Source organism: Fluoribacter gormanii, from assembly GCF_900156395.1.
Taxonomy (GTDB): domain Bacteria; phylum Pseudomonadota; class Gammaproteobacteria; order Legionellales; family Legionellaceae; genus Legionella; species Legionella gormanii.
Genome location: NZ_FTNL01000001.1, coordinates 22,290 through 79,960 on the forward strand (window position 1 = coordinate 22,290; position 57,671 = coordinate 79,960).

Here is a 57,671-nt window from a genome sequence, read left to right on the forward strand (position 1 = left end):
GGTTGTACTTTTAGACTCGGTTGTACTTTTAGACTCGGTTGTACTTTTAGACTCGGTTGTACATTTGGACTCGGTTGTACATTTGGACTCGGTTGTACATTTGGACTCGGTTGTACATTTGGACTCGGTTGTACATTAGGACTTGGCTGAACATTAGGATACGGATGAACTTTTTGACCATGATGAAGTATTGTGCCAGGTTGTATATTGGGACCTGGTTGTACATTTGGATACGGGCGTCCTTTTTGGCCAGGATGAAGAGTTGGACTAGGCTGAATATTAGGTCCCGGTTGCACATTTGGATAGGGATGCACTTTTTGGCCATGATAAAGTATTGTGCCAGGTTGATTTGAGCCTGGTTGCACATTTAGTTCTGGCTGCCCACCTGGAGTTTGGTAAGTTCCAGGTACTGGATGAACCATTATAGGAGGTGATTGCTTAATAATAGCCGGCTTACCAGGTGCAGGAGATTGAATAGCTTGGAAATTTTTTCCGGCCTTTATATTCTGAAGTTGTGTCGGATTTAGAGGTTTACCTGCATTGTTCAATAGAAGATGCCGTATTTTTGAGAATGGAGGTGGCGCTGAAGAAGGTTGTGTTTTCACTATAGTTGGTCTTGATATTACTCCAGACGGAGGAATTGCCTTACTCAACCCCTTGCCTCCGAATATACTATTAGGTTGTGGGACTAGAGGTGCAACATTTAATTTTTTTGCATTAAAAATTAATTGATTAGAAACACGTGAACGAAGATTATTTACCCTCCTTGAATCAATAAAATCTTTAGTTGGTATAACGGTAACTGCGTTGGCAATCTGTGCATTTTTGTAATTAATTTTAATATTTTGATGTTTATAAATATTATTGATGTAAGTAACATTGATCACTGTGTTACTCAGATTGATCGCATTAAAATAGTTTTGGCTAACATAATAAGGTGGAATATAGGGTTCTCCTGGGGCTAAAGGAAACCAACCAATGCCATATCCACCATCAAGCATAAATTGTGGATCATTACCACCAATAAATACGGTCAATGCAGGTGCATAAATAGGATGAGCACCTATTGGTCCTGGAACCCAGCACCATCGATTCTCAATAAAAGCCCAACGACCATAGTGAAATGGAGCAAATCCCCAAGGTTGATTATCCACCCAAGTCCATCCCCAGGAACTTAACCATATCCACTGTCCCTCTTGATAAGGAGCCCAATCTTGTCCTACATTATTAGGATACCAAACGGGACCGTATTGCTTATCTTCAGTCCAAGATCCGTAGTTACCGAGGTCTTCATATCCTATAGTATCTGGAGAAATATATTGAGTTGAGACTGTTCCTAAAATTTTATCACGCTCCAAACTCCAACGCTCAAAATCATCGGCCTCTTGAAGAGTAGTGCAATTATAGTTTTCTAAATTAGTTCCTGTTGCACTGCATGAGTCACCAACAGTGACCGTTTTATAAGCATTTTCTCCATACGCTACACCCTGTCCCATTCTCACACTTACTGTGGTCATATCATCTTCAGTTGTCACATCAAAAAGATAGTAACCAGGTTCTGTAATAACAAAAGCAAAATTCGGTGTATCAACCTCATAGGTTTGGTTTGCATTGATGCGTCTGATGCTTAAAACAACTGTGCCTTGTGTGATCTGAAATTGTTCTGTTTTTTCATCCAGATTCAAAATTTTTAAATTCGTTTGACTACCCATACGTACAGCAGCTCCAGGCAATTGCATTTCAACAAGTGCGCCTGTATCCGACCATATTTGATCATTAGTGATTAAAGGTCTATTAAGGGTTATATCAACCCATTCAGTTTCCCCTGCAGGCACAAAACTCACAGTTCCATTAATATAACTTAATCGAGCGACTTGATTAGTAGAATCTGCAAAAGTAACTGTGGATATTAGTAACATGAAATAACCCGCTAGCCTGGCCACCGTGATATTGTCCTTAACTGAGGTGTGTTTCATGCTAACCTCCATACTGTTATATTATCCGTAATACATATAGGAGTTTTACTTGCAGAGAATCATATTGCTATGAATAGATAGCCATATGTAAGTATAGTCTAATGTTTACCAATTAAAATAAAGAGTATGACGCTTGTGACATGTTAATGTTGTATAAAAAAGGGGCCATCAATGGCCCCAGATTGCAATAGTCATGAATTCAGCGAAATATCTTACATTTTCTTCGCTGCAATCGCAGTGTTAAATCATCTCTGACTCAACATCATCTTTGTTAACTAGAATTTTTTTGCCTTTGACAGATTTTATTACTTGAGGTCGACGCAGCTCCTCATCACTGAAATCATCTACCTTAATTACATCCTGTCGCGCCAACTCTGCTTCTTTCAATTGTTTGGCCTCTATCTCAGTTAACAATCCACAAGCTAACGCTTCGTTGATTTGTTCAAGCAAGGTAAGCGATTTTAAAACATTATCTTTGACTGCTCGCATTACTTTTCTTTCTAACTCCTCGGCAGCACAAATTTTATGGAACGCTTCCTCCATTCGACCTAAAGGACAGGTCTCTCCAGACTTACTATAAACCAGACGAGTTACACGCGTACGAGTCTCTCCAGGTTCAATTAGAATTCTAGCTAATTTATGACCTAATTGGTCGTTTGGTTTGTTTCTTCGATTACCTAGTGGTTTGATAATCAAGCGTAAAGCGATTCGCGCCCAACGGGCTGGAAAATTCACAATAACACCGTGCATTGCTGTCTCACACTCGTACAATAGTTGTTGACAACTCCACTCAACCAAAGGTAAATCTGCTTTGGGCTCACCGTCTTCATGAAAACGTTTTAAGACCGCTGAAACCAAATATAATGAACTCAGCATATCCCCAAGACGCGAAGATAATTTCTCTTTACGCTTTAAGTCACCACCTAGAACGGTCATTGAAAAATCAGCTAGAAATGCTAAATTAGCGCTGTATTTATGTACGAGTTGGTAATAACGCTTCACACTACTCACTGGTGCTTTGGACAGATGTGCGTCAGTCCATGCAAAGATGACTGATTTGGTAAAGTTGGCAAGAATAAATCCGGCATGAGCAAAGAATGCGCTATCAAATTCAACCAGATCATTATGTCTAATACTTTCAAGTTCTTTAAATACATAGGGATGGCAGCGAATTGCTCCCTGACCAAAAATAATTAAACTTCGAGTTAGTATATTCGCCCCTTCAACGGTAATTGCGATAGGAGATCCTTGATAACCTCTACCTAAATAATTGTTGGGACCAAGACAAATACCCTTTCCGCCATGAATATCCATGGAATCACATGAGACTTGTCTTGCACGTTCAGTTGTGTGGTATTTTAATATGGCACCCACTACAGAAGGCTTGGCTCCATTATCAATGGCGGCAGCAGCCATTGTTAAAGCAGCATCGATAATATAAGTATTCGCTGCAATTCTGGCCAAAGGTTCCTCAATTCCTTCAAACTTACCAATTGGCTGATTAAATTGTTTGCGAATGCGTGCATAAGCTCCAGATGCCAGAGCAGCCGCTTGTGCTCCCCCGTTCGCACTCGAAGGTAAAGATATTGCTCTACCAGCGCTCAAACATTCCATTAGCATGCGCCAACCGCAGCCGGCCATAGCCACGCCACCGATGAGATAGTCCATAGGAATAAATACATCTTTTCCTTGAGTTGGACCATTCAAAAATCCGGTATTTAAGGGAAAATGTCGACGACCTTTTTTAACACCTGGGGTATTTGCAGGTATCAACGCACAACTAATTCCTACATCTTCACCCTTACCTAATAAATTATCTGGGTCAAATAGTCTGAATGCTAACCCTATTACTGTCGCTGCAGGACATAAAGTAATATAACGCTTATCCCAATTTAACAGGATACCTAATACTTTTTCACCATTTACTTCTTGATGACATACTATACCTTTATCTGGGATTGATGCTGCATCAGAGCCCGCGTTAGGTCCAGTCAAAGCAAAACATGGAATTTCACGTCCATCAGCCAATCGTGGTAAATAATAATTTTTTTGCTCTTCTGTTCCATACTTGAGCAATAGCTCGCCTGGGCCTAGTGAATTAGGTACAGAAATGGTTGTAGCCGCTGTGATTGAACGACCGTAGATTTTCACTAAAATCGACATTTGTGCAGTAGCAGAGAACTCAAGACCACCATAACGCTTCGGAATAATCATACCTAAAAATCGATTTTCTTTGATAAATTGCCAGACATCTTGAGGCAAATCAGTAAGATTGTGAGTGACATCCCAATCATCGATCATGGAGCATAAAGTATTTACGGGGCCGTCAAGAAAAGCTTGTTCCTCATCCGTCAAACGAACAGTGGGGGCATTCCTTAGTATGGAAAAATCGGGAGCGCCGCTGAATAAGTCACCTTCCCAACTTACGGTACCTGCTTCCAGAGCTTCTCGCTCTGTTGCAGACATGGCAGGCATGGCCTTACTCACCGTTTTAAAAAAATATTTGGATAATAACATTCGTCTTAAAGGCTTTATTGCACCAGCAATTAAAATCAACTCAAACAAAACAAGTATTATTTGAGTCAGTAATCCCGGAGTACCATAGGCAAACACAAGAGCACTAAATAGAGCAAAGCTAATAGCCCATACTGAAATTGCGGCCTGCCTGGTTAGCAATATCCCTGCAGCTCCAATGATCATGAGCGTTAAAATAGCGTGTAGCACATTATTCTCCTTAATTATTGCGGGTCTTCTGACCCCTAGTACTATTTCAGTTTAAGCCAGACACAATTTTTATAATCTGTTTTGCGACAACATCCGGGTGTTCCATGGGAAATAAATGGGTCCCATTGGTTTTAATACTTGTTACATTGAAATATTTTTTCATGTAGCGCACATCCATTTTACCAACCACAGTACTTTTGTCACCATAAATTAATGCAGATGGAATTAATAACTTACCTTCATAATTTGGAATAACATGTGGAATGGTTCGATAAATTTGATATTCAATATGCCTGTCAAAGCGCAAATAATAACCATCATCTTTAAACTCTAAGCCATAGGTAATGTAATCATTTAAACACGCATCCGTAAAGGTCTTAAATAAATCTCGAGTCTTTAAATAATCCATTAATTGATCATGATCTTTCCAATACATCCGACGGCCTCGGGTTCTCAATGCCGGTGTAATTCGATCAATAATACCAAGGGCTTTTGCTAAACGAACCATACTTGATTTAAAAGGGCCAATTAAAGGTGAATCCAGCATAATTACTGCTTTAAATAATTCTGGTTGTTCAATCGCCGCCAATAGGCTTAAGACACCACCTAAAGAGTGCCCAACTGCAATAACAGGACGATTGGCCTGCTTTTTAATACTGTGTATTACTTCTGATATCAGATTACGCCAGTTTTCTCCAACTGGGAATAACGGGTCATGACCAATCCTGTCAATGTAACAATAATCAAATTCTTTCTCGAGATGATTTAGCATCTGCTTATAGCATAAAGCGGGAAAGCCATTTCCGTGAGCAAAATGAATCAACTCTTTCATAATGTTACCAATTGTCTATACCCCATATAAACATTCTAATTGATATATTCGAAACCAATTTTGCATTGATGCAAAATTGGTTTAACAAACTATTTCATCTTATAAACGAGCAACTTTTCTACTTTCTGCGCGAAGTGAGTGCAGTGAAAAACTGTAATATATGACAAGTAATGCAGATAAAATGAAGCCTGAACCTGGAAAAAGAAAATTAATAATTAACAAAATGAATAAGAGGAATAACATAGGGGTTGCTGCAACAGCCAAAAGTCGGCATGATTGGGCAAATGTTACATTAAAAGAAAAGAATACGCTCGAAAATACTTGCCCTAGAAATCCTAAAACAAGGAAAATAACCAAAAACATGGAAAAAAACATTGCTACAACCATGGGATAAATCAAGAGTTCCGAGAAATATTTCAAATTCTGGATTGAACTGCTTTCCGCATACTTTTTACCATCAAACACCCCATTTGTTCCTTTATCAAAGAATTGCACTATAGGTGCGCCTTCACTTTGCTTTGGTTGGGGCATATTAAACACTGTCAGGCTTGGTACTTTCAAAGAAATTTTATTTTTATTAATCAAAATCGCAAGATAAGGGTAATTGGCAGTAAAATCATTGATTTTGTCTGCAGTATCAATAATCACAACCACTTGCCCTTTATCGTTCTTGACGAAATATGGCATAGGCTTGTTAAGAGACACTTCTCCATTTTGTATATAAAAAACAGGAATTTTTGATAAAGGATCGGTAATTTGTTCTTTAAACGATTGATCGAGACTGAAGCTTATTCGTAAAGCAAATGGGATGGAGAATATGGCAATAGCAAATAAGAAATAAAAAATACCGAGTCCCTTCCAACGCTTCCCAACATCTATATAAAGAAGTCGTGAATAGAAAGACATATATAATGCAGACCAATAGCGATAAATTGGAGCATCAATTGGCTTTAGTTTATTTTTTTCTTTACTCACTCCATTCTCCAATACGTTTTCCGGAATTACTATGAAAAAGATGTAATTTAATTGTAGGTAGCTCTACCCTGAGTTGTCCACTTGCAATGGGTTTATCCCCGGTAATGCGCAGATTAATAGATCGACCGTTTTTGATGCATTTGGCGCGTATAAGCTTGTCTGCTCCCATATCATCTACAAACTCAACATCGATTGGGATGGTTTGCGGATTATTTTCAGAGCAAAGCAAAACATGCTCCGCTCGAATCGCCAAAACCAATTCATCCTTATCATCAAGGTCTTGCGCCAACTTTGGAACAGGATAATGAACTCCATAATCTGTATGCACAGTGTGGCTGGATTTATCATAGATACCGGATATTAAGTTCATAGGATATTGTCCTGTAAATCCTGCCACGAATAAAGTAGCTGGTTTTTGATACAGTTCCTGGGGGGTACCTATCTGTTCAACAAGACCTTGATTAAGTACCATAACACGTTCTGCCATCGTCATTGCTTCCGTTTGATCATGTGTCACATATAAACTGGTAGTATTTAGTTGTTGATGTAAGCGACGAATTTCATGGCGCATTTCTGTACGTAATTTTGCATCAAGATTCGATAAAGGTTCATCAAATAAGAAAACAGCCGGAGAACGCACCATAGCCCTTCCCATAGAAACTCGTTGCTTTTGTCCTCCAGAAAGTGCCTGAGGTTTTCGTTCTAAATATGGAGTTAACTGCAATAATTGCGCTGCCTCATGTACTCGTTGCTTAATTTCTTCTTTTTTAAATCGCCTCATTTTTAATCCATAAGCCATATTTTCAAATACAGTCATATGAGGATAAAGAGCATAGTTTTGAAAAACCATAGCCATATCTCTTTTTGCTGCAGGTATTTCATTAACACATTGATTATTAATTAAAATAGACCCAGAACTTATATCATCCAGACCGGCAATTAAACGTAATAATGTAGTTTTTCCACATCCTGAAGGACCAACAATCACCATAAACTCGCCTTTTTTAATGCTAACGTTTATGTTATTCAGAATCGTTGTTGGACCAACATTTTTCGAAACTTCAATGAGACTGACTGTTGCCATGCTTATTTTAACCCTTTTTCAAACCAGCGCTGCATTAACATCACCACCATACAAGGTGGAATCAAAGCAATCAATGCAACAGCCATAATATAATGCCATTGTGGTATTTGATCGGCCACTCCAGCTAAATATCGAATCCCCATAACTACAGTAGCCATTTTTGTTTCTGTGGTAATCACCAATGGCCAGAGATATTGATTCCAACCGTACACAAATAAGATAACGAATAACGATGCAATCTGCGTTTTGGATAAAGGTAAAACAATATCAAAAAAGAAACGTATAGCCCCTGCTCCATCCAATTTTGCCGCATCAACAAGTTCAGGCGGTATGGTTTTGAAAAATTGACGAAACAAAAAAGTTCCTGTTGCAGACACAAATAGAGGTAATGTTAATCCAGTAAATGAGTTTAACAATCCAAAAGAGGCAACCACCTGAAATGTAGGCACTATCCTTACTTCTATGGGCAACATCATGGTTGTAAAGATCATGGCAAAACATAATTTTTTAAAAGGAAAATCAAAATAAACCAAAGCAAATGCCGAGCCTAAGGCAAAAATAATCTTTCCCAAGGCAATAGCCATGGCCATAAAAAAACTGTTCAACAGCATTGAGGTAATAGGCTCCCCGCCTGTAACAGCTAGACCGTCGGTCATCACTGCCTTTAAATTTTTAAATAATAAAGAGCCTGGAACTATAGGGATATGAGATTGCATCATGACGCTGCCTTCGTTACTGGCAGCAACAAATGCCAAATAAACAGGCAGCAACATCAAAATAACAAAAAAACATAAAAATCCATGTGATAAAATACGAGCTACATATGATTTCATGCGTAATGAACCTTTTTTTCGAGGTATTTAAATTGCACTAAAGAAACAATGATGACAAGAAACATTAGTAATACCGATTGGGCTGATGAATTTCCCAAATCCATTCCTTCAAACCCATCCTGATATACTTTATAAATTAAATTAGTCGTACTATTACCAGGACCACCATGCGTCATGACTTGAATAATGCCAAAAGTATCGAAAAACCCATACATCAAATTCATAATGAGCAGGAAAAAAGTAGTTGGTGATAAAATTGGAAAAATAATCTGCCAAAAACGTTGCCATGCAGAAGCACCATCGATAATTGCTGCATCGATTAAAGACGAGGGAACCGCTTTAAGTGCAGCGAGATAAAATAAAAAATTATAACTGAATTGCTGCCAACTGGCAGTAAGAATAACCACAGCAAATGCCTGATTTACGTTATTCACATAATCAAAATTAATCCCTAATGACTGCAAAATATGGGTCATCCATCCTAAAGTAGGATGGCATAAAAAACGCCATAAAATGGCGGCTACTGCAGGCGCCACTGCATAAGGCCAAATTAATAAAGATTTATAAACTCCTTGCGTCCTACCTCTATTATTCACTAATATGGCCATAAAGAGCCCTAAACTCATCGTGAAAAAGGTTACACTAAAAGCGATAATAAAAGTTACCGCTATTGCCTTGCTGTAACTCGGATCTAAAAAAAGATCCACAAAGTTGGAAAATCCTGCAAATTTTTTATGAAGGCCAAAAGCATCCGTATAAAAAAAAGATTGCAACAATGCATTACATGCAGGCCAGATAAAAAACATCAGGGTAACAACAAGTTGTGGAACTATAAAAAGCCAAGCAGAAAGACGTTGGTGATTGAATTTAGCCATTGCCCAATATATAAGAGGGACTGTATAAGCATTATATAGGTATGGATGTTTAAGTAAAGTAGTAAAATAGCTTGGCGAAATCTAGGCATGCTCGTTAATGAAACTCCTGGGTTCCGCTGCGAAGCATCCAGGTTACAATTAATCGTTAATCAAGGAAAATATTTTGCGCTACGTACACATAGAAAATCCAGGCCCCCACAATCGATTGATCATTGAAAACGGCCCTAAGCCTGAATGCAGTAAGTCGCAAATTTTAGTGCATGTTAGAGCAACGGCTCTCAATCGAGCAGATATAATGCAACGGTATGGTAAATATCCACCACCCGCAGGAGAGTCTGAAGTTCTTGGTTTGGAAGTCGCTGGCGATATAATTGAGGTCGGTGCGAATGTAACTCAATTTAAACCTGGAGATAAGGTTTATGGATTAGTCGGTAGTGGTGCATATGCTGAATATTGCCCTGTTGAAGCCTCACTAGCTCAGAACATTCCTGACTCTTGGAATTATACGCTTGCCGCAGCACTTCCTGAATCCTTAACAACCGTTTATGCCACTTTGTTTGATCTAGGAAAACTTAGATCAGGACAAACCTTACTGATTCATGGTGCAGGAAGTGGTATCTCTTCATTGGCAATTCAAATGGCAAAATTAAGTAATGCACACGTGATCACTACGGTAGGAAGCGATGATAAGATGGAAAAAGCACGCAAACTCGGTGCAGATCAAGTCATCAATTACCGTAAGCAAGATTTTGAAGACTTAATTGAAGATCATAGTGTTGATTTAATCGTTGATTTTGTAGGTGGTGATTATTTTAATAAGCATCTGCACTTATTGAAACCTAAAAGCAAACTCATCCAGATCGCATGCCTCAAAGGAAGTAGTGTTGAATGCAATCTCGCGCTGATTATGCGTAAAAGATTGCAAATTATTGGCTTTGTACTTCGCTCCCAATCTCTTGAAGAAAAAAACAAATTGTGGGACGAGGTGCATAAACATTGGATGGAGGACCTCAGGGCAAAAAAATTAACCCCCATCATTGATTCGGAGTTTAAACTGGAACAAATTGAAGCAGCACACCAACATATGCAATCAGGTGCTCATTTCGGCAAAATTGTTGTGCATGTAGATTAATTTTTTGAGCTGATATATTGCAACAGTGCAGGCCAAGCAAAGTGCAGTCACCCTGCTTTTAAGTTAGGCAAAACTCACCTCTTCCCAAAAGGGGAGAAGGAACGCGTTAGGGCGGATGAGGGTAATCTAATGAATAACCTCCCCCCTCTCGCAGTAAATTGAGTTATTATCTACTTAGCTTCTTAGCGTCCAAACGAAGAGCACGATTTAATAATTGTTCATAGATCGGTTCATTCGGAGTAAGCTGCAGCACAATAGTTGCGGTAATGCAAGCCATCATGACTGGAAAAATTAAATAATAATTATGTGTCATTTCTACTACCAATACTGCTCCTGTTATTGGAGAACGTGTAGATGAAGCAAAAAGTGCGGCCATTCCGGCAACTGCAAACATGCCAGGCTGCGTTAAAAAATCAATATGTAACATTTCTAAAATATGGAATATAGCCAACCCAAGAAGTGTTCCAATAGCAAGGATAGGAGCAAAGATTCCTCCTGGAACAGAAGTTCCATAGCAGGCCATCGTTCCTATAAATCGGACTACCAAAAGAAAACATAACAGGCCAAATCCAGGTGACATAGTTAACGCCTGATGAATAATATGCATTCCCCCACCAACAGCAGCTGGATGGTATACTGCTAAATAACCAATCAAAAACCCTACGATTAGGACATAATATGATTTTTGTCTTGAAGTGAGTTTATCCAGTAGCGTTAGAGTTTTTATTAAAGAGAGATTAAATAAAAGCCCTACAAACCCTACCACAATGCCAAACAGAGCAAATAACCATAAAGAATCAAGATGAGGAAACTCAAATACATTCATTGGAATCGTTGGTTGAGGACCAATGATTAAATCTAGAATTACTGTGGCGGTAATGCAGCAAATAACTACCATACTGAAACTGGTAAAAGAATAATTAAACTGATTACGCATTTCTTCCATTACAAAAATGACTCCTGCTAAAGGAGCATTAAATGCAACAGCTAAGCCGGCAGCAGCTCCTGAAGCAATCAAACTGTCTTTTCGACGTCGGGTTAGGTTAAATAAACTTCCAAGCATTTCCCCCAAACTACCGCCAATGTGAATTGTGGGCCCCTCTCGACCCAAAATCATCTGTGCAGAAAGTGCTACAATTCCAAAAAAAAATTTTACGGGTAACAAGCGATGCCAAACTATGGTTTTTAAATGAAGTAAAGTACCCTCAATTTCGGGGACACCACTGCCTGATGCTTGAGGAGCATAATGCTTTACCGCAAAATAGGCCGCATAAACCATAATCATAGAGACCAATCCTGAAATCAAACCACCAGGCCATCCATGGAGACTAAGGAATTGAAAAAAGTTATGCAAAAGGTTACCAAGCACATCGATTGACAATCGAAATGTTGACCCTACAAGACCAACTACAATACCCAAAACAAAAGATACAGCATAAAGCATCAATATCTTATTGCGCATTGTTTTAAATCATCCCCATCAAATTGTTAATAATTTTTTGTCCTGCTTGGTTCGCTAAAGACAGTATGGTTTCAGGATGAAATTGAACTGCCTGGATAGGTAATTGCTGATGCGCAATAGCCATCACAACACCGTCATCACTCATTGCAGTAATCTTTAGTTCTTGTGGCATCGCTTTAAACCGTGCATAAAGAGAGTGATATCTCCCGGCTTTAAAACTAGCTCCCAAGCCAGAAAACAACTCTGGATTATCTATCACTTTGATGATTGATGGTTTACCGTGCATGGGGTATTTTAGAATATCTAAAACGCCACCAAAATGCTCAACAATTCCTTGCAAGCCCAAACAAACTCCAAACAAAGGAATACCAAGCGAAATAACGGTTGAAATTGTTTTGGATAAATTGAAATCACTGGGTTTTCCTGGTCCTGGAGATAAAACAACAAGATCATATTTTTGATTTTGTAAATACTGCAAGGCCTTATCAAAACGAACTGTGCTTACTTCCGCCCCGGTTTGACGGAGATAATTTGCCAAAGTATGCACAAAAGAATCCTGGTGATCGATAAGTAATACATGCCTGCCTTTCCCTGTTAATGGCAAAGGTATTGTCTTGTGCAGGGCATTAATTTCACGCTTTTGCAACATATCTAAAAAAGCAGATGCTTTTAAGCGTGTTTCTTGTTCTTCAGACTCTGGAACTGAATCGTAAAGCAAAGTAGCTCCTACTCGAATTTCAGCAACTCCTTTTTCAATGCGCACAGTTCTTAAAACCAGGCCTGTATTTAAATTTCCATCAAAACCAAACCAACCTACGGCACCGGCATACCATTTGCGAGGTGATTTTTCATGTTCTTCAATAAAATTAAGGGCCCAAATTTTAGGAGCACCAGTGACAGTAACAACCCACATATGAGTTAAAAATGCATCCACAGCATCAAAGTTTTCTCTTAAAGTGCCTTCCACATGATCTACGGTATGAATCACTCGCGAATACATTTCAATTTGTCTGCGACCTATGACATTTACCGATCCTGCTTCACAAATACGCGACTTATCATTTCTATCCACATCAGTACACATGGTTAATTCAGATTCTTCTTTTTTTGAGTCCAATAAAATCTGAATGTTCTCCGCATCTTCAATCGCATCGACACCGCGTTTAATCGTCCCAGAGATTGGGCAAGTTTCTACTCTTTTTCCTTGGACCCGTACATACATTTCTGGAGAGGCACCAACCAAATATTCGCTATCACCTAAATTAATAAAAAAACCATAGGGTGAGGGATTTAATTGACGCATTTGTTTGAATAAAGCCGAGGGCTGGTTCTCGTAATGGGTGTAAAAAGTCTGACTCGGAACGACTTCGAACAAGTCACCACAAGCAAAACGTTCCTTAGCTTTATTTACAACCTGCGCATATTCTCCGGGTAGATGATCACATACTTTTTCAGGTTTATTGGACGATTGGTATGCCGCATATACCCCTTCTCTCTTAAATGATTTTGTTGATTGACCTTGAAATTGAAAATCATAACGCCTAAGAAATGCTTCTTCTTTGCGATGGTTCACCACATAAATTTCATCAGGTAAATAAAGAACCATGTCTCGTTGGGATAGTTCTCTTTTTTTATGTTTTGGTAAATCCTCAAATTGAAAAATCAAATCAAAACCAAAAGCCCCATATAAACCCAAATAAAACTCATCTTCCAGTTTAAAAAAGGCTAGGATCAGACGGATTACAGTAAATACAGAAGGCTGATGGCTACGCTCCTCTTCGCTAAAGACTTCACTAGAAGCTTTGATTTTGATTTGCAGCAATGCATCACTTTGCGACACGACCTCTAAAAATTTTTCATGTTCCAATAACGGAATAATGAACGTTAAGAGGATTTTTCCGCGTTGGTTTAAAGCATCAATTTGAATTAAATTCTGCCTGCAAACAAAAGCCAAAGGAGGGTTATAAAAACCTATATCCCAGCAGGTATAACGTCCAGGATATTCAAAGCTTGAAGCAAATAAAGCCCCTCTTTGTGAATCTAAATGTTCAAGAAGATTCTCGATACCTTGTTGATAGTCCAAGGTAATTTGAGAACACTCAACTTCAACGCCCCCTTGGGTTTTGTAATGCAACATGAATAACAAACTCAATAGAATAATATGGTGTACATGTCATTCTACTTTAAAAATAGTGTTCTGCAAGAATATCGTAACCATAACAGACAGCGTATTCATTATGAAAAGCTTCGCTCCCACACGTGGGAGCGAAGTTGGGACGAGGGTATTCCCTGAAGGACACCTTATCCCCCTGGGGAGATAGGAAAAATAATGGATACACTATACCCAGGATCAATCAAATTACGTGCTACAAACTTTTGTTATTAATAATTTCTTCAAGCGAACAATTCTTATCAATTGCGGCCTGAACCCACAAACCTACCTGATGATGCGCATCCCTAAAAGGTACTCCTTGTAATACCAAAGATTCCAATATCGCAGTAGCATTCAAATAACCGCTTTTGGCTTTTTGTTCCATCAACTTGGTATTGAATTGTACGCTTTCCAGAAAAGGAGTAATGATTTCCAAACAAACAGCCAATGTATTTACTGTATCAAACAAGCATTCTTTGTCTTCTTGCATGTCTTTGTTGTACGCAAGAGGCAACCCTTTCATTACCGTTAAGATCCCCATTAAATGCCCGAAAACACGACCACTTTTACCTCTAATTAACTCCAAGACATCCGGATTTTTCTTGTTAGGCATCAACGATGAGCCAGTTGCAAAAGAATCATCAAGAGTGATAAAACCAAACTCCTGTGTAGCCCAAAGAATTAAATCCTCAGCTAAACGAGACAAATGCATCATAATGATTGAAGCTGCAGCACAAAATTCAATGATAAAATCTCGATCACTTACTGCGTCTAATGTATTCTCAATCACCCCATTAAAACCCAGAGTTTCTGCAACCCACATTCGGTCCAAGGGCAAAGCGCTTCCAGCTAAAGCTCCGGCACCTAAAGGAGAGCGGTTCATTCGCGTCTGCCAATCATGCAAACGCTCTAGATCACGTTGAAACATTGCTAAATAAGCAGCAAAAAATTGCCCTAAATAAATAGGTTGGGCTTGCTGCAAATGCGTATAACCTGGAATTTTATCATCTGCATGAAGTCTGGCGAGCTCTTCCAGAGTCTGATTTAAATTTTGTAAAAGGCTATTAATCTGCACACCAGCATTACGAGAATACAATCGTAAATCCAGTGCAACTTGATCATTACGGCTACGTCCAGTATGCAGTTTTTTTCCAACCTCGCCAATTTTAGCAATCAGCAATTGTTCTACAAACATATGAATATCTTCACAAGACGCTTCAAACTCATGAACACCATTTTCGATTTCATGGCTTATTTCTTCCAATCCCTTACAGATCAAATCTGCTTCAGGTTCAGAAATAAGCCCTTGGCGAGCAAGCATTTTTGCATGCGCTTGACTCCCCACTATATCATGGGCATAGAGTACCTTATCAAAAGCCAAAGAAGCATTAAATTGCATTACTCTAGGATCGAGTTCTTTCTTAAACCGTCCCCCCCATGTTTTATGCGCCATTATTAATCTCCTTTATGTACCTTGCCATAAACTTGTGCTGACAAAGAAAATAAATTTATAAATCCTTCAGCATCCTTTTGGTTATAAACTCCATCCTCTTCAAAGGTAGCCAACGCAGGATCATGCAAACTATATGGAGACTTCATTCCATGAGGAATTATATTCCCTTTATATAATTGCACACTCACAGTTCCAGTCATATGCTCTTGGGTCACATCAATCAACGCATCCAAAGCATTCTTGGCTTGAGAAAACCATCGTCCTTCATAAACAAGGTTGGCATACATTTGTTGTAACGATTGTTTTAAATGCAAAGTCGCTCGATCAAGACATAAACTTTCGAGCATCTGATGTGCTTTATAAAGAACTGCAGCTGCAGGTGCTTCATATACGCCTCTGATTTTCATTCCAACTAAACGGTTTTCAACAATATCAGCCACTCCAATTCCATGAGAACCTGCAATTTTATTCAGTTCTTTAAGTAACTCCACTGAACTCATTTTTTTTGCATTTAAAGCGACAGGTACACCCCGCTTAAACTCAATGTTCACTAACTCTGAGTGGTTTGGTGATTGCTCCAAAGATGTAGTCATCAACAATAAATCATCAGGTTGAGGCTGTGCTGGATCCTCCAAAATTCCTCCTTCATGTGAAATATACCAAAGATTATGATCACGAGAGTAAGGTGATTTAGGTGTCACTGGGACCTCAATTCCATGCAATGTTGCATATTCAATTGCCTCTTGTCTCGACTTAATCTTCCACGATCTCCATGGTGCAATAATTTTAAGTTCAGGAGCTAAAGCTTTTACTGTGTATTCAAAACGAACCTGATCATTACCTTTTCCGGTAGCCCCATGAGCAATAGCATCTGCTTGTTCGAGCATTGCAATTTCAACCAATTTTTTTGCGATTAAAGGTCTTGAAATCGTGCCTAAGACATATTGATTTTCATAAAGGGCACCTGCTTTGACTAGTCTCCATAAATAGTTACTAACAAATTCCTCTTGTACGTTCATAACATAAGCTTTTGCAGCACCACTTTTTAAAGCTTTTTCTTTAATGGCCTCTAAATCTTCACTTTGTCCTAAATCACAAACCATAGCGATGATTTCAGCGTGCTGGTAATGCTCTTTAAGCCATGGAATCATTACTGATGTATCCAGGCCACCTGAATAGGCAAGGACAATTTTTTTAATCGATTCAGTCATGGGTTACTCCTGATAGTATTGTTTTAAATGTAAAATAGGCTCAGCCAATTCTTTAGGTATTACATCTGCAACTAACTGTCCCCCTTTTAGAACAACCAAGCGGTCTGATATTTTACTGAGAAAATCCAGATCATGAGACGCAATAACCATTGTAACTCCTAAAGACTTAACTGAATTTAATAAGCTAATCACTTCATCAATCGTTGCCAGATCAAGTCCTGATGTAGGTTCATCACACAGTAATAAATTAGGCTTCATCATTAAACTTCGCGCTAATGCAACGCGTTGTTTTTGCCCACCCGATAACTGATGAGGATAAGCTGATGCTTTATCACTAATCCCTAAACTCAGCAGTAAAGCCTGTGCCTGTTCTTCATGAGTTACTGTTTTGTTGTGTAAACGAGGTGCATACACCAAATTTTGCATCACAGTCATGTGTGGAAAAAGCTGAAAATCCTGAAACATAAAGCCACTGTGACCGACTACCTCAATGGTACCTGAATCCAAATTTTCTAGTTTTTGTATACAACGCAACAGTGTGGACTTTCCGCTTCCCGATGGTCCTGCTAAACCCAGCACCGTATTTTCTTGTACTTTTATACTTAAATTATTTAATACAGGTAGAGAACCAAAATATTTACTGGCGTGGTTAATTGCTAGCATAAAGCCTCCTTTGTTCCATTTTCTTGCCGAGGAACTCAATCAAGAGAACCATGCCGTAGTAAAAGCATCCAGCAATACACAAAGGAACAAAATAGGTAAACTGCTCTGCGGCAACCGATTGAGCCCTGCGCATCACATCCATTCCCCCTATCGTCGCGATCAATGCGGTTTCTTTCAACAAGGCAATCATTTCATTAATGAACGCAGGAAAAATATTTTTAACCACTTGAGGTAAAACAATATCTTTCCACAAATAAAAGCCAGGTATTTGTAAGGTTTTTGCTGCTTCAAATTGACCTTTAGGCAAATGCTCTATCCCTGATCTCAGAATTTCTGCAATATATGCTGAGCTGTTTAAACCAAAAGTTAAAAGTCCAGCCACTAAAATATTGGCTTTGATACCGATTAATGCAGGTACAGCAAAATAGATAAAACTAAGTTGCAAAATTACTGGAGTCCCTCTCATTAGCGAAATAAATCCATTTATTATAGGCTTCATAATCCCTTGGTAACGCAATAAAGCCATTAAAGTTCCTAGTAAAGTCCCTATGAATAAACCACCAAGTAAAAGGATTAACGTGACTAGAGTTCCCTCACCAATATAGAGGACATTTTGTTTTAACTCTTCCATTTTGTGTCCTCCAGCCATTTCTTCTTGAGTGCAGCCAACTCACCACTTTGTTCCAGTTCGTCTAAAGCATGGTTTATTTTTTGAGTTAATTTAGAATTCTTTTTTATTGCTAAACCATAGCCATCTGTTGATTTAGCTAGAACAGCAAAGGATAATCCAGGATTTTTCTTACTGAATACGGCCCCTTGGACGCCATCAACCAAAACCAAATCAACATGACCAGCTTTTAGAGCAGCAATTGTTTGATTATTATTATCCATTACTAGAAGATTAGCATTTGGCATATTCTTTTTTAGCCAAATTTCCATCGTACTGCCTAATTGGACGGCAATTTTCTTATCAGTTAATTGCGTCACATCATTAATCGGCTTTGTTTCAGGAAAAACAGCCGCCATGCTTTCGAAATAATAAGGTTCGGTAAAATCAAAATTCTTTTTTCGCTGATCGGTAATGGTAATCGTAGAAATTGCTGCATCAACTTGCCCCGAGCTCAAAGCAGGTAAAATACTGCTGAATTGCATGGTGTCAAAGAATGCTTCCTTTCCAATTTTTTTTGCAATCAATCGCGCAAGATCAATATCAAATCCTTTAATTTCACCATGATCATTATATTCAAATGGTGGATATTCAGCCGCTACTGCAAAATGAATATATTGGATGTTATCATCCGATACTTTGGCATAACAAATAGAAACCAACAAAGCGAGCCCCACTAAAAAAATAAAAAACGTATGTTTCATGTGAATATAAATCCAGTTTTTATGCGTTCATAAAATTTACCAACCTCAACTTGCCCTGTCAAGATATTTTGAATATAATTTCATTAATAATGGTTCTGTATTCACTTAGCCATAAATAAGCGGAGATACGAATGAGTCAAGATGCTGCTCTAGATGGGCATATACTAAATATTGTGCAAACAGAGGAAATTGCAGAACAAATAGATTTACAAAATAGCTTAAAGGAACGCGGTTACACTATCCCCCAGGCAACTCTATCGCGAAGATTAAAAAAACTAAAAATTGCCAAAATAGGTGGTACTTACCAAGTAGTAGATTTCAGTATGCCCAACCTACCTTTGGTATTGAATATGCAAATATCAGATTATGGACTTATCGTGCTTCATACACACCCAGGGAATGCGAACAGCTTAGCATTCTTTATTGACAGAAAATTTGTTTCTTATTCACCTCAGGCTACCCAAAGCTCAGGAATATTAGGCACAATAGCAGGTGATGATACAGTGCTTCTTATTGTAAAAAGTAAGGAACAATTACACCACGTAATTGACTTATTGCAGAATGAATTCCCTTATCTAAAAAAGTAACTAGAGTTATCATTGTAGCCTGAGTGCAGTGCAGGCTACACACATAATTGTATTTATAAGTTATAACATCCTCGCTATAATGAGATGTTCACTCTTTGAGGTACCATTTTTATGACCATCTCGGCAAAAGAATTAGAGAAAATTTCTCAGCTAGCCTATCTGGATACAGATATAGAGCACTCACCAAAACTCATGGAAGATATTAACGCGATAATGAATTTTGTCGATCAACTAAGCTCTGTTAATACCCAAGATGTAGAACCACTTTTTCACCCACTTGCTTTAAATCAGCGTTTAAGAACCGATGTGGTTACTGAAGGAAAATGTCTGGCTGAACTAGAAGCCCTTGCACCACAATTTGAACAGGATCTTTATTTAGTACCTCAAGTTATAGACCAGAGTAAGTAATCATGGAAAATTTATCCTTAAAACAATTATCGCAGGCGTTGCATCAGGGCAAACTATCTAGCACTGAATTAACTCAGCATTACCTAATGCAAATCCAAAAGCATACCGATTTAAATGCCTTTATCAGTTTAGATGAGGAACATGCGCTACTTGAAGCTCAAAAAGCGGATCAAGAATTAAAAAAAGGCCATGGGAAAATTCTTACGGGAATACCTATGGCATTGAAAGATTTATTTTGTACCAAACGTATGCCTACTACCTGTGCTTCAAAAATGCTGGAGCATTTCCAATCCCCGTATGAAGCAACCTTGGCCAGCAAATTACTCGAACAAGGATCCATTCTTATTGGCAAAACCAATATGGATGAATTTGCCATGGGATCTTCCAACGAGAACAGTTATTTTGGTTCTGTAAAGAATCCATGGGATAGAGAACGAGTTCCGGGTGGTTCCTCTGGAGGCTCAGCAGCCGCTGTAGCTGCTGGCTTAGTTCCTTTCGCTATAGGCTCTGACACTGGGGGTTCAATACGCCAACCGGCTGCCTTATGCGGAATTAGTGGAATTAAACCCACTTATGGACTCATTTCTCGCTATGGCATGATTGCCTATGCATCCAGTCTGGATCAAGCAGGACCTATGGCTCGAAGTGCTGAAGATCTTGCATTAGTACTTCAGGCTATAGCCGGATTTGATACCCAAGATTCTACTTCAGTTGAGACAACAATTCCCGATTATTATGCGGAACTCAATAAACCCCTGTCCCAACTAAAAATTGGTTTGCCTTCGTGCTTTTTTCAACCCCAGGTAGACCAAGAAATACAACAAGCGATTCGTGAGGCAGTCACGGTTTTTGAACAAATGGGCGCCGAAATTATTCATTTAAATTTGAATCTCCAACCTTTATGGGTTCCTTGCTACTATGTAGTTGCTTGTGCTGAAGCGTCATCTAACTTATCGCGTTATGATGGCTTACGCTTTGGCTATCGCAGCGATAATGCATCCACATTAACCGAATTGATTCGCAATACACGTAGTGAAGGTTTTGGGATTGAAGTGAAGCGTCGAATTCTTACGGGAACGCACGTACTTTCATCGGGTTATTTTGATGCCTATTACTTGCAAGCACAAAAAATCCGTCGTCTTATCCAGGAAGAGTTAGTTACAACACTGAAATCCGTTGATGTGATTCTCGGACCAACAACGCCAACATGTGCATTTAAACTGGGTGAAAAAGTTGCCGATCCAATTCAAAATTACCTGGCTGACGTTTTTACTGTGGCGGCCAATCTTGCTGGCCTTCCCGCGATTTCTATACCCGCAGGCTTTGCTGAAGGGTTACCTATAGGTATGCAGCTCATGGGCAAACAATTTGGTGAAAGCCGTTTGCTCCAGATTGCCCATCATTATCAACAACAGACCAACTGGCATTTGACCAGTCCAAAGCAATAAAGGTGAATTATGGAATGGGATACAGTCATTGGCCTTGAAGTACATGCTCAGCTAAAAACAAAATCAAAACTTTTTTCTGGTGCATCCACTGCATTCGGTTCTGCTCCTAACTCTCAAACCTGCTTTATCGATGCAGGATTTCCTGGGGTTTTACCGGTATTGAATCAGGAAGCAGTGATTATGGCAATTAAGTTTGGCTTGGCCATCCAAGCTGACATTAATGATCAATCCGTTTTTGAACGCAAAAATTATTTTTATCCGGATTTACCCAAAGGATATCAAATCAGTCAATTTCAAAAGCCTATAGTGAGCAATGGTAAATTGGCAATTACTTTGAATGACGGCAGTAAAAAAGATATTTTGATTGTACGGGCCCATTTGGAAGAAGATGCTGGCAAATCACTTCATGGAGTACATTCAGGCTATAGTGGTATTGATCTTAACCGTGCAGGAACACCTTTATTGGAAATCGTCACCGCCCCTTGTTTATTCTCAAGCCATGAGGCCGTGAGCTACCTTAAAAAACTGCATCAGTTAGTCCAATTTTTAGGTATCTGTGATGGTAATATGCAAGAAGGAAGTTTCCGTTGTGATGTCAATTTATCATTAAAACCTAAAGGCTCTAATATTCTAGGAACACGAACGGAATTAAAAAATTTAAATTCATTCCGTTTTATTGAGAAAGCCATAGCTTATGAACAAGCACGACATCAGGATTTATTGGAAAGCGGACAACAAGTGGTTCAAGAAACTCGTCTTTATAATCCTGACACGCATACAACACATTCCATGCGCAGTAAAGAAAATGAAAACGATTACCGCTACTTTCCTGATCCTGATTTACTGCCCATCCAGATCACTCGCTTCCTCATAGCGGAAGTAAAAAATAATTTACCTGATTTACCTGATAAAATTTATGCCGAACTAATAAACATACCATCCCTAAATGAAGCAGATATTAATTTTATTCTTTCTTCACCTGCAGCTTATCAGTTTTTTAAATCAATTAAAGCGCAATGTCGCGCTTCGGAAAAAGTAATTATTAACTGGTTAAAAGGTCAATATGCTGCTGCTTTAAACGAAGAGAACTTAACGTTCGATACCCCTCGTATATCCGCAGAGCTCATGGCGCATCTCCTTAATAAATTGCATGACGCGGATCTCTCTTTAAACAATGCTCGCGCAATATTTGCTTTACTGTGGACTGGTGAAAAAGATATTGAGGCAATAATAGAGCGTGAAGGATATCAACAAGTTGATGATACAGCGGCATGGGAAGAAATGATTATTAAATTAATTCAACAGTATCCTGAGCAAACAGCGGATTACAGGGCAGGAAAAGAAAAATTATTAGCATTCTTTGTAGGACAGATCATGAAACAAACCAAAGGACAGGCTAATCCCGAGCAAATCAATGTCCTACTAAAAAAACATTTAGCAGGAGACGGGTGATTTTGCATAAGATAAGAAAATTTTGTTCCTATTCAGAAACACGGACAGCAATGACATCAACTTAAGAAAATCCTTGGTGAAGGCGCAATCCGTAACTCAGGCAATCGTAGCCAGGGGAAGCTGGTTTTCGCTTCGCTACCACCAAACTACACTCTGAATAGAATTGAACTTTATCCACAATAGATTAAACATTAAGAATGTTCTCTTCATTGAGTTCAACAAATCAAGATTAATTTTGATATTTCTTCTGGGTACCGGGATCGGCTGGAAAAGCTTTTTCTTTTAGATCATGAAATTTACTACTACCGCCCTTTACTCCATCATAGAAATCGTTCACGGTTTTAAGTGCATCTGCACCAAAGACACCCGAGGTTTTAAGCCCATGAAAATCAGATCCGAAAAATTTGGAGCGTCCTTTCTCTTCCCATGCCTCATTGATACCCAAAAGGCGCTGTAAACTGAGCATGCGGCTTGTACCGAAAAAACTACCTCCTTTGGTTACTTCTTCTTTATCTTTTTCACTAGTTTTTTTAAGAACCTCCATATGAGCCCTATTAATAATCGTAGATAGGACACTCTCAGAAGTTAAAGTAGCAACTTGCAATTCAAGAATTTTTTCTAATAACTCGCAGTAGTCGAGCTTCGCTTGATTTCGTGATCTATAGAAAAAGGGTAAAGAACATTTTTGTTGCTCGACTTTTAGTGTCATTTTATATGTTTGTATTAATGAGATTGCTTCGCTCAGTCTCTTTTTCTTTTCTTCTGCCAGTGCTTCTTTATTTTTTTTCTCCTCTCCATCATTGGAGCCTTTGTCTGAATGATTTTCTAATTTGTTTTGTTGCTCGTGACTGCTTGCAGTAATAATTGGCTGTAAAGAAGACTGAAGTTGTACCTCTTTTTGCTCTTCTTTTCTACTGGAACCTTTTGTTTGCTCCTTTATTTCTCCCTGTTGCGCTTCACTGCTTGCATGATGAATTTTCTTCAAATCAGACTCAGTATTTGCCTTTTTGTTCTGAATGGATTCTTCAATTTTCTTAATAGCCTGGTCAGTTTCAATAGGAATTAATCCATCGAATGCTTCTTTGATATCAGTTATTTTTTTCAATTTATCTTCAGTAAAGTGCATGAATGCTTGAGGACTATGTGCATTTTCAGATTTGAGCTTGTCCTCTTCGTTTTTGACAGCACTTTCAATCGTCTTTATTTGTTCAAACAGTGTCTTTAAGCTCTTTGAATATTTTGCCTGCTCGATGATTGATTCAAAGTTATTAAGTAGATCATTAAGTTTAGATTGTTCCCTGCTAATCTCCTCTGCTGTAACAGAGCTTGCTTCACATTGCTTCATGATTTCACCCATGATATGTTTTTTTTCAGCAAAACTCTGTTTAAATTTTGAAATAGATTGGTCACCAAACCAATTCTCGAAGTTCCGATCAAACTCTTCAAATGATTCTTGTGAATAATCTGATTTTTCAAGCAACTCAAGGTACCGGTTTTGTATTAATTCCAAATTTTGCTGATTTTCAAGCAACTCATCATTTGCTAATTTTACTAAAGACTGAGCTTGGAGAATAAGTCCTTGATTTCGAGTCTCTAACTCTTTTTCCAAAAGCTCGGCCTGTTTCTTTGTTTTCTGCATGGATTGTTCAATTTCACCAATAGCATGAAGAGTCTTTGTATGTATTTCTGAGGTACCATCAATCTTTTGTATTGTAAGCTTTATTTCTTCTTCTTTAGCTGTAATAAATTTGATAAGTTCTTGAAGTTTAGGAGCATCTGAAGGTACTAATAACTCCTCAGCTTTTTTGGCGACCTCGGCTTCAATAGTTTTTATTTGTTTAAGCTGAGTCGTTAAACTCTTTAAATCTTCTGCTTGTTTCTTACTCGATTCAAAGTTCTCTCTTAGTTTAATGAGTTCGGATTGCTCCTGATGAATCTCCTCTGCTGTAACAGAGCTTGCTTCGCATTGCTTCATGATATCACCCATGATGCGTTTTTTTTCAGCAAAACTCTGTCCAAGTTTTGAAATAGATTGGTCACCAAACCAATTCTCGAAGTTCCGATCAAGCTCTTCAAATGATTCTTGTGAGTAATCTGATTGTTCAAGCAACTCAAGGTACTGGTTTAGTATTAATTCCAAATTTTGCTGATTTTCAACCAACTCATCATTTGCTAATTTCACTAAAGACCGAGCTTTGATGAGCAGTTGTTGATTTCGAATAGTCTCTAATTTTTCTTTAAATGCATCCAATCGTTTGATAACATTCAAACGGAGAGTCGAGTCAGCTGGAATTTCCTCAATAAACTTATAATCGTTCTTAGTGGCTGGTTGGTTTGACTTATAATTATGGTCCGCACGTTTTCCTCGAATAGGCACTGTATCAATATCTTTTTCTTCTAATGACAAGACCCGAATCATAGAATTTAGGAAACCCAAATAACTCTCGCTGTACTTTGAGGTATCAAATTTCATGTATGACTGAATTTTAGCTTTATTTAGTTCAATTCGTTTCTTGAGTTTTTCATTAAATCCTATTTCAGAAAACTCGACAATTTGCTCTAGGAGATCCTGTTCAGAAGATATTTCACTTGGGTAGGTAAAAATGAAAGGAAGCTGCGGAATTTTCATATAAAATTTGGTTAATTAAAATCAATGTGATTACATTATAACCTATATTGATGGTTTTTTGTATTCTTATTGTATTGTTTGGTCTATAGGTGCTCATAAAGAGTAAAATTGATTATTTATTTGAGTAATACGATATAAGGCCCGTGATCTACACAAATTTCGATCTATTAATCTAGGTAAAATCGATAACAATATTTTATTAATATCTGAAATGTCCATTTTTAGAACGGACCTTTAGGGGTGGGTATGGCTCAACACCTAAGCCAGAGTTTGAAAATCATTATAATTTTAGGGAGAAGGATCGATCAAAGATTAAATAACAAAGTAAAAAGAGTCGGTCGATAAGCCGGGTTCTGTCATGGACAATCATTCATCTGGGGCATGCGTCACCGCATGCCTCAAGCGACCTACCCGAGTCCCGTGCGGGTCACACGTAATGGCTTTTCAGCCAAATGGACTCCTATTTGGTCTTGCTCCGAGTGGGGTTTTCCCTGCCACGTCTGTTGCCAGACGCGCGGTGCGCTCTTACCGCACCATTTCACCCTTACCTCAAAGAGGCGGTATATTTTCTGTGGCACTTTCCGTAGGTTCACACCTCCCAGGCGTTACCTGGCACTCTACCCTCTGGAGCCCGGACTTTCCTCCCTTTGTAAAACAAAGAGCGATTGTCTGACCAACTCTGTTATCAATAGTAGCAGAGTGCCTAGTCAAAGACCACTATATTGGAAAATTTAATATGAAAAAAACAGTGAAGATAGATTGCTTTAATCAATTAGAAATCACGAGTTCCAATAAATTCATCATCGAAATAACGCTTTAGTTTAGTGCGCAAAGTACCGCGGCTTACACCAAGAACACGTGCAGCTTTAGATTGGTTGTAACGAGTTAATTCCATTACAGTACGAAATAACGGCGCTTCAACTTCTTCAACGATTAATTGATATAAATTTAGGTTAGAATCTTTATTGCTAACACTGTTTAAATAGCCCTTAACTGCATGAATTACTTGATGAGTAAGTGCTTCGCTGCTTTGCACCATTGTTTCTGTGCTCATTTAAGTCTCCTAGTACAAATTAATTAAATAAAATTATGCCCAGTACATACACTCACCGAACACTGTGGACTATATAGTACCAAACATCTCAAAGAGTGTAAATATTGTTTTAATGATATTCATTTCTTAAGGAAATATTAAGAAGAAAAATTTTACCACTTTACAAGTTAAATGGACAAGGCGAATTTGTTAAATAATTGACTCATATCAGCTATTTCTTAACTGATAGCGTAAAATACTCAGAAAATTTGTATTTCAATACATACGTTAGAAGATGCAAACTACTTTATCGATCGCATATTAACAAGCCCCGATAAAGTATTAGTTGGTTTGGATATTTCAGGAAACCCTATAGCAAATAGAATGCTGCGGCAGATGTGATCTCACGAAGTTGATTCATCGAACCTTAAACCCCTCCAGATGACGTGGGGCAAGATGTTTCATTTTTTTTGTAAATCCCGGATGCGTGTTGCTGCACTCAGACCTTTATTCTAATCTACGGTAAAACTTTCTCCACATCCACATTGCCCTGTTTGGTTAGGATTGTTGAAAATAAACTTATAATTTAATCCCTGCTTTACATAATCAACACTCATATTTTTTAGGAAAGGATAACTGGATTTATCGATACATACGCTGTAGTTTTCTGTCAAAGCAAGCACTAAATCACCTTCCTGAGGAGCAAGCACATAATCAACTACATAAGACAACCCAGAACATCCCGTTTTTTTTACTGATAAACGAATCCCGGTATATTCAGAATTTTTCTGCAAATAAGAAACCAAGTGCTTTACCGCTGCTTCAGTAAAACTGATTTCAGGCATTGTACTTTCTGCATGATGCATTACTACACTCATTTGTTACCTCTCGATGCGATTTATCTTCTTCATTAAAAACAATACTTCTTTATAAACGTCAACAATCCTTAATGCTATAGGATACTGAGCGACAGGGATATCTAATTCTTTCACAATCAGCTGATAATCAATTTGTGGTGCAGTCATTATGCTCATCCCTTCCAGCTGTCTACATAGCCATTCCAGACTAGCAATTATATAAGGATTGCCATTGGTTTTGAAACAAGCTTTAACAATTGTATCATCTGGATTACACTGCATGTAGAGTTCAATAACTCCCTGACCTTTTTGGTTGTTTTTAACAACAACAGCCAATTGATCATTTAAATCGACAACACCGACATGTTTCGGTGAAAAAAAACAATCTCGTACAATTTTATTATACATCATGATGGTGACATTTCATGCAGCCGAGTTACTTGCGTACAAATAACGTTTATCGCATGCTTCACTTCTGCTTCCTTAGTAAAGCGCCCTAAAGATAATCGAATCGTGCTTTGTGCTAACTCATCACTTAATCCTAAAGCCCTCAATACATATGAGGGTTGGATACTGGCAGAACTACAGGCTGACGTAGTAGATACAGCTAAATCACTTAATGCCAGTAATAAAGAATCCCCATCTAAACCTGAAAAGCTTATATTCAGATTACCAGCGATTCGTTTTTGTTCATCCCCATTAATCTGGATGCCTGGCAAATGCTTGATGCCGTTCCATAATTGCTGGCGATATTTTAAAAGTCTTGCTTGCTCTTCATCTCGTAAACGTTCTGCTAATGCGAATGCTTCTCCCATTCCTACAATTTGATGAGTAGCCAAAGTCCCTGAGCGCAAACCGCCCTCATGCCCGCCGCCAAAACTTTGTGGCTGCAAACGAATGCGTGGTTTATGCCTCACATACAGTGCACCTACACCTTTTGGGCCATAATTTTTATGTGCTGATAACGCCATCAAATCTACAGAAAGATGGGTGAGGTCAATAGGAATCTTTCCAGCACTTTGCGCTGCGTCAACATGAAAAATAATTCCTTTATTTCGTAGTAAAGTACCAATAGCCTCAATATCTTGCACAACACCAATTTCATTGTTGACGTGCATGATGGAGACCAAAATAGTATCAGGTCTTAAAGCTTGATTCAGCTTTTCAACATCGAGTAAACCATTTGCTTCAGGCGGCAGGTAGGTTATTTCGAATCCGTCCTTTTCCAAGCGACTAAAACTATCGAGTACTGCCTTATGTTCTGTACTCATGGTAATCAAATGCTTCCCTTTATTCTTATAAAAGTGAGCAGCACCTATTATTGCCAAATTATTCGCTTCTGTAGCGCCTGAGGTAAATACGATATCTTGTGACGATGCATGGATCGAATCCGCAATTTGTAAGCGCGCATGCTCTACGGCAAGTGATGCGACTCGACCGTATTCATGAGTTACTGAAGAAGGATTACCATAATCCCCGTCCGGTCCTAAGTAACGAATCATGTGCTCCACTACACACGGATCAACCGGTGTTGTTGCCATATAATCAAAATAGATCGGTAGTTTAATTATCTCGCTCACTCCCGCCCCTTTTGCTTGCCCATTCCAGCGACTTCTGTACCTGGCTCAACATACCACGTAATAGATTAACTTCCATTTTCTCCAAATTAACGCGATTAAATAATCGTCGCACACGTTGCATTAAACGACGAGGATTTGATGCTTTTAAAAATTGAATTTCAATGAAAACATCTCTTAAATGTTCATAGAATTGTTCAATTTCATCCGCTGTAGCATATTCATCCTGGCGCAATGCCACCTCTGCTTTCGGTGCCAATAATTTCATTCGCAATTCATAAGCGACAATCTGTACTGCTTGTGCCAGGTTAAGCGAACTATATTCGGGATTGCTGGGAATATGTATATGATAATGACATTTTAGCAGCTCTTCATTAGTAAGACCTGCATGTTCTCGTCCAAAGACTATTGCAATTTGAGTATCTTCTGCTTGCTTACTTATCAAATCTGCACAGGATGAAGGAAGTAAGCCAGGTAGAGACAATCCTCTAGGTCTTGCGCTAGTCCCTAAAATTAGCTGGCAACCAATTAGTGCTTCATCTAAAGTTTCAACAACTACAGCACTCTCTAAAAGATCATCGGCCCCAGCGGCCATTTCTTTTGCTTTATAATCAGGGAACGATTTAGGCTTAACCAGATAGAGTGAATTTAACCCCATAGTTTTCATTGCCCTGGCTGTGGAGCCTATATTACCTGGATGAGATGTAGCTACTAGAATAATGCGAATTGAACTTAACTTCATATACAAACTTTTATTAATGCATTGTGATCTCTATATCATATCATCGAACTTACTTTTTTACGATTTTTGCTTTTTTCATATTTAACTCTATTTGCGCAAAAAAAATATGATAGAATCACCGGTTTTGTAGATTAAAGAGTATATTCATGGAACCACTTTTAAATATAGCAATTAACGCAGCACGACAAGCCGGTGAAATTATTATTCGACATATGGAGCAAGTGGATCGCCTCAAAATTACTGCTAAAAATAACCATGAATATTTTAGCGAGGTAGACATCAAAGCTGAACAAGCTATCATTCATACAATTCATAAAGCGTATCCAGAGCATGGAATCCTCGCTGAAGAAAGCGGTGTTCAAGAGGGAGATAACGAGTCAATTTGGATTATTGATCCATTAGATGGCACATCTAACTATCTACATGGCTTCCCCTTCTTTTCCGTTTCAATAGCAGTGAAAGTTAAAGGAAGAATAGAGCATGGCGTTATCTATGATCCACTGCGGCATGAGTGTTTTGCTGCAAGCCGAGGACGTGGAGCACGTTTAAACGATCGAAGGATACGTGTTTCCAAACAAACTCAGCTGGTGTCCTCACTTTTAGGAACTGGTTTCCCATCTCGCGACATCAACGTAGCACAAAGATACTTACCCACATTTGAAGCATTATTTGGCAAGTGTGCTGGAGTCAGAAGAACTGGATCGGCTGCACTTGATTTGGCCTATGTTGCCAGCGGACGCCTTGATGGATTTTGGGAGTTTGGTTTACGGCCTTGGGATATTGCGGCTGGATCATTATTAATTAGAGAAGCAGGTGGCTTAATTAGCGATTTACATGGTGGCGATGAGTTCCTCAAACATGGAGACATTGTTGCTGGAACACCTAAAGTGTTTAAATCATTATTACAAACCATTTCTCCTGTTTTGAAATAAATCGAAGTGTACATGCTTCGTAGCCTGGGTGAACTGCAGCGGAACCCGGGCTACGAGATATCAAGATTACAACTTATTTAAACCCCTGCCTCACTCCAAAACTTAAAGGAAGCTCATCAGCCAGGGCGGTACCTAGATTTTTGGTCACTCGATCAAAAAGATTTTGTTTATGGGTATAATCAATCACATCAGAAATCTTAATTATTTCACGCGCTAACTGCCCACTGCTTGCAAAACCATCAATTAATCCCATTGTTAAAGCTTGTTCCCCAGTCCAAAAAAGTCCAGAGAATGTATCATTATCTATATGTAAGCGATCTCCGCGACCTTCTTTTACTCGATTAATAAATTGCTCGTGGACCTGATCCAGCATGACCTGTAGTTTTTGCTTCGCAAAATCTGTTTCAGGACTAAAAGGATCTAAAAATGACTTATTTACGCCAGACGTTTGTAATCTTCGTGTAATGCCAACTTTGTTTATTAAATCAACAAAACCAAAACCATTATACAAAACACCTATAGAGCCAACCATACTTGCGGGGCTGGCATAAATTGTTTCTGCAGCAACAGCAACATAATAAGCAGCAGATGCACATGCATCGACACAAACAGCATAAATTTTTATATCAGGGTATTTTTTTTGATAAAACTTTATCATGTTATACATGTATTCAGCCTGAACAGGACTACCCCCAGGACTATTAATACGTACTATTACCGCCTTTAATCCAGAGTTTTTATAAGCTGAATCTAAGCCCTTGGCGAAATCATCGGCATTAGCTTTTGCTTCAGCCATTTCTCCAGTAATATCAACTATGCCAACATGAGGCTTAGTATTAGTGCCGATGTCATCATTGGTACTCATTGATACTTGATAAACGACGTAAGCAATGATCAGTAAATAAATAACACGCATAAACCACTTCCATCTGCGTTTTCTTTTTGCTTCTTTCATATAATCAATAATGATCTGATTCAGCAAAGCTTGCGAATCCGAAGTAGAATTAGGAGAATGGTTGTTTGTCATAATCATCACTTGAAATAATTAAAATAAGCCCCATTTTACGGTAGATACAAAAAAATTAACACCCATTAACCCATTAGAAGGTTATATATCATGAGAATGGATAAGCTAACATCAAAGTTTCAAATTGCCTTGGCAGATGCCCAATCTCTCGCTTTAGGGAGAGATAATGGCTTTATCGAACCAGAGCACTTAATGAAAGCCCTTTTGGATCAACAAGGAGGCAGCTGCAGACCCCTGCTAAGTAAAGCCGGCGTCAATATCCCTCTATTAAGGACTCTCTTAGATCAAGCATTAGATAAACTTCCTAAAGTCTCTGGTATTGGTGGTGATATCCATATTTCAAACGGATTAAATCGTCTATTAAATCTTACTGATAAGCTGGCACAGCAAAAAAAGGATAATTTCATATCCAGTGAACTGTTTGTTTTAGCGGCAATAAGCGAAGAAGGCAGTCTTTCTCGCATGCTTAAACAAGCTGGAGGCGAAGCCAAAGCAATTGAAAATGCAATTCTTGAGTTGCGAGGCGGAGAAACGATTAATGACCCTAATGCAGAGGAACAGCGCCAAGCTCTAGAAAAATATACTCTTGATTTAACCGCGCGAGCAGAACAAGGTAAATTAGATCCAGTGATTGGTCGAGACGATGAAATTCGTAGAACCGTTCAAGTATTGCAAAGACGTACAAAAAACAACCCGGTTTTGATTGGTGAGCCCGGTGTAGGTAAAACTGCAATTGTTGAAGGACTGGCACAGCGCATCATTAATGGCGAAGTTCCTGAAGGCCTAAAAAATAAACGTTTGCTTTCTTTGGATATGGGTGCATTGATTGCAGGGGCAAAATATCGCGGTGAATTTGAAGAGCGCCTCAAAGCAGTTCTTAATGATTTGGCAAAACAAGAAGGTCAAATTATTCTCTTTATTGATGAGCTTCATACTATGGTTGGTGCAGGGAAAGCAGAAGGTGCAATGGATGCAGGAAACATGCTAAAACCAGCTTTAGCACGCGGTGAACTCCATTGTATCGGTGCCACTACTTTAGATGAGTACCGACAATATATAGAGAAAGATGCCGCTTTGGAACGACGCTTCCAGAAAGTTTTGGTTGATGAACCAAGTGTTGAAGACACTATTGCTATTCTTCGTGGTTTAAAAGAGCGTTACGAAGTACATCATGGGGTTGAAATTACGGATCCGGCTATAGTCGCAGCTGCTACTCTATCACACCGATATATTACGGACAGACAACTGCCTGATAAAGCAATTGACTTAATTGATGAAGCAGGAAGTTTGATTCGTATGGAAATAGATTCAAAACCTGAGAGCATGGATAAATTGGAACGACGTTTGATTCAATTAAAAATCGAACGTGAAGCACTCAAAAAAGAGCATGATGAAGCCTCTAAAAAACGACTTGACGATCTACAACATACGATTGACGAATTAGAAAAAAACTATTCTGATTTAGAAGAAGTATGGAAAGCAGAAAAAGCAACAATGCACGGGGCTACTCAAATTAAAGAAGCGCTTGAACAAGCAAAACTTGAAATGGAAACCGCACGTCGAGCTGGTGATTTGAGTCGAATGTCTGAATTACAATACGGACGCATTCCAGAGCTTGAAAAACGCTTAGCTCAAGTAGCAGAAGTAGAGTCGCATGAGAACAAATTAGTCCGTAATAAAGTGACTGAGGATGAGGTAGCAGAGGTCGTATCGAAGTGGACAGGCATACCTGTAGCCAAAATGATGGAAGGTGAAAAAGAAAAATTACTCCAAATGGAAGATGTGCTCCACCATCGACTCATAGGTCAAAATGAAGCAATAAATGCCGTATCCAATGCCATTCGTCGTTCACGTGCCGGATTATCAGATCCTAACCGTCCTATAGGTTCATTTTTATTCCTTGGTCCTACAGGTGTGGGTAAAACAGAATTATGTAAGGCCTTGGCTTCATTTCTCTTTGATACTGAAGAAGCAATGGTACGCATTGACATGTCTGAATTTATGGAAAAACATTCTGTTGCCCGTTTGATTGGCGCACCTCCTGGGTACGTAGGTTATGAAGAAGGCGGATATTTAACAGAAGCAGTCCGTCGCAGACCCTATTCAGTAATTTTACTTGATGAAGTAGAAAAAGCACATACGGATGTGTTTAATATACTTTTGCAAGTTATGGATGATGGGCGCTTGACTGATGGCCAGGGACGAACTGTCGATTTTCGTAACACCATTATTGTTATGACTTCGAATCTTGGCTCCAATCTGATTCAGGAAATGGGCAATAAATTTAAATACGACCAAATCAAAGATGCTGTTATGGAAATGGTACGTCAACACTTTCGTCCTGAATTTATTAACCGCATTGATGATACAGTGGTCTTCCACGCCCTTGCTCAAGATCAAATTGCAAAAATTGCAGCGATCCAAATTAGCTATTTGCAAAAACGCTTGAATCAACAAGACATCCATCTGGATGTAACTCAAGAAGCATTATCACACTTGGCAGAAGCAGGCTTTGACCCAGTATATGGTGCAAGACCTTTAAAACGTACTATTCAGCAACAACTGGAAAATCCTCTAGCTCAAAATATATTGACAGGAAAATTTAAGTCAGGGGAAACAATCAAGGTGACTTATAAAGATGGAGAGATGAAGTTTATGAGTCATTAATCAAACATTTGACCTGGGTTTCGCTGCGGGAACCCAGGTTACAACTCATTCTAACCTCGATCTGCCCCTATCTGCTCCAATCGTTCCACCAATCTCTTTTTTACGCCCGACCATTCTTCAGCAAGAATGCTAAATAAGGCTGTATCTGTGATTTGACCATTATGATGAACCATATGTTGGCGCAATACCCCCTCTTTTGTTGCTCCTAATTTTTTTAATGTATTGTAGTTTTTAACATTACGAGGATCCGTTGCGATTTGCACTCGATTGATATCCCAAATCTCAAATGCATTTTGAAATAACAAAAATAAAGACTCATGATTATACTGCTTACCCCATGCTGATGGAGTCAGCCAACCATAGCCAACTTCCAATTTCTTATGGTGCAAGTCGATCTCATAATAGGCTCGGCTTCCAATTAACTTATTATCTTTTAGCCGTCTTATCACATAAGTGAGTTGTATGCCCTGCATATGCTTCAGCAAACAATCCTGAAACCAGGAATCATAAAACGCACCATTCGCTTTATTTGGCATATAAGTCCAAATTCGAGCATCATTAGCTGGATAACGCAAACACGCATAATGATTTATAGTAAGTGGCTCCATTTGAATGGTTTGTCCAATAAGAGTCCCAAGCATAAGTGTACTGACTTTTGCTTTATTTTTAGGCATAATAAGGGCGTCAGACATTATCATTTCTCAATATAAAAACAATGATCAATAAATTATTTCATCGAATAAAACAACTGTTTCAGATACCGTCAGATAAAATAATTTCTAATGCGTATCGGATTATTTCAGTTGACGAGAATTATCAAAATATTGCAAAAGTTTATGTTAAAGTCCAAGCTACTGGTAAAGCGACAATATTTGATATGCCTGTAAGTGAACTGTATCAAAAAAAATGGCTGGATAATTTTTCGCACGAAGATGTAGCGCATATAGCAGCTTTATATTCCGCAGAACAAACGAATAACCTGGATCTAATTAAAAGATTTCCCAAGCAAACGGCAGCAAACCGCTCTAGTGTGATCAGTGTAGGAATCCTTTTTACGACTTTTTTAATTTTATCGAATTTAGCAGCCTTTAAAATTGCTTCTTTTGGTTCAATAAGTTTTGCTGCCGGTTTAATTTTCTTTCCTTTAACTTATGTTTTTGATGATATTCTGACTGAAGTATATGGCTTTAAAGTGAGCCGGCGGATCATTTGGACGGCGTTACTTGCGAATACTATTGTATTTTTAGGTACTTGGCTTACCATTTATTTGAGTCCATCTCCCTACTGGCCTCATCAACAAGCCTATGCAACAGTATATCAAGGCACATTTAGAGTGTTTATTGCATCTGTCATCAGTTATTTTTTTGGTGAATTTGCCAACTCAATTATTTTGGCCAAACTCAAAGTCCTGACCTCTGGCGAGCGACTTTGGCTACGCGCGATTACAAGTACCATGATCGGTGTTGGTATTGATACTTTACTTTTTACTCATATTGCCTTTCTATTCATAATTCCTTATTCAGGCATTTGGCAAATTATTGGAACGATGTATTTACTCAAAGTTCTATATGAAATATGTGCATTACCGATCACATATCACGTTTCAAATTATCTAAAAAGAACAGATAATGTGGATCACTACGATGTGAAAACCAATTTTAATCCGTTTTCATTAGAGCTTTGATAATGGATACAACAATAAGCGATCCATCTAACCATAGAAAAATTGATATTCATTCGAGTTATTTATGGTATTTGACCTTAACTTACTCCATGATAATTATCCTGGCCAATTGGTTTGACCCACGATTAATTAATATTTGGGGCTTAACAACGGATGCCGGTACATTGATTTTTCCATTTTCATTTTTACTTTCTAACTTGATTACCGAAGTGTACGGTTATAAATATGCGCGCCGAACTATTTGGTGTGGGTTCGTATTTAATTTGATTTTCATTTTATATGGTCAGCTTGTTATCCATATGCCCAACCCAAATTTTACAACCAATAATGCAATTTTTGATGCCTTGCTCACTATTAACTCTAGAATTATTTTGGCATCCTTTATCAGTTATCTCATTGCTGAATCGTTTAATTCTTATCTGATTGCCAAAACCAAAATTAAAGTCCAGGGTCGATATATGGGGGGACGGTTTCTTCTTTCCACATTTTTAGCTTCAGGACTAGATAGTGTTATTTTTACAACAATCGCTTTTTATAAAACAATACCTGATTTTGCTTTCATTGCTATGATGCTCACGATGTGGTTCATTAAAGTATTTATTGAACTTTGCGGTCTCCCTTTCTCCATAAATCTAGTCAATAAACTAAAAGAAATTGAACAACTGGATATTTATGATAAAAATACAAAATTTAATTTGTTTCACTTTGATCTTGATTACATCCAGCAAGAAAATGAGTTTTTAAAAAGCAAACCATAAATTATAGCCAGCACAGCGAACCTGTTTCTGGGCATGAATCAAGTTTTTAACCAGGATTTCCGCTGCGCTAAGGGGCTACTGCTCAGTAACAATCAATATGTGAGTACTAAACCTTCCTCTTTTTTCGGCGCATCTTGCATGGTTAACTCTTTCTCTGCTCTCGCGATGGCAGTAAGCATCTTATCTTTTCCATTAAAAAATGTGCAGTCCAAAGAGGCACCAGGCTCTGTATCAAGGAATTGTTTGAGAAATTTCACTCCATTGAGCATATCCTCTTTAGTCAATTCATCCAGACTCACTTCCAAGCCTAAAGCCTGCTGGATAGTAAATAGCAGATCTGTATCGAGTATCTTTGATTGCTTTAATAACAATACATAACCACCAAAAAGCATATAGCTGCAGGTAGAATCATAACAGGCTTTCATTTTTGTTAAAAAAGAGCTGTGGTCTGTGAACTCGAGATTATCTTGAATTAATGGAGTATAAAATAAACTAAAAATTATATTTCTTGATGTTTCTGATTCAATATGTTTAATAAGACTTAGATTAATTGCCTCTTCGTCTAAATTTTTAAAGACGTTAAAATCTTTATAATCTTTTGCCACACCTTTACACCATTTTTCTATATCTTTTTCAAGTTGTTGCCGTTCATTTTCAATTTGTTCTGCTAGAGTTTTAATAAATTCAATTGCTGTAAACCGATTTAGGATAGCTGCACCGCGTCGCGCATGTTCATCAATAATATCCTGTAAGTACGATTTGAAATTTCTATCTTCAGCAAAATGGGGGTATTTCATGAAGCGAGGAACTTTCTCTTTATCTTCAAGCAACATGTTATTACGAAAAACTTCTAATGCTTTGACAATGGTCACAACATCAAGAGTTTTTAAATCATCTACTCTAAACGTCTTTTTTATCAAGTCTGAGTCTAATTCTTTAAATTTCAATGCCCTTCTTATCGCTTGGAATAACTTACAATCCGTTACATTACATTTGCCCCATATAGTCCAAGACGCATAGTAATTAAAATTGTCGTATTCCTTAATCAATCGAAAATAACGATGAATTAATGCCCCTAATAAAAACAAAGCGCCCTGCTCTGTATCTCTTTTATTTTCTTTTGGAATTTGGCGTAATTCATTAACCAATTGATTAAACACTTCAATCTGAGGGATTCGGTCCGATTTACATTTAATAACTTCATTAGTTCTAGCAATTAATACATCAAGACTAGACTGTTGTGGTGAAGATAATCCATCACTAACCTGGCCATCCACTACAGTATATCTACCTAATATAGTGGAATATTTTGTCTCTAGGTTCAGCGTATTGACTCTAAATTTTGCAAATGTTGGCGGAATATAAGTCATACATCCTCCTTAATACATACTCATTCCCAAAGAATTCATAATTCCCCTACAAAGCCCATATAAAGATGAAGAATTCTTGCCAGACGAAAAATATTTTGCTTCATGAATGTCCTTTTGAATTGTTGCTCCTAATCGCATATTCAGCTCACTGTATGTTTTTTCTTCTCGTCGTTCAAATACAAAAGTGCAATAGTAACTGAACTCGCTCAAACATGAATTAAAAAAATCCTTGTCCATTTCTTCAAGAGATTGGACTTCTAAATGACTACGAAATAAATCAATCAAAGATTGATAAAGATAATTACTTACTGAAGAACTATATTGGAACCATTTAACCAAATAAATTCCAATAAGAACCTGTCTTCTAAATTCATTGAAATCATCTAGAGTTAGCGTAGGATCCCTCTTAACAACTTTAACATATTGGATTAATTCATAAGTCTCATCTAAACTGTGAGCCAACATACTTATTGTAGCAGCATCATCGATGGCAACATGATTAGGAATGAATAAGGAGAAAAAATTCAAACATCCCACATGGTGTCCATAAGATCGCGCCAAACACGTTGCTAGTCTTTTCGCTTTTTGCTGAAATTCGGCAAACTTCGTCATTGCGTCCCTCCTGCAAATTTTGACCCGCAATAACGGCAACGCGTCATTGTCCAAAAATGTAAACGCCTTCATTTTTTATAGCAACCTATAAAAAATATTGCAACTATTAATTTAACTAATTGAACATAAAAAGAATTAAAAGTCTTTTTTCTAGTTTTTTTATGCCCAATAAGTTCGAGGATAACTCAGTAAAGTTGGCTACGAAGAACTACTTACGTACTAAGTTTTTATGTTATTACCGAAGACATTGTCCTAGAGTAAAATGAAAATTTCTATAGTAAATGCCAATGTCTCTTTGAGTGTACCAATCTAATGCCAATAGCTTTAGTTCAAATTAAATAAAAATTCCAAGCATGTTTTTCGTGCTATAGTCATCGTCTTCTGGGACTTTAAAACCTTCTGGCACCGGGATTAAGGCCGTAGTTCGTTCAATTTCAGATAACTTGTCAAAAATTGAATGAAGACGTTGCTGTTGTGATTTAATTTGTTCTAACTTAAGACTGGTCGTTTCAAAAAAGGATTGACTTTTGCTAGGCGTTAATAAGCTTAATAAATAATTGGCACAAACTTTAATAAAGTCTATCGCACAATCTATATACGTACGTTCTGCCAGTGTATCGATTAGATAGTTATCCACTAGTTTTTCAAAGCTATTTATTGTTTCAAAGAGCTCATTTGGGGATAAGCAAGATGGATTAGGAAAGTTTTGAGGGATAATTAATTGGAATTTATTGAAATCAACATTTGGAAATAAGCGTGGTGCAATTTTTTTGGCAATTTCTTGACTAAAAACAAATATCCTCAGTTCTGCCCGTGATTTCGTATCCAATTTTTTCCACTTGTCTTCTTTAAAATCAATAACTCCCCTCTGTTGCATTTGGAGCATTAATTCTCGAAAGGGTTGCTTTCCTAACAAACGATTCAATATGTCCATATTGATTGCAGCTATTTTATTATAAGAGTCTGTAAATTCGTTTAGCAGAGACATAACAATTTTCCTACAAATAGTGAGCGCGAAATCATAGGTAAATAGGATCCACGGTGTCCATTAGTTTCAGCGGCATGTAACGGGAGCCCCTTAAACTACCTCGAAAATCGTTCATCGATAGAGTTGATTAAACGTTGATGAATTCCATTAAACCCTCGGTTACTCATAACCAAAACTGCATCTCCTGCTTGCACTGTATCGGTTACTTCTTTAATTATTTCATCATGGTTTTTACAAATCTTATAAGGACAAGTCCAGTTGCTTACAGTTTCATGCAAGTTAAAATCATGTGGCTCTAAAACATACGCTCCATGAACTGGTTTCAAAGCATGTGCCATTTCATCTGAGTGAACACCAGTACGCATGGTATACGATGCAAACTCCAACACTGCAAAAATACGTTGATGTCTATTACTTCGTTTTAAAGCATCAACCGTTCGCATAATGGCTGTAGGATGATGTGCAAAATCATCATAAACCGTTATATCATGTTTACTTGACCGAACCTCTAATCGACGTTTTACTGGAGTAAATCGTTCTAAAGCTTCCGCTGCAACTTTGGGTTCAACTCCAGCATTTACACTGGCTGCAAGAGCTGCCAAACCATTTTCCACATTAAAACGTCCAATTAATGGCCATTTGACTTCGGCTACTTCCTTTCCTTGCTGTAAGACTTTAAACGCAGAACCATTTTCCTCAATTAATTGGGCTGACCATTGAGCATCTCCATCCAAAGCCAACTCTTCGATTCGTGAATATTGGCCACGTGCAATCACTTCATTCAAGGCTTTATCATCTCGTGGTTTAATTGCAACACCACTCGCAGGGATAGTTCTCATCAGATAATGAAATTGCAATTGAATCGCTGCTAGATCAGGATAAATATCTGCATGATCAAATTCCAGATTGTTTAAAATAGCAATTCTTGGACGATAATGCATGAACTTAGGGCGTTTATCAAAAAACGCACTATCATATTCATCTGCTTCAATCACAAACCATTTACCCGAACCAAGACAAGCACTCGTCTTGAAATCAGAAGATACACCGCCAATTAAAAACCCAGGATTAAATCCTGCTTGATGAAGAATCCAGGCAATCATTGAAGTAGTCGTCGTTTTGCCATGCGTCCCAGAAACAGCGATTACTTGATATTTGGATAAAATATTTTCAGCAAGCCATTGTGGTCCTGAAGTATATTGCTTACCTGATTCAATGACCGCCTCAAGTACAGGCATCCCTCTTTTCATTGCATTACCCACAATGACCAGATCTGCTTGCAACGCTAAAGTAGTATCATCATACCCTTCAGTCCAGATAATTCCTTTTGCTGCAAGCAAATCACTCACTGGAGGATAACAATTAGCATCACTTCCAGTAACTTTATGCCCAGCATCACGCGCGAGTAAAGCCAGAGCGCTCATAAAAGTTCCGCTTATACCTAAAATATGTAAATGCATGATAATCCTAAGTTCATTGTAAGAAAGAAACCGTTAAAACATTAACCGCCATTAAACCAAATGCAGCCAATACTGATTGAATCGCTGTTGTGTTTAAAGCGAACTTATATATATGTGCGATGATAACAAACTGCCAAACAGATAATCCTAAACTGAAAAACAAATAAAGAATACCAACAAATATTAACAATGGATTTCTTAAGTTAATAAGAGATAGATAAGGTGCGATAATCAATAAGGGAACTACCAATATATGGATGATAATATTGATACAGTATAAGGAGGTGACCGTTTGCACCAATCGTGAAGTTAATCCCTTAAAATACAAAGTCAGATAAGTATAAATAATATAAGAAATAACCAAGCATATTGAAATAAAGGCATTATTGATTAGATCTTCAGAGGAATTGAAATAAGAATAATCCCATTCAATCGTCATAAGTAAGATCAACAAAATACTGCTTAATACCATCAGAGAAATGGAATAAGGTGTATTTTCCGGACTGTCTTTAAATAAACAAATATCCCAATAACGATCAAATATAAAATGTAACATTTAAGCTAAATCCCTAAGATTAGGATTCTTCCTTTCTCATTATTTTCTTAATAATATCGAGTTGTTGCACAACAGGTTCGTTCCAAGGTCCTGAAATTTTGTAGCTGTATGCAGAAATTTTTTGCATACTTTGGTTAATAATTTTATTTGCAACCCACGCTGCAACACCCGCTACAGGACCACCAGCAATAGTCGCAACAACAGGCAAACTTGCTGTTATATGTGGGGATATTTTCAAGTTCAGATCATAAGTATGTTTCACTAAATCAAGATCTCCTTTCATGCTTGCATAAGCAACAGGACCATCTAGATAACTGTCTTGGGTCCCCATAATTCCCTTATTCACAATAAAGTTTCCTTGAAAAATATCGAAACTATATCCTTGATGCGCCAAATCGCTAAAATCTAATTGTAAGCGGCGTGGAATGGTTTGCAAACTTAAGATACTTAACAGTTTACCCAGACCTAACTTTTCTTCCGTCTCTTTACTTAGATGCGTAATTCTTCCATTTTTCAGTTGTAAATACATCGATCCTTTCAATGAAGCAAGAGAAAATTGATATAAACTCTTATTCCAGCCACCATGAAACTCCATGTATCCCTTTTTCGCATGAACCGTTGGGGGTACATGCCAACGCTCTAAAGTTTTAGCCAAATTCGTGATACTCAGTTTTACATCAAGATTGGTCTGATTTAGTTTCTCTTTCTCAATCCATTCTCCCTGAACATTAAACTGATATACTGGAGAAGTAATCTGGCAATAGTCTAGTTTCCATTTTTCAGCAGTGGATTGGCTTTTCAAAGTTACATCACCCACTTGCACTTTTTCTACAGACAAATTATCAATCCGTAAATTGAGATTCGGTATTTGGTTTGGATGCACCTTGGTAGTCTCTGTAAGTTCATCACCTACTGTATCAATCTTTTCTAAATTTAAATGGTACACATGACCACTTAATTCATTGGCAGGTGTTCGATAGATTAAATCCGCTGCAATGTTTTTCTGCTTTAAATTAAAAGACCAATCTTTGCTAGGCAATATTTTTGCTTTGACTATCATTTTATTAAATTGCTGGTTCAAAAATCTCAATTTATCTACAGTTACATTGATAATTCGCAGATTGTTTAACAGGGATGCTCCTGCTTTTGGTGAAGAAAATTGATTGAATACATCCTTCCATTCTTGTAGATCAAATCCTTTTAATGCACCCACAATAGATAGTCCAGGTAATTTTTGATTTACAGCATTGGCACTACCTAATCGTACTTGTCCTGAATCAAAAGCATAGGCCCCTTTCGTGTTTTTAAAGAGCAGATCTGCACTTAAACGATTGTCGTAATTTCCTCGTAAACGCATTAGTTTCTTCGCGTTGAGCTCAAGATTTAATTCAAGAGGGGCCTTGGTATCTGATTTTTTACCTAAAGGCTCCGGCAAATTAACATCCAATCCTTGAAGTGAACTATTAAAACTGATGCTGTCTGCTTCTGAGGGTTTATCACTTAACTTCAGCACCGTGTCCATATCGAATGAGCCATCAACTACAGAAAGAATCGGTAATTTAAATTGGCTTTTCAAGGAGTCAACCGTGCATTTTCCTTTAATTGCAATCGTTGTAGCAGGCTTGGGTAGTTTAACTGATTGAATTTTAATATTCATTGGATGTCCCAAGATACTGGCGAACAGGTAACTGTCGATTACCCCAGTTTCATTAAACATCAACCCACCTGATACATTCCGTACAGCAAATTGACCTAATTCATGATTGACTGTAATCGTATTATTTTTAAAAGTCACATTCCCTTTGGCAAGCACTTCGTCATTTTCTGGGTATAGAGGCACCTGTACACTCAAATCAAGTAAAGCTGAGCCTTTTACGGATAACATCTTTAGAAGCGATAGCTTTTTCCTTAGCGGAGATGCCATGACATAGTTCATCATCTTTTGTACTGATGCATCAATTTTCCCAGTTACCAGTAAATTCTCTTTATTTTTTCCTATGTCATTAATGCGCAAAAACATTTGCTTTGCAGGTACTCCCTGGAAATTAGCATGGACTATATCAATATTCAGATTACGATTATTTAGATGAATGTATCCATCAATCTCTTTTACAACCGGCCATTTGGAGTTAATTGCAAGCTCTCCTCCGCTTGCATAACTTTCTACAGTGAATTCGCCAGTATTGTTATCAAAGGGGAAATCTTTTGCCAAACCGTTAACCCTTACTCTTCCACTCGCGAATGCGATACGTTTTAAGTCATTCTTCAGCCAAAGATATAATTTGGGTTTCATGTTTTTTTTAGGTAAAAACGCAACCCATTGTTGCCAATTCTTTCCAGAAAATTCAGCGCCTAGACGAATATTACCTACAGATTGTCGAGTCGCCTGATCGATTGCGCCTTGCATACTTAATGTGAGTTCGGGTTGGTTTATGACGAGTCGCTCCATACTTATTCGCAAACCATCGCTTAACTCTTTCCAGTCGAAAGCTCCATTAAGCAAGGTTAATGTTTGTTCTGGATACCCTTTAATTTTTATGGAGGTATTTTCAGAGTCAAGCTCTAAACGTCCTTGGTCAGGCTGCCAATTTATGACGCCTGAAAGATTTTTTACTTGAGGAATATTGTCTTTGGCATTCCACCCAAGTTGCTCAAAACGAGTTAAAACATAATTTATTGAATAGTCATTAATGGAAAAATCATTGCCTCTTATTTGTAATGTGTCATTAATATTCTGAGATGTGCCAAGAGATGTCGAGGATTCTGATGTTAATTGTTGATTCACAGTAAACGTGTTAAAAACCGGAATTGGTGGAATAACTGAAACATTTGTATTTAAGGCGACAAGAATTTGGGTATCTTGCAAAATTCCTTGAGGCTTCATGCTCAATATATTTTGGATGCTTTGGGGCCAGTTAATCCCATTAGAAAACAGCGATTCAACAATGATTGATTTTACAAATAATTGGTAACTTTGTTGTTCTTTATTGTATTTAAGCAATAATTTGTTATCAGGCCATGTCACTCCGCCGACACGTAATTTAATCGGCTCGGCTTGAAACTGCCAACCCAAATTGTCGGGCTTCCAAGAGAAATTAGCAAAGAATGACTGTATAAGTTGGCTCTGTTGATTGTTCAATAGCCTCCAAGCCAGTCGCTTGAAGGTTACCTGCGCTTGTACCGAAGAAATCGCACCGTGATGCACATCAAGCCATAAATTAATATAACCTTTACCCCCTTCCAAATGTTCCGTTGCTTTAGGAAATAAGCTTTGCCATTGAGCAGGCACAACATTTTTAGCCGAAAAATAAAACTTTCCTTCGATTTCCTCAAAATGCTCCGGATCAAAATATCCATCGCCTAGCAGCTGAAAATTTGTACTACTGGTTTGCGCAAGCCGTGCTTCGCCCTTAAATTTATAATGTCCACTCCGATTAACAACCGATACATTTAAACCATTAACAGGAATCAATCCTCCATCACTAAAATGGAAATATGCTGAAACCTGTTTGATAATTAAGTGTTCTTGTTGCGATAGCCAGGTCAAAATTTGTTTGGTTTTCTCGGGGGTCATATCGCTGCTATTGAGCGAATCAGTTGCAACACCATCAATAGTCCAGTGATGATCCCTCTCTCTCAAATTTAAATGCATGTCATCAATATAGAGGACCCCAGGTTGGATCTGCCAATTCCATAATGATTTAAACAGGTTAATACCAACTAACAATTTATTGATACGAAAACCATGCTCTGAATCATTACCTAAAGTAACCTGATTTAATTTAAGCACTGGTTGGAACCAATACCATCCTGTTTCCATTGTTTGTATGGTTACCGGCTGCCCTATAAGAATTGAGAGATGATGCTCAACCTCCCCCTTATATTCTTTCGCCCAGGGAGTCAAAGATCGGAAGATGCTGGATAAAACAGCCATAAAAATAATTAGGATAGCTAAAAGCATCCAAATTCTTTTTACTACTTTGCTCACGCTTAGTGTTCGATTACTCATTGATTTTTTTACTATACCATTGCTTTTGCGCATACTCATCATTTTCTTTTTGTTCGATGCGCTGGAGTTTGAGTTGTTCACTCTTGTTAACCCGGTCAACCAATTGGTTAACTCCTTCTTCAGAAATTTTTGCTTGTTTGTAATTAAGTTCAGCCTTAGACCTTACTTTCCCTAAATAAGCTAAATGTGCATTCAATTGTATTAAAGCTGTGTCCAAATGGCTAATAAAATCGATTCGGTTACGTAGTCGAGCAACTACGGTTCCTTGTTCACCAATTTTCTCAACCTGTTTTAAATAATCCTGTCGATAAGACACTAATTGCTCATGCTTTAACTTATTATGTTTGAATTGCTCCTGTGCTTTTAAAAGGTCTTGATATGCGGCATATGTGGCTTCCTTTTTGATCTGCAAAAGTTGTTTTAAACGTTCCAATCGTTGACTCATCAATTAGCTCCAAAAGATGATACTAATTGGGATAACATCGCCACACTTTCTTTATAGGCGAACCGTTGGTTAATACCTTGCTCAATATATTCCCGAATTTTATCTCGAGCGTGAATCGCTTTATCAAGATTAGGATCACTTCCCTTAGCATATGCTCCGAGCAGAATGAAATCTTTGTTTTTCTCATATAATGATAAATATTTTTTGAATAATAACATATCATTCATTTGTTGTTCAGGGACTATAGTTTGCATTACTCGGCTTATCGAAGCCTCCAAATCAATAGCAGGATATTGTCCTTCTTCAGCAATAGACCGGTTTAGAACAATATGCCCATCCAAAATAGCCCGTGCAGCATCAGCAATTGGATCTTGCAAATCATCCCCTTCAGTTAAAACCGTATAAAATGCAGTAATCGAACCACTACCCGGCTCCCCATTGCCGGCCCGTTCAACAAGCTTCGGTAATTTTGCAAACACCGAAGGAGGATAACCTTTCGTTGCTGGGGCCTCACCAATAGATAGAGCAATTTCTCTTTGTGCTTGTGCAAAACGAGTTAATGAATCCATAAGCAGTAGCACATGTTTACCTTGATCCCGGAAATACTCAGCAATACTTGTAGCTACTTTAGCACCATGCAAACGCATTAGGGGGCTTTCATCTGCAGGAGCAGCCACTATAATCGAACGCTTTAAACCTTCCTCACCTAAATTCAATTCAATAAACTCTTTAACCTCTCTGCCACGCTCACCAATCAAGCCAACAACAACTACATCCGCCTGGGTAAAACGAGTCATCATCCCTAATAAAACAGATTTTCCTACTCCTGATCCCGCAAACAATCCAATACGTTGCCCTCGTCCAACAGTAAGTAACCCATTAATAGCACGGATGCCTACATCCAAAGGTGTATCTATAACTGCTCGTTTTAGAGGGTTAACCGCTGGGCTAATTAAAGGATATGCATCCTTCATCTCAAGAGGTGGACCATCATCTATAAGAACCCCTGATCCATTCACAACTCGCCCTAATAGCTGATTACCCACTTCTACCTGAGCAACACGTCCAGTTGGAGTAATAATCATTCCTGGGGCGAGTCCTTGAATCGCCCCTATAGACATCAAAAAAACACGATCTTGGCTAAAGCCGACTACCTCAGCTTCTATCGTGCGTGATTCATCAATAGTTATAAAACAACGTGCACCTACAGGTTGATTAAACCCTTTGGCTTCTAAAGTAAGGCCTACTGCCCGGCTCACACGGCCGCAATGCAATAACCCTGAATGTTCTTTTTCCCTAATTTCAGACAAAACCTTAACCAGATGAGGCTCGTAAATTTTCATCGGCTAATCCTGATCTTTTATGGGAGCAATCAGATTGTCTTGTGTAATATACTTTGTAAATAAAGTCGCTAAACGGGTATATACTCGACCATCCAATTCACTGTGTTCACCCTTTAAATAAAAATCGCCACGGCTCAATAAAGGGTCTGCTACCAAAATCTCTTGCAAACCTGGTATTTCCTTTTCTCCAAACTCACTTTTAACCCAGGCCACATCATCTGGATGCATAGCAAATATTTTGTTAGCGTGTAACGAAGGCAACTCTAATTTGATAGCATTGAGTAAATTTTTTAACTGTTCAGGATTAACAGATAACTCAACCCCAATACAATGCTGGCTTAACCAAATTACAGTTTGAATAATTTCTTGCGTAACTTGTTCGTCCAGTAGCTTTACTGGATTTTGTAATAGATCAAACCATCGTAAAAACTGCTTTCTTTTTTCGTCAATGTCGGCTTGTGCTTGTTGCATGCCTTCTGTATAGCCTTTTTTTATAGCCTCTTGCTTTAGGCGTTCACATTCGGCGAGAAAAAGCTCCTCTTCATTAATTTCTACTTTTGCTTCATTATTAGCTATTGACTCATATTCCCAGGCGCTAAACCCACTATTACTCTCTTTGTTCTTGAGGTAAGGCTCAAATTCATCCGACATATACTTATCATCCTGAAAATCATATCCAACCATAAAATGAAGCCCTGATGCGATAAAACTAAAGAAAAAAACTCAAGTTTGTTGCACTGAAAAACTATTAAATCATATCATCGCCACCTTTGGATCCCAGAGCAATCTTACCGTCTTCTGCAAGGCTTTTTGCTATACCCAGAATATCACGCTGAGCACGCTCTACATCAACAACTTTCACAGGACCTTGTAGTTCAATGTCTTCACGCAATAAATCAGCAGCGCGTTTAGACATATTGGAGAATATTTTTTCTTTGGTCGGCTCCGTGGTACCTTTTAAAGCCAGTTTTAATTGCTCAGGTGTCACATCACGCAATAACGTTTGCATGCTTCGATCATCCATATCAACCAGGTTTTCAAAAACAAACATTTTATCTCTGATTTTTTCGCTTAACTCTTCATCCCAATCTTTAATTTTATTTAATACTTCTTCTTCCATTGCACCATCAAAATAGTTAATTACATCAGCGACACTTTTTATTCCTCCTACAGAGGCGGTTTTACTTACTTTTTGGCCACTGAGTTGTTTTTCTATGACTTGTCCAAGCTCTGAGATGGCCTCTGGTTTTACTGTATCAATATTGCACATACGCAATAATACTTCCGAGCGTTTATCAACGCTAAAATAACGCACTACTTCAGCTGCTTGTTCACTATCCAAATGAATTAATATGGTAGCAATAATTTGAGGGTGTTCGTTTCGAATTACATCAGCAATTAATCGGCCATCCAACCATTTTAAGCGATTGAGCCCACTGTCTTTATCAGAAACCAAAATTCGGTCAATGAATGGAGTCGCTTTTTCCAGTCCTAAAGCTTCAATGAGTACTGTACGTAAATAATGCTCAGTATCTACTGTTAAGCTCGTTTGTTCTCCAATAGCATGGGTAAACTCAACCAATACATTTTCCATTTTTGCCTTGGTAACATTACTTAGCGTCGACATTGCGACACCAACTTTTTGTACTTGCCTCGGCTCCAGATGTCTTAATACTTCAGCAGCATTTTTTTCGCCCATACTCAATAGCAAGATGGCCGCACGCTCTATTCCATCCATAGTTACCCCCGATCAACCCAATTTTTAACTACCTGTGCAACACGTTTGGGTTCTTTATCCACAACCTGCCGTAATAAATTTAATTGTGACTCATAATCATTTGCATCTTTGATTGAGATTGTTCCTTCGTAAGTTAAATCCCCTATAGGCTGTTCATCACTCTCGACTTTACCCTCATTTCGATTGCTGGCAAGGGTTTTAAGCATCGGTCTAAGTACGCCAAAAATTAAAGCAAGAACAAATAACGCAGCTACTGCCTGCTTCACTATGGACCAGAAAATGTCTTTCTGCCAAAAACGCTCCTCAGGAATAGCTGCGACAGGATCGGGTTTAACGAAACTAGTATTGATTACATTCAAACTATCACCACGCTGTATATTTAACCCAATTGCATCTGCAACAAGCAATTTGATTTGATCAATTTCCTTTGGGGTCAAAGGAGTTTTGGTCATTTTTTTAGTTTTCTCATCCATGACCGCTCGGTTATCTACTAAAACTGCAACAGAGAGTCGTTTAATGGTCCCCGGTTGATTTTTAGTATGACTAACCGTTTTATCCAACTCGAAATTTTTGGTGCTTTGCGTACGCAAATCTGTGGATTGATTTGTATCCGATGCTGTTTGCGTTTGAGGTGGTCCATTTTTAGGAGGAGCATTCTTGGCTGCAAGAGCAGGATTCGATTGTGGTGTATTAGATAAAGTGCCTGGAACTCCCACAGCATCACTTGAGGAACTTCGTTTTTCCTCCATTGTTTGCTCGCTACGCAAAGAGGGTAGTTCGGGATTAAACATTTCTTGTGTTTGTTCGTAACTTGTAAAGTCAATATCAGCAGAAACTTTTGCCCTAACTCGCCCATAACCAAGTATTGGCGTTAAAATATCCTGAATTTTTTGAGCATATTGATGTTCCAAATTTTGCCTATAGTCTAAATATCGCTCTGTATCTGTAAAAAAGGTTTGCCCCCCACCTTCATTTAGCAATTGCCCATCCTGATCGACAACTGTCACCCGACTTGCAGATAAATTTGGAATACTAGATGCAACTAAATTCACAATTGCTGCAATTGTATGTTTTTTAAGTTCTAAACCAGAATAGACATCAAGGAAAACTGAAGCGCTGGGCTCATGAGCATCGCGAACGAAAGCTGACTCGCGTGGAATTGCTAAATGAACTCGAGCTGATTTGATATCATTAAACTTACTTATAGTACGAGCTAGCTCAGCCTCTAGAGCTTGTTTATAACGCGCATTCTCCATAAATTGGCTGCTATTAAATGCATTAGCATTGGAAAAAAGTTCTTCTGAACCAACCGGATCACGAGGCAATCCTTCCATTGCCAATTTAAGGCGTGCATTTTGCAGATTATCAGCCGCAACCATAATCATGCTATTGCTATTATCAATCTTAAAATCAATTCCATTACGTTCAAGAGCAGATACTACCTCAGCAGCGTCCCGTGCATTCATTTGGGTATATAAGGGAACGTAATTCGGATCGCGAGACCATAAAACAACAGCTAAACCAATTGCAATACTGGCAGCTACACCTACTAATAAACCAATTTGTCGAGCAATAGAGAGATTCGCAAATTTTGCTGCGACTGTTGATGCACTATCAGCCAATGCCATATTAAACTCCTAATTATACTGGCATATTCATAATGTCTTGATATGCTTGTACCACTTTGTTACGAACTCGAACAGTAGCTTCAAGCCCCAAATTCGATTTTTGGGTTGCTATCATAACTTCCCCTAGACTTACATTAGGATCCCCCATTTCAAAACGGGTTTTTAAAGAATCAGCAGATTGGTTTAAGTCACTGACTTGGTTCATAGCTTGTTGGAAAACCGAGCCAAAAGGAGATTGATTTGCTTCTGTCTCAATAACTGATCCTTCAGCTTTAGCAGACATTGTTTTGATCTGATTTAGTAAGTTGACTGTATTAATTTCACTCATATCCCTATTTACCTCATTATTCGGTGTTTTATCCATTTTAACGATTACCCGCGGATTCTCGATGCCAATAAAATCGCTTAATCCGCAGTTATGGTTTTTCCTTTATCGCAGGCCACCAAGTACCCAGGCCGCAAAAAATTTTTATACTGTATAACCTTCTTCGCGCATTTTTGCTAATTTATAGCGTAGTGTACGCTCACTTACACCTAATAAAGCAGCTACTTTCTGTCTATTTCCTTCATTCTCCAGTAATGTTTTTTCGATTAATTCGAATTCATGGATTTGTAAATTTTTACTGTTAGCACCTGGAGTAGTTTCCGGAACCAATGTAGCTGTTAATGACAATTGTAAATGCTCTGCTTCTATAATGCCTTGAGTTTGTAAAACTAAAGCGCGTTGAATCACATTATCTAACTCACGCGCATTCCCTGGCCATGGATACGCCAACATAAGTTTCTGAGCTGCTGGACAAATCACCGGAACCACGGGCTGTTTATGGTGACAGTGTTTACGAATCAGATAATTAGCCAATGGAATGATGTCGTTCTTTCTTTCACGTAAAGGGTGCCACTGTAAAGGGAAAACATTCAAACGATAAAATAAATCTTCCCTAAAACGACCAGCCTTTACTTCATCTTTAAGTTGTCTGTTCGTAGTAGCTAAAATGCGAACATCCAAACTAATTGTTTTATTAGCACCGATACGCTCTACTTCTTTCTCTTGTAAAACACGAAGTAATTTAGCTTGCAGGCTTAAAGGCATTTCGCTCACTTCATCAAGAAGCAAAGTTCCTCCCTGCGCTTGTTCAAATTTTCCAGGAGTGGATTTGTAAGCTCCAGTAAATGAACCCTTTTCATAACCAAACAAAGTCGCCTCGAGCATTTGTTCAGGAATTGCAGCACAATTGATGGCAATAAAAGGTTGCTTTTTTCGGGGAGAATGATCATGTATAAAATGGGCCAAAACCTCCTTACCCGTTCCACTCTCGCCACTTATCATCACGCCAACATCCGATTGAGCTACTTTTAATGCCATAGTTAACAAGGCCTGACTTTTAGGATCTTTTGCAATGGGATCACCAGTATCTTCATCAAACTCTACTTTGATGTATTGGTTGATTTTTTCAGTCAATACTTGAGCGCTGAATGGCTTTTGTAAATAGTCTACCGCACCATGATGAAGCGCATTAACTGCATCCTGTACTGATCCATAAGCGGTCATCAAAATCACAGGCAATCCAAGTCTTCTTTTTTGGATCTCTGCAAGCAATTGATTTCCATCCAGTTCATCCATGCGAATATCCGTTAATACTACTGATGGATTATGGATTTCTAGAAGGGCCAAAGCCTCCTTGCCATCTTTAGCGGTAATATATGTATGGCCAGCAATAGTCATTGTTTCAGCCAGCGCTTCTCTTAATACTGGATCATCTTCAACGATTAATACATGACTCATAGAAAAGTCCTTTTTCTAATTGTTATAAAAAGGATATCATCCTGAGCCTGTCAGAGCACTTCATGAAATTTAATCTAAGTTAAATCAGAAGCACTTTGCCATATTCAGGATGACAACTCAACATTTTTACGGCAAAAACAAATTAACTTGTGTACCAACTCCCTCAGCGGATTCTAAACTCAGTCGTCCACCATGTGCTTTTACTACCGCATAAACAACTGCTAAGCCCAAACCATTACCTTGGGCTTTTGTAGTATAAAAAGGAGAAAACGCTTGGTTTCTCACCTCTTCCGTCATTCCTTTACCATTGTCCTCTACTGATATTTGTATACCTGAATTATCTATAGATGCAAGTGTTAAATTAATTTCTGTTGCATCTGATTGCAATGAATTGATCACCAAGTTTAAAACAGCACCAATTAATGATTCTGCATGAATTAATGATTCACGAGTAGACAGTTGATTATTCACATTGAAGGAAACATTGTTAGCCAATACATAAGGCTGAGCACGTTGCACTAACAAAGAACACCAATAATTCATATCCATGCGCGTTGGCTCTATTGTAGTACCACGCGCAAATAGCAATAAGTCCTGGATTTGCTGCTCAATGCTGGTATGGCATTCTTGCAATCGATGAATCCAATTTTGGGTACGCACTTCTAAATCGGGAAGATTATTTAAATGTTCTGTATACAACATCGCTGAAGCCAATGGTGTTCTGATTTGATGTGCAAGTTGCGCAGTCATGGTACCAATTGAAACCAAACGCTTTTCATTTTCTTTAGCTTTCTCATAATCTCGAGTGGCAGTTATATCAGTTAAACTGACTAATATACCTGGCAAACTATCCAAAGTCGCGATTGCTACGTGGACTCGACGCCCATCCGCGAGGGAAACCTCATGCCCATCATCAGCGCGAGGAACAAAAGCACGTAAAATCACATCCAACCATAGGGAGTCGAGCAATCCATATCCCAACATTGCTTCAGCAGGTGGATTTAACCACACAATTCGCCCTTGAGAATTGATAATTACCAAAGCTGTTGGCAAACTGGATAAGATATCCCACTCAGAAAGAGGTATTTGTGGCCTTACGGCACATGTTTGGTAATTAGAATAATGCATACTGGATGAAATTATTATAATTAATTAGATCACTGTAGCAAATTTAGAATAAAATGAAAATACATTTAAAATCATGCAATTAATTACTTAAATCAACATTGCTTATTTTATTGACAAGAAATATTAACCATGATAATAATATTGATATTAAATTAATCAAAATAGTAGTTTTATGCCAATTATGCGTCGCAATATGAATATGTGCATGAGCAACCTGAACATTGTTTTTCAGGTTGGGTATGTGCAGTTGAATCTGGCGCTATAACCTCTCCGCAAACTCAATACCAATGTTCAGGATATAATTTCAACAAAGCGCCTTTACTAAAATTAGAGGGCTTATTCATGAGTATATGCATTTTAAAAGGGATAAACAGTGAATCAATTGATGAAATCAATTATCCAATCATCAAGCAATGTTATCAGGAGTTAATTGACGCTTTAGTCAAAAAAGGCTTTTCACGAGAAAGCATCAAAATTTATTTTGATAATGAGAAGCGACAAATTCATTTTGACTACTATCCAGATGAACTGGAGGTTTTAATCACCTATACTGATTTTGATGAAAAACTACAACTTCATCTTACCTAAAAACCTTTTGCATCCAGTTGGGATGGCAACAGCTACCGTCTTTGGCATAATAAATCGGCGGCAGAATATGTATCTGAAATTAATTGGTTACGCCAGTTGTCCGTTGAAATTGCACAACAAACCAATTATTCTCATTCTGGCTGGAGTTTTTCACAAGCATCACATTCTTATTTCTCAGTGCCACAAAGAAAAGAAGCATTAAAAAAATCATTTGAAGAGTTGAAAAATAAAAAAACACTTCCTAAAGGAATCTTCTTAGGTGAAATTCATCACCACAAATTTCCTAAAAAATTTCTTGTTGAAAATCTAGAGTACTTTAAACAATTAGGAATAAAAACCTTATTTTTTGAGTTTCTTTTCTATGATCGTCATCAAAAATTGCTGGATGCATATTTTAATAACTCTAGTGAAGAACTTCCACCCGAGTTAGCGGCCTATCTATATTTCAAAGATGTAGCAAGTGGATGTGGATTTTCCGGTTACACTGATATAGTAAAAGCAGCAAAAAAAGCGGGGATTCGAGTAGTAGCCCTAGACTCTTATCCAGCAATTTTATCCTGTATTAAAAGTTTTCAAATCAAACACTTGAATGGAGACGAACTCTTTAGAATTCATAGTTTCAATGGTAATGCAGCGAAAATTATTGAAAAAGAAAACAATGAGGAGCCCTACCTGGCGTTTTTAGGTTTTGATCACAGTTACGTTAGTGAAAACTCTCGCTATAAAAACATCAAAAGTGTAGCAGAATTGTTACCCAATACATGTTCGGTATTTCTTACCGATGGCCAAGTAGCTTATAAAAATTTTTACGCGCCTTTTTTTAGTTATGATAAACCATTGGTATTTAATTACAGTCGACATGATGAAGCAGGAGCGGATATTATTGAGTCAAGTTGGAATATTTCGGATTGTAAATTTTAAGAGGAAAAATATATGGGGTCGAAGGAACATTTAATACTCAAACTGCACTTGTAGTATTGTTGCCTGGGTGCAACACGGCGAAACCTGGATTAAGCGTTTTATTCGCATCAAATCCCGGGTTTCGCTGCCTGTACTCAGGCTACAACTCAACCAGGCTTAGATTCTTGCTTTTTTTCATCAAGTGATTTTAGAAATGCAAGCTTCTCTGCAATTTTTATTTCCAAACCACGAGGGGCTGGTTTATACCAACCAGGCTCTTGCATGTCATCAGGTAAATAATGCTCTCCAGCAGCATAAGCATGTGGTTCATCATGTGCATAACGATACTCTTTTCCATGTCCGAGATTTTTCATTAAACGAGTAGGTGCGTTGCGCAAATGAACTGGCACTTCTCGAGATTTATCTCGTTTTACAAAATCCATCGCTTGATTAAAAGCAACATATGCTGCGTTACTTTTTGCAGCAATTGACAAATAAATGACCGCTTCTCCGAGAGCAAGTTCTCCCTCGGGAGAGCCTAGCCTCTCATAAGTTATTGCAGCATCGTTTGCAATTTGGAGAGCCCGTGGATCAGCCAAACCGATATCTTCCCAAGCCATCCTTACAATGCGTCGTGCCAAATAACGGGGATCCACCCCTCCATCCAGCATACGGCATAACCAGTATAGTGATGCATCAGGATTAGAACCCCGAACAGATTTGTGTAATGCAGAAATTTGATCGTAAAAATTATCACCACTTTTATCAAAACGCCTGACCTGCTCTGCCAATGAATTTATGACAAATTTTTTAGTTACATGTGTATTATTCATTGCAGTACATGCCGTATGTAATTGCTCAAGACAATTTAAAAATCGTCTTGCATCACCATCAGCAAATCCAGTAAGTATTTCTATAGCATCGTCATCAAATTGAATATGGGAGAAAACAGCCTGATACGCCTTATGAAATAATCGTTTTAACTCTTCATCTGTCAATGATTTTAAAACATATACCTGAGCACGTGATAATAAAGCTGAATTTACTTCGAAAGAAGGATTTTCTGTAGTAGCACCTATAAAGGTTACTAAACCAGATTCAGTATATGGCAATAATGCATCTTGTTGGGCTTTGTTAAAACGATGAATTTCATCAATAAACAATATGGTATGTTTATCTAGGTATAGGTTTTCTTGTGCTTTTTCGATTGCTGCGCGAATGTCCTTAACCCCTGAAAACACGGCAGAAAGCGCTATCCATTCGCAATCAAAAGCTTCCGCAGTAATTCGAGCAATTGTTGTCTTGCCAACACCTGGTGGTCCCCATAGAATCATCGAATGAAGTTTTTTAGCCGCAAAACTGAGCCGCAAAGACTTCCCTTCTCCCAATAAATGACTCTGACCAATCACCTCATCCAGGCTTCTGGGTCTTAAGAGCTCCGCTAGTGGTGGCGTAGGCTTTGTCTCAAACAAACTCATTGCTGTACCACATCAACCCCTTTTGGCGTTTTGAACTGAAACAAACCAGTAGCCAATTTAGGGTTTAATTTAATTTGAGATAATTGGACCGTAGTGACTTGGCCTAATTGATCGTATAACTCCAATCCAGTTAAGCTATTTTGCCGAAATACTAATTTTATTCGTTGGAAATTGGCTTTAGGCGATTTTGATTTTAAATCAAAAACAATTTCATTACCCATATTACTCTGAGTCACAGTAAAATCTCGGGTAACAGTATCGTCATAGCCACTTAAGAATAAAGCAGCGGTCCCACCTAAACCTTTTTTTTGTGTTTTAACAGTGACTTGCTCTAAGTCCTTATCATAAACCCAAATTTTTTGTCCATCGGCTACCATTAATTGCGCCATTGGCTGCAAAGTTTGCCAACGAAATCGACCAGGTCTCTGTAATGCCATAGTTCCTGATGAACGAGACACTACTCGATGTTTTGCTTTTACAGATTGCTTGAAAACAGCGGTCATTGAACGAATACTATTTAATTTGGTCTGTAACAATACATCAGGAGTTTCACTAAACCCTGCAGTAGAAATGCTTAAGAGCAATGCTATTAATATTTTTTTCATAACTAATCCTCCGTTACGGATGATACTAAGACATCTCGATAACCACCATCTAATGGACCCACTATCCCGGTACGCTCCATTTCCTCAACCATTCGTGCAGCACGGTTGTAACCTATTTTCAAACGTCGTTGAACTGCAGAAATACTCGCTTTGCGTGTCTGAATAACGAATTCTACTGCTTGGTCATAAAGAGGATCATCATCTTCTGCAGATTGTCCATCCTCATCAGAGCCACCTTCATTGCCATCACCAGTCAATTTTAAAATATCATCAATATAATCAGGCTCTCCGCGAGCACGCCAGTCATCCGCAATACGATGTACCTCTTTGTCATCAACGAATGCACCATGAACTCGTAACGGTGCGCCGCTTCCAGGAGCCAAATAGAGCATATCCCCATGACCTAATAATTGTTCGGCACCTTGTTGATCTAATATAGTACGAGAATCAATTTTTGACGAAACTTGAAACGAAATTCGTGTTGGAATATTTGACT

The 57,671-nt window shown here is 38.2% G+C and carries 50 protein-coding genes and 1 other RNA gene (1 of these 51 only partly in view); 11 read left to right on the forward strand and 40 right to left on the reverse strand.

Translation table 11 applies throughout. The annotated features are described in order from the left end of the window. The 7 genes from BW930_RS00105 to BW930_RS00135 all read right to left on the reverse strand — a co-directional run. Window positions 1–1,976 (reverse strand): DUF6600 domain-containing protein (locus tag BW930_RS00105; RefSeq protein WP_076547441.1); only part of this gene is annotated, 1,976 nt, incomplete at its 3' end. A gap of 240 nt (window positions 1,977–2,216) precedes the next feature. Continuing rightward, complete coding sequence (locus tag BW930_RS00110) at window positions 2,217–4,676, reverse strand: acyl-CoA dehydrogenase (RefSeq protein WP_409365709.1); 2,460 nt, start codon at window positions 4,674–4,676, stop codon at window positions 2,217–2,219. A gap of 70 nt (window positions 4,677–4,746) precedes the next feature. After that, a complete protein-coding gene (locus BW930_RS00115) occupies window positions 4,747–5,532 on the reverse strand; it encodes an alpha/beta fold hydrolase (RefSeq protein ID WP_058468019.1) in 786 nt (261 codons plus the stop codon). A 99-nt stretch (window positions 5,533–5,631) separates the two neighbouring features. Next, window positions 5,632–6,507, reverse strand: coding sequence for a DUF1189 family protein (locus tag BW930_RS00120; protein WP_058468018.1), 876 nt, complete (start codon window positions 6,505–6,507; stop codon window positions 5,632–5,634). Beyond that, entirely contained in the window at window positions 6,500–7,591 is a 1,092-nt protein-coding gene (locus tag BW930_RS00125) for an ABC transporter ATP-binding protein (protein ID WP_058468017.1), read from the reverse strand. Before BW930_RS00125 ends, BW930_RS00120 begins: the two co-directional genes overlap by 8 nt. A gap of 2 nt (window positions 7,592–7,593) precedes the next feature. Beyond that, window positions 7,594–8,424 carry a sn-glycerol-3-phosphate ABC transporter permease UgpE gene (gene ugpE, locus BW930_RS00130; protein ID WP_058468016.1) on the reverse strand — a complete coding sequence of 277 codons (831 nt, stop codon included), beginning with the start codon at window positions 8,422–8,424 and terminating at the stop codon, window positions 7,594–7,596. Next, window positions 8,421–9,299 carry an ABC transporter permease subunit gene (locus BW930_RS00135; protein WP_058468015.1) on the reverse strand — a complete coding sequence of 293 codons (879 nt, stop codon included), beginning with the start codon at window positions 9,297–9,299 and terminating at the stop codon, window positions 8,421–8,423. The genes ugpE and BW930_RS00135 overlap by 4 nt, the downstream gene beginning before the upstream one ends. A gap of 163 nt (window positions 9,300–9,462) precedes the next feature. Here BW930_RS00135 and BW930_RS00140 point away from each other — a divergent pair, with 163 nt between their 5' ends. Then, entirely contained in the window at window positions 9,463–10,431 is a 969-nt protein-coding gene (locus BW930_RS00140; RefSeq protein WP_058468014.1) for an NAD(P)H-quinone oxidoreductase, read from the forward strand. 166 nt (window positions 10,432–10,597) lie between these two features. On the opposite strand, the gene clcA is transcribed toward BW930_RS00140, so the two are convergent. The 7 genes from clcA to BW930_RS00175 form a co-directional block, all read right to left on the reverse strand. Then, window positions 10,598–11,893 carry a H(+)/Cl(-) exchange transporter ClcA gene (gene clcA, locus BW930_RS00145; protein ID WP_058468013.1) on the reverse strand — a complete coding sequence of 432 codons (1,296 nt, stop codon included), beginning with the start codon at window positions 11,891–11,893 and terminating at the stop codon, window positions 10,598–10,600. A 4-nt stretch (window positions 11,894–11,897) separates the two neighbouring features. Then, entirely contained in the window at window positions 11,898–14,030 is a 2,133-nt protein-coding gene (locus BW930_RS00150; RefSeq protein WP_058468012.1) for an anthranilate synthase component I, read from the reverse strand. A gap of 229 nt (window positions 14,031–14,259) precedes the next feature. Then, on the reverse strand, window positions 14,260–15,498 hold the full coding sequence (gene argH, locus BW930_RS00155; protein WP_058468011.1) for an argininosuccinate lyase: 1,239 nt from the start codon (window positions 15,496–15,498) through the stop codon (window positions 14,260–14,262). A 2-nt stretch (window positions 15,499–15,500) separates the two neighbouring features. After that, entirely contained in the window at window positions 15,501–16,709 is a 1,209-nt protein-coding gene (locus tag BW930_RS00160; protein ID WP_058468010.1) for an argininosuccinate synthase, read from the reverse strand. Between the two features lie 3 nt (window positions 16,710–16,712). After that, window positions 16,713–17,372, reverse strand: a complete 660-nt coding sequence (locus BW930_RS00165; RefSeq protein ID WP_058468009.1) for an amino acid ABC transporter ATP-binding protein — start codon at window positions 17,370–17,372, stop codon at window positions 16,713–16,715. Further along, window positions 17,359–18,003, reverse strand: a complete 645-nt coding sequence (locus tag BW930_RS00170) for an amino acid ABC transporter permease (RefSeq protein ID WP_058468008.1) — start codon at window positions 18,001–18,003, stop codon at window positions 17,359–17,361. The genes BW930_RS00165 and BW930_RS00170 overlap by 14 nt, the downstream gene beginning before the upstream one ends. After that, window positions 17,991–18,743 carry a substrate-binding periplasmic protein gene (locus tag BW930_RS00175; protein ID WP_058468007.1) on the reverse strand — a complete coding sequence of 251 codons (753 nt, stop codon included), beginning with the start codon at window positions 18,741–18,743 and terminating at the stop codon, window positions 17,991–17,993. The genes BW930_RS00170 and BW930_RS00175 overlap by 13 nt, the downstream gene beginning before the upstream one ends. A 131-nt stretch (window positions 18,744–18,874) precedes the next feature. Here BW930_RS00175 and BW930_RS00180 point away from each other — a divergent pair, with 131 nt between their 5' ends. The 4 genes from BW930_RS00180 to gatB all read left to right on the forward strand — a co-directional run bounded on the left by BW930_RS00180 (window position 18,875) and on the right by gatB (window position 22,638). After that, window positions 18,875–19,330 (forward strand): arginine repressor, encoded by a 456-nt coding sequence (locus tag BW930_RS00180; RefSeq protein ID WP_058468006.1) that lies wholly within the window; start codon window positions 18,875–18,877, stop codon window positions 19,328–19,330. A 111-nt stretch (window positions 19,331–19,441) separates the two neighbouring features. Further along, window positions 19,442–19,738, forward strand: a complete 297-nt coding sequence (gene gatC, locus BW930_RS00185) for an Asp-tRNA(Asn)/Glu-tRNA(Gln) amidotransferase subunit GatC (RefSeq protein ID WP_058468005.1) — start codon at window positions 19,442–19,444, stop codon at window positions 19,736–19,738. A gap of 2 nt (window positions 19,739–19,740) precedes the next feature. Continuing rightward, entirely contained in the window at window positions 19,741–21,186 is a 1,446-nt protein-coding gene (gatA, locus tag BW930_RS00190; protein WP_058468004.1) for an Asp-tRNA(Asn)/Glu-tRNA(Gln) amidotransferase subunit GatA, read from the forward strand. A 9-nt stretch (window positions 21,187–21,195) separates the two neighbouring features. Next, the gene (gene gatB, locus BW930_RS00195; RefSeq protein WP_058468003.1) at window positions 21,196–22,638 is read left to right on the forward strand and encodes an Asp-tRNA(Asn)/Glu-tRNA(Gln) amidotransferase subunit GatB; all 1,443 of its coding nucleotides are present in this window, start codon (window positions 21,196–21,198) and stop codon (window positions 22,636–22,638) included. A 229-nt stretch (window positions 22,639–22,867) separates the two neighbouring features. Here gatB and BW930_RS00200 read toward each other — a convergent pair whose 3' ends face one another. From BW930_RS00200 to trmJ, 7 genes are all read right to left on the reverse strand, one after another. Next, the gene (locus BW930_RS00200) at window positions 22,868–25,267 is read right to left on the reverse strand and encodes a hypothetical protein (RefSeq protein WP_058468002.1); all 2,400 of its coding nucleotides are present in this window, start codon (window positions 25,265–25,267) and stop codon (window positions 22,868–22,870) included. A gap of 326 nt (window positions 25,268–25,593) precedes the next feature. Then, window positions 25,594–25,948, reverse strand: an RNA gene (gene rnpB / locus BW930_RS00205) — RNase P RNA component class A. 91 nt (window positions 25,949–26,039) lie between these two features. Beyond that, complete coding sequence (locus BW930_RS00210) at window positions 26,040–26,321, reverse strand: helix-turn-helix domain-containing protein (protein WP_058468001.1); 282 nt, start codon at window positions 26,319–26,321, stop codon at window positions 26,040–26,042. A gap of 491 nt (window positions 26,322–26,812) precedes the next feature. Beyond that, window positions 26,813–27,178, reverse strand: a complete 366-nt coding sequence (locus BW930_RS00215; RefSeq protein WP_058468000.1) for a HesB/IscA family protein — start codon at window positions 27,176–27,178, stop codon at window positions 26,813–26,815. 3 nt (window positions 27,179–27,181) lie between these two features. Next, window positions 27,182–27,568, reverse strand: coding sequence for an iron-sulfur cluster assembly scaffold protein (locus BW930_RS00220; RefSeq protein ID WP_172461580.1), 387 nt, complete (start codon window positions 27,566–27,568; stop codon window positions 27,182–27,184). Beyond that, on the reverse strand, window positions 27,565–28,737 hold the full coding sequence (locus tag BW930_RS00225; protein WP_076547443.1) for an IscS subfamily cysteine desulfurase: 1,173 nt from the start codon (window positions 28,735–28,737) through the stop codon (window positions 27,565–27,567). The genes BW930_RS00220 and BW930_RS00225 overlap by 4 nt, the downstream gene beginning before the upstream one ends. Next, window positions 28,721–29,476: a tRNA (cytosine(32)/uridine(32)-2'-O)-methyltransferase TrmJ gene (gene trmJ / locus BW930_RS00230; protein ID WP_058467999.1), complete on the reverse strand. Its 756-nt coding sequence runs from the start codon at window positions 29,474–29,476 to the stop codon at window positions 28,721–28,723. The genes BW930_RS00225 and trmJ overlap by 17 nt, the downstream gene beginning before the upstream one ends. 146 nt (window positions 29,477–29,622) lie before the next feature. Here trmJ and BW930_RS00235 point away from each other — a divergent pair, with 146 nt between their 5' ends. Next, window positions 29,623–30,408: an inositol monophosphatase family protein gene (locus BW930_RS00235; RefSeq protein ID WP_058467998.1), complete on the forward strand. Its 786-nt coding sequence runs from the start codon at window positions 29,623–29,625 to the stop codon at window positions 30,406–30,408. Window positions 30,409–30,481: 73 nt separating this feature from the next. Here the strand turns inward: BW930_RS00235 and BW930_RS00240 are convergent, their stop codons facing one another. Beyond that, window positions 30,482–31,435 carry a S49 family peptidase gene (locus BW930_RS00240; RefSeq protein WP_058467997.1) on the reverse strand — a complete coding sequence of 318 codons (954 nt, stop codon included), beginning with the start codon at window positions 31,433–31,435 and terminating at the stop codon, window positions 30,482–30,484. Window positions 31,436–31,525: 90 nt separating this feature from the next. Between BW930_RS00240 and clpB the strand changes: the two genes are divergently transcribed. After that, entirely contained in the window at window positions 31,526–34,102 is a 2,577-nt protein-coding gene (gene clpB / locus BW930_RS00245) for an ATP-dependent chaperone ClpB (protein WP_058467996.1), read from the forward strand. A 50-nt stretch (window positions 34,103–34,152) separates the two neighbouring features. Here the strand turns inward: clpB and BW930_RS00250 are convergent, their stop codons facing one another. After that, complete coding sequence (locus tag BW930_RS00250; RefSeq protein ID WP_058467995.1) at window positions 34,153–34,794, reverse strand: GNAT family N-acetyltransferase; 642 nt, start codon at window positions 34,792–34,794, stop codon at window positions 34,153–34,155. A gap of 23 nt (window positions 34,795–34,817) precedes the next feature. On the opposite strand from BW930_RS00250, the gene BW930_RS00255 reads away from it, so the two are divergent. Both BW930_RS00255 and BW930_RS00260 read left to right on the forward strand, forming a co-directional pair. Continuing rightward, window positions 34,818–35,786 carry a queuosine precursor transporter gene (locus BW930_RS00255; protein WP_058467994.1) on the forward strand — a complete coding sequence of 323 codons (969 nt, stop codon included), beginning with the start codon at window positions 34,818–34,820 and terminating at the stop codon, window positions 35,784–35,786. Between the two features lie 2 nt (window positions 35,787–35,788). After that, complete coding sequence (locus BW930_RS00260; RefSeq protein ID WP_058467993.1) at window positions 35,789–36,544, forward strand: queuosine precursor transporter; 756 nt, start codon at window positions 35,789–35,791, stop codon at window positions 36,542–36,544. A gap of 92 nt (window positions 36,545–36,636) precedes the next feature. On the opposite strand, the gene BW930_RS00265 is transcribed toward BW930_RS00260, so the two are convergent. The 14 genes from BW930_RS00265 to BW930_RS00330 form a co-directional block, all read right to left on the reverse strand. Then, window positions 36,637–37,914 (reverse strand): hypothetical protein, encoded by a 1,278-nt coding sequence (locus BW930_RS00265; protein WP_058467992.1) that lies wholly within the window; start codon window positions 37,912–37,914, stop codon window positions 36,637–36,639. A 9-nt stretch (window positions 37,915–37,923) separates the two neighbouring features. Further along, entirely contained in the window at window positions 37,924–38,526 is a 603-nt protein-coding gene (locus tag BW930_RS00270; protein ID WP_058467991.1) for a hypothetical protein, read from the reverse strand. A gap of 334 nt (window positions 38,527–38,860) precedes the next feature. Then, window positions 38,861–39,514 (reverse strand): hypothetical protein, encoded by a 654-nt coding sequence (locus BW930_RS00275; protein ID WP_058467990.1) that lies wholly within the window; start codon window positions 39,512–39,514, stop codon window positions 38,861–38,863. Between the two features lie 95 nt (window positions 39,515–39,609). Further along, the gene (gene mpl / locus BW930_RS00280) at window positions 39,610–40,974 is read right to left on the reverse strand and encodes a UDP-N-acetylmuramate:L-alanyl-gamma-D-glutamyl-meso-diaminopimelate ligase (protein WP_058467989.1); all 1,365 of its coding nucleotides are present in this window, start codon (window positions 40,972–40,974) and stop codon (window positions 39,610–39,612) included. Between the two features lie 13 nt (window positions 40,975–40,987). Next, entirely contained in the window at window positions 40,988–41,530 is a 543-nt protein-coding gene (locus BW930_RS00285; RefSeq protein ID WP_058467988.1) for a hypothetical protein, read from the reverse strand. A gap of 19 nt (window positions 41,531–41,549) precedes the next feature. Then, window positions 41,550–45,572, reverse strand: a complete 4,023-nt coding sequence (locus tag BW930_RS00290; protein ID WP_274519375.1) for a YhdP family protein — start codon at window positions 45,570–45,572, stop codon at window positions 41,550–41,552. Then, entirely contained in the window at window positions 45,532–45,984 is a 453-nt protein-coding gene (fliJ, locus tag BW930_RS00295) for a flagellar export protein FliJ (RefSeq protein WP_058467987.1), read from the reverse strand. Before fliJ ends, BW930_RS00290 begins: the two co-directional genes overlap by 41 nt. After that, window positions 45,984–47,327 (reverse strand): flagellar protein export ATPase FliI, encoded by a 1,344-nt coding sequence (fliI, locus tag BW930_RS00300; RefSeq protein WP_058467986.1) that lies wholly within the window; start codon window positions 47,325–47,327, stop codon window positions 45,984–45,986. Before fliI ends, fliJ begins: the two co-directional genes overlap by 1 nt. 3 nt (window positions 47,328–47,330) lie before the next feature. Further along, entirely contained in the window at window positions 47,331–47,978 is a 648-nt protein-coding gene (locus BW930_RS00305; RefSeq protein WP_058467985.1) for a flagellar assembly protein FliH, read from the reverse strand. A 97-nt stretch (window positions 47,979–48,075) separates the two neighbouring features. After that, complete coding sequence (fliG, locus tag BW930_RS00310; RefSeq protein ID WP_058467984.1) at window positions 48,076–49,065, reverse strand: flagellar motor switch protein FliG; 990 nt, start codon at window positions 49,063–49,065, stop codon at window positions 48,076–48,078. Between the two features lie 2 nt (window positions 49,066–49,067). Further along, entirely contained in the window at window positions 49,068–50,693 is a 1,626-nt protein-coding gene (gene fliF / locus BW930_RS00315) for a flagellar basal-body MS-ring/collar protein FliF (protein ID WP_058467983.1), read from the reverse strand. A gap of 13 nt (window positions 50,694–50,706) precedes the next feature. After that, a complete protein-coding gene (gene fliE / locus BW930_RS00320) occupies window positions 50,707–51,021 on the reverse strand; it encodes a flagellar hook-basal body complex protein FliE (RefSeq protein ID WP_058467982.1) in 315 nt (104 codons plus the stop codon). Between the two features lie 141 nt (window positions 51,022–51,162). Then, entirely contained in the window at window positions 51,163–52,476 is a 1,314-nt protein-coding gene (locus BW930_RS00325; RefSeq protein WP_058467981.1) for a sigma-54-dependent transcriptional regulator, read from the reverse strand. A 126-nt stretch (window positions 52,477–52,602) separates the two neighbouring features. Next, window positions 52,603–53,604: a sensor histidine kinase gene (locus BW930_RS00330; RefSeq protein WP_058467980.1), complete on the reverse strand. Its 1,002-nt coding sequence runs from the start codon at window positions 53,602–53,604 to the stop codon at window positions 52,603–52,605. 342 nt (window positions 53,605–53,946) lie between these two features. Between BW930_RS00330 and BW930_RS16885 the strand changes: the two genes are divergently transcribed. After that, window positions 53,947–54,192: a hypothetical protein gene (locus BW930_RS16885; protein WP_131756827.1), complete on the forward strand. Its 246-nt coding sequence runs from the start codon at window positions 53,947–53,949 to the stop codon at window positions 54,190–54,192. Window positions 54,193–54,288: 96 nt separating this feature from the next. Next, entirely contained in the window at window positions 54,289–55,113 is an 825-nt protein-coding gene (locus BW930_RS00340) for a ChaN family lipoprotein (RefSeq protein ID WP_058467978.1), read from the forward strand. Between the two features lie 146 nt (window positions 55,114–55,259). Here the strand turns inward: BW930_RS00340 and BW930_RS00345 are convergent, their stop codons facing one another. The 3 genes in view from BW930_RS00345 to BW930_RS00355 are tightly spaced (at most 2 nt apart) and all read right to left on the reverse strand, a layout consistent with a single transcriptional unit that may run on beyond the window. Continuing rightward, window positions 55,260–56,570 carry a replication-associated recombination protein A gene (locus tag BW930_RS00345; RefSeq protein WP_058467977.1) on the reverse strand — a complete coding sequence of 437 codons (1,311 nt, stop codon included), beginning with the start codon at window positions 56,568–56,570 and terminating at the stop codon, window positions 55,260–55,262. After that, window positions 56,567–57,175 carry an outer membrane lipoprotein periplasmic chaperone LolA gene (gene lolA, locus BW930_RS00350; protein WP_058467976.1) on the reverse strand — a complete coding sequence of 203 codons (609 nt, stop codon included), beginning with the start codon at window positions 57,173–57,175 and terminating at the stop codon, window positions 56,567–56,569. Before lolA ends, BW930_RS00345 begins: the two co-directional genes overlap by 4 nt. Before the next feature lie 2 nt (window positions 57,176–57,177). Next, window positions 57,178–57,671, reverse strand: the end of a protein-coding gene (locus BW930_RS00355) for a DNA translocase FtsK (protein ID WP_058467975.1). 1,906 nt of this gene lie beyond the right edge of the window; only the last 494 of its 2,400 coding nucleotides appear in the window; its start codon lies beyond the right edge, outside the window; it ends in the stop codon at window positions 57,178–57,180.

What these genes read in the sequence shown, in the direction of transcription:
- BW930_RS00110 (WP_409365709.1), bottom strand. Translation starts at nt 4,676, where the DNA reads ATGATCATTGGAGCTGCAGGGATATTGCTAACCAGGCAGGCCGCAATT.
- BW930_RS00115 (WP_058468019.1), bottom strand. Translation starts at nt 5,532, where the DNA reads ATGAAAGAGTTGATTCATTTTGCTCACGGAAATGGCTTTCCCGCTTTA.
- BW930_RS00125 (WP_058468017.1), bottom strand. Translation starts at nt 7,591, where the DNA reads ATGGCAACAGTCAGTCTCATTGAAGTTTCGAAAAATGTTGGTCCAACA.
- ugpE (WP_058468016.1), bottom strand. Translation starts at nt 8,424, where the DNA reads ATGAAATCATATGTAGCTCGTATTTTATCACATGGATTTTTATGTTTT.
- BW930_RS00135 (WP_058468015.1), bottom strand. Translation starts at nt 9,299, where the DNA reads ATGGCTAAATTCAATCACCAACGTCTTTCTGCTTGGCTTTTTATAGTT.
- clcA (WP_058468013.1), bottom strand. Translation starts at nt 11,893, where the DNA reads ATGCGCAATAAGATATTGATGCTTTATGCTGTATCTTTTGTTTTGGGT.
- BW930_RS00150 (WP_058468012.1), bottom strand. Translation starts at nt 14,030, where the DNA reads ATGTTGCATTACAAAACCCAAGGGGGCGTTGAAGTTGAGTGTTCTCAA.
- argH (WP_058468011.1), bottom strand. Translation starts at nt 15,498, where the DNA reads ATGGCGCATAAAACATGGGGGGGACGGTTTAAGAAAGAACTCGATCCT.
- BW930_RS00160 (WP_058468010.1), bottom strand. Translation starts at nt 16,709, where the DNA reads ATGACTGAATCGATTAAAAAAATTGTCCTTGCCTATTCAGGTGGCCTG.
- BW930_RS00165 (WP_058468009.1), bottom strand. Translation starts at nt 17,372, where the DNA reads ATGCTAGCAATTAACCACGCCAGTAAATATTTTGGTTCTCTACCTGTA.
- BW930_RS00170 (WP_058468008.1), bottom strand. Translation starts at nt 18,003, where the DNA reads ATGGAAGAGTTAAAACAAAATGTCCTCTATATTGGTGAGGGAACTCTA.
- BW930_RS00175 (WP_058468007.1), bottom strand. Translation starts at nt 18,743, where the DNA reads ATGAAACATACGTTTTTTATTTTTTTAGTGGGGCTCGCTTTGTTGGTT.
- BW930_RS00180 (WP_058468006.1), top strand. Translation starts at nt 18,875, where the DNA reads ATGAGTCAAGATGCTGCTCTAGATGGGCATATACTAAATATTGTGCAA.
- gatC (WP_058468005.1), top strand. Translation starts at nt 19,442, where the DNA reads ATGACCATCTCGGCAAAAGAATTAGAGAAAATTTCTCAGCTAGCCTAT.
- gatA (WP_058468004.1), top strand. Translation starts at nt 19,741, where the DNA reads ATGGAAAATTTATCCTTAAAACAATTATCGCAGGCGTTGCATCAGGGC.
- gatB (WP_058468003.1), top strand. Translation starts at nt 21,196, where the DNA reads ATGGAATGGGATACAGTCATTGGCCTTGAAGTACATGCTCAGCTAAAA.
- BW930_RS00200 (WP_058468002.1), bottom strand. Translation starts at nt 25,267, where the DNA reads ATGAAAATTCCGCAGCTTCCTTTCATTTTTACCTACCCAAGTGAAATA.
- BW930_RS00210 (WP_058468001.1), bottom strand. Translation starts at nt 26,321, where the DNA reads ATGAGCACAGAAACAATGGTGCAAAGCAGCGAAGCACTTACTCATCAA.
- BW930_RS00215 (WP_058468000.1), bottom strand. Translation starts at nt 27,178, where the DNA reads ATGAGTGTAGTAATGCATCATGCAGAAAGTACAATGCCTGAAATCAGT.
- BW930_RS00220 (WP_172461580.1), bottom strand. Translation starts at nt 27,568, where the DNA reads ATGATGTATAATAAAATTGTACGAGATTGTTTTTTTTCACCGAAACAT.
- trmJ (WP_058467999.1), bottom strand. Translation starts at nt 29,476, where the DNA reads ATGAAGTTAAGTTCAATTCGCATTATTCTAGTAGCTACATCTCATCCA.
- BW930_RS00235 (WP_058467998.1), top strand. Translation starts at nt 29,623, where the DNA reads ATGGAACCACTTTTAAATATAGCAATTAACGCAGCACGACAAGCCGGT.
- BW930_RS00240 (WP_058467997.1), bottom strand. Translation starts at nt 31,435, where the DNA reads ATGACAAACAACCATTCTCCTAATTCTACTTCGGATTCGCAAGCTTTG.
- clpB (WP_058467996.1), top strand. Translation starts at nt 31,526, where the DNA reads ATGAGAATGGATAAGCTAACATCAAAGTTTCAAATTGCCTTGGCAGAT.
- BW930_RS00250 (WP_058467995.1), bottom strand. Translation starts at nt 34,794, where the DNA reads ATGTCTGACGCCCTTATTATGCCTAAAAATAAAGCAAAAGTCAGTACA.
- BW930_RS00255 (WP_058467994.1), top strand. Translation starts at nt 34,818, where the DNA reads ATGATCAATAAATTATTTCATCGAATAAAACAACTGTTTCAGATACCG.
- BW930_RS00260 (WP_058467993.1), top strand. Translation starts at nt 35,789, where the DNA reads ATGGATACAACAATAAGCGATCCATCTAACCATAGAAAAATTGATATT.
- BW930_RS00265 (WP_058467992.1), bottom strand. Translation starts at nt 37,914, where the DNA reads ATGACTTATATTCCGCCAACATTTGCAAAATTTAGAGTCAATACGCTG.
- BW930_RS00270 (WP_058467991.1), bottom strand. Translation starts at nt 38,526, where the DNA reads ATGACGAAGTTTGCCGAATTTCAGCAAAAAGCGAAAAGACTAGCAACG.
- BW930_RS00275 (WP_058467990.1), bottom strand. Translation starts at nt 39,514, where the DNA reads ATGTCTCTGCTAAACGAATTTACAGACTCTTATAATAAAATAGCTGCA.
- mpl (WP_058467989.1), bottom strand. Translation starts at nt 40,974, where the DNA reads ATGCATTTACATATTTTAGGTATAAGCGGAACTTTTATGAGCGCTCTG.
- BW930_RS00285 (WP_058467988.1), bottom strand. Translation starts at nt 41,530, where the DNA reads ATGTTACATTTTATATTTGATCGTTATTGGGATATTTGTTTATTTAAA.
- BW930_RS00290 (WP_274519375.1), bottom strand. Translation starts at nt 45,572, where the DNA reads ATGCGCAAAAGCAATGGTATAGTAAAAAAATCAATGAGTAATCGAACA.
- fliJ (WP_058467987.1), bottom strand. Translation starts at nt 45,984, where the DNA reads ATGAGTCAACGATTGGAACGTTTAAAACAACTTTTGCAGATCAAAAAG.
- fliI (WP_058467986.1), bottom strand. Translation starts at nt 47,327, where the DNA reads ATGAAAATTTACGAGCCTCATCTGGTTAAGGTTTTGTCTGAAATTAGG.
- BW930_RS00305 (WP_058467985.1), bottom strand. Translation starts at nt 47,978, where the DNA reads ATGTCGGATGAATTTGAGCCTTACCTCAAGAACAAAGAGAGTAATAGT.
- fliG (WP_058467984.1), bottom strand. Translation starts at nt 49,065, where the DNA reads ATGGATGGAATAGAGCGTGCGGCCATCTTGCTATTGAGTATGGGCGAA.
- fliF (WP_058467983.1), bottom strand. Translation starts at nt 50,693, where the DNA reads ATGGCATTGGCTGATAGTGCATCAACAGTCGCAGCAAAATTTGCGAAT.
- fliE (WP_058467982.1), bottom strand. Translation starts at nt 51,021, where the DNA reads ATGAGTGAAATTAATACAGTCAACTTACTAAATCAGATCAAAACAATG.
- BW930_RS00325 (WP_058467981.1), bottom strand. Translation starts at nt 52,476, where the DNA reads ATGAGTCATGTATTAATCGTTGAAGATGATCCAGTATTAAGAGAAGCG.
- BW930_RS00330 (WP_058467980.1), bottom strand. Translation starts at nt 53,604, where the DNA reads ATGCATTATTCTAATTACCAAACATGTGCCGTAAGGCCACAAATACCT.
- BW930_RS16885 (WP_131756827.1), top strand. Translation starts at nt 53,947, where the DNA reads ATGAGTATATGCATTTTAAAAGGGATAAACAGTGAATCAATTGATGAA.
- BW930_RS00345 (WP_058467977.1), bottom strand. Translation starts at nt 56,570, where the DNA reads ATGAGTTTGTTTGAGACAAAGCCTACGCCACCACTAGCGGAGCTCTTA.
- lolA (WP_058467976.1), bottom strand. Translation starts at nt 57,175, where the DNA reads ATGAAAAAAATATTAATAGCATTGCTCTTAAGCATTTCTACTGCAGGG.